Below are 56,396 nucleotides of genomic sequence, written 5' to 3' on the forward strand. Positions count from 1 at the left end.
CAACCTGGCGCACGCGACCCACACCATCCGCGACAAGCGTGCCCGCGTCGTCGCCGAGGTGGAGGACTGGGAGGAGCTGCGCATCGCCGGAGCGGCGGTCAAGGAGGCGGCGCTGCGCGACCTCGCGACCCACCTCGAGACGCTGGAGGCCTCCCTCGTGCGCGCCGGGGCCACGGTGCACTGGGCCCGCGACGCCGAGGAGGCGTGTGCGATCGTCGCGTCGGTGACCCGGGCCCACGGGGCCGACGAGGTGGTCAAGGTCAAGTCGATGGCGACCCAGGAGATCGGTCTCAACGAGGCGCTGGAGGCCGAGGGCATCGCGGCGTGGGAGACCGACCTGGCCGAGCTGATCGTGCAGCTCGGCGAGGACCTGCCGTCGCACATCCTCGTGCCCGCGATCCACCGCAACCGGGCCGAGATCCGCGAGATCTTCCGCCGCCGGATGGGCGCGGTCGGGCGCCCGGCGCCGGAGGCGCTGACCGACGAGCCGGCCGTGCTGGCCGGTGCTGCCCGTGAGCACCTGCGGGAGAAGTTCCTGCGGGCGCGGGTCGCGGTGAGCGGCGCCAACTTCGCCGTCGCCGACACCGGCACGCTCGTGGTCGTGGAGTCCGAGGGCAACGGCCGGATGTGCCTGACCCTGCCGGAGGTGCTCATCAGCGTGGTCGGCATCGAGAAGGTCGTCGCGACGTGGGACGAGCTCGATCCGCTGCTCCGGCTGCTGCCGCGCTCCTCGACCGGCGAGCGGATGAACCCCTACACCTCGACCTGGTCCGGCCTCACGCCCGGTGACGGGCCGCAGGAGGTGCACGTCGTCCTGCTCGACAACGGCCGCACCCGCGCGCTCGCCGACGAGGTGGGACGCCAGGCGCTGCGCTGCATCCGGTGCTCGGCGTGCCTCAACGTGTGCCCGGTCTACGAGCGGGTCGGCGGCCACGCCTACGGCTCGGTCTACCCGGGCCCGATCGGCGCGATCCTCAACCCGCTGCTCAACGGGGTCTCCGACGAGCAGACCGCCTCGCTTCCCTACGCCTCCTCGCTGTGCGGGGCGTGCTTCGAGGTCTGCCCCGTGCGCATCGACATCCCGTCGGTGCTCGTCGACCAGCGGGCGGCGGTCATCGACTCGCACCGCGGCGACCGGGTGCCCAAGCAGGAGGCGCTCGCGATGAAGGCAGCCGCCTGGACGTTCGCCGACGCCCGCCGGCTGCGCTGGGCCGAGCGCGCGTCCGGCCTCGCCGGCCGCGTGCTGGGACGCTTCTCGCGCACCACGCTCCCCGGTGGCCGTACGGCGGCCGGTCGGCTCCCCGGCCCGGCCGCCGGCTGGACCGGCGCGCGCGACCTCCCGGCCCCACCCCGGGAGTCCTTCCGGCAGTGGTGGGACCGCACCGACGGCGGCCGCGACGGCGGCAGGCAGGGGGACGGCTCATGAGCGCCCGCGACGAGATCCTCGGCCGCGTCCGCGCGGCGCTGGCCGACGTGGCTCCGGCGGTCGACGTCCCCACCGCGCCGCGGGTGCCGAACCGCGGCGACCTGGTCGCGCTGTTCGTCGAGCGGGTGGAGGACTACCGCGCCACGGTCACCCGCTGCGCGCCCGGCGACCTGGCCGACGTGGTGGTCGCCGCGCTGGACGGCGCCACCACCGTCGTACCTCCCCGGCTGGGCATCGCGGTCCCGGGTGCGGTCGTCGACGACGGCCTGTCCGCCGCGGAGCTGGACCGCATCGACGCGGTGGTCACGCGCGCCCGGGTCGGGATCGCTGAGACCGGCACCATCGTCCTCGACCACGAGCCGGACCAGGGCCGCCGCGCGATCAGCCTCGTCCCGGACCTCCACGTCTGCATCGTCGACGCGAGCCAGGTCGTGGCCGACGTGCCCGATGCGATCGCCCTCCTCGACCCGGCCCGGCCGCTCACCTGGATCAGCGGGCCATCGGCGACGAGCGACATCGAGCTGGACCGGGTCGAGGGGGTGCACGGTCCGCGGACCCTGCACGTGGTGCTGGTGGGCTGACGTCGCGGCGGCAACGTCGCGGCCGGCTGACTCTCAGAGGTCGACGACCAGGGCCCGGTGGTCCGAGAGCGGCAGTTCGACGGCGCGGCCGCGGGCCGGGGGCAGGTCCCCGTCGAGCAGGACGTGGTCGAGCTGCTCGCGAGGCGCCTGCGCTGGGAACGTCGGCGCATCGACCAGGGATCGCATCCCGGTGATGCGCCGGGCGCGCTCGGGCCCCATGTTGAAGTCGCCCATCAGCACGAACGGCCGGTCGGCGCCCGACAACGAATCGCGCACCCGGGCCAGCTGCCGGCCGTTCCACCAGGGCACGAAGGTGAGGTGCACGTCGGCCACCGTCACCACGCCGTGAGGGGTCTCGACCGTGGCCGCGACCGCGACGCGCGGCTCGTCCCGCACCAGCTCCGGCCGGCGCGACCCGCTGAACCACATCGGCACCCGGGTCGGGACGGGGGCGAGCCGCACGGTGTGCCAGGCCCGCACCGGATACCGCGAGAGGAGCGCGATGCCGTACGCCGCGCTGTCGGGCTGCTCGTCGCCGGTGGCGGCCATCCAGGTGGCGCCGGGCACCCCGGCCAGGGCCGCGACGAACCGGTGCTCGGGGGCGCCCATCGCCTCGGCGGCCAGCGCGGTGAGGTCCGCCTCGGAGGAGCGGGACTGGTAGCGGTCGACCTCCTGCAGCGCCAGCACGTCCGCGTCGAGGGAGGCGATCGCCTCGGCGAAGCGGTCGAGGTCGACGCGGTCGTCGGACTGCGAGCGGGCATGGAGGATGTTGAAGCTCGCCAGTCGCACGCGACCTCGTGCCCATGCCGAGTGAAGTCATGCGCGGTGGGTACCTGCCCGGCATGTCTCCCACGCCGGCTCCCGCATCCCGCGACGCGCTGCGCGAGGCCCTCAAGCGCGTGGCCGTCGCGCTGAAGCAGGGCGAGGTGCCCTTCGCGCTGACCGGCGGCTACGCCGTGTGGGCGCGCGGCGGTCCGGAGTCGGAGCACGACGTGGACTTCCTGGTCGCGGCCGAGGACGTCGACAAGGCGGCCGAGTGCCTGTCGGCGCAGGGCATCGAGGTGGTGCACCCGCCCGAGGACTGGCTGTTCAAGGCCTACACCGACGGCGCCATGGTCGACCTCATCCACCGCCACTCGGGCGGACCGGCCACCCGCGAGGTGGTCCAGGACGCCGACCTGCTCGAGGTCTTGTCGGTGGAGATGCCGGTCCTGTCGGCCACGGAGGTCGTCGTGCAGAAGATGCTCGCCCTCGACGAGCACTACTGCGACTTCGGCGCGATGATCCCGGTGGTGCGGGCCCTGCGCGAGCAGGTCGACCTGGCGCGCGTGCGCAAGGAGACCGCCGACAGCCCCTTCGCGGCGGCGCTGCTGTTCCTCCTGGAGCGGCTGGGGGTCGTGGACCCCGAGGCCGACGCGCTGGCCTGATCTTGGGCTCAGGGCCGACCCCCGGGCTCATCCCGGGGCTCATCCGGGGCCTGGTCGGGCTGCGCGGTGCTGAGACACCGGTCACAGGACGCGCTGTTTCGGTACCTTGTGCCCGGCCCGCACGCCGTCCAGGTCCCGAACAGGTCCCGATCCCGGACCCGACCACCCGCCCAGGAGGCACGCAGTGCGCATCGGCATCCCCCGTGAGTTCCGACCCGGCGAGACGCTCGTCGCGGCGACGGCGAAGACGGCGTCGCAGCTGGCGGGGCTCGGCTACGACGTCGTCGTCGAGCGCGGGGCCGGCGCGGCCGCCGACCAGCCGGACACGGCGTACGCCGACGCCGGGGTCCGTGTCGGCACGGGGGAGGAGGTGTGGTCGAGCGACGTCGTGGTGAAGGTGAACGCGCCCAGCGAGGAGGAGATCGTCCGGCTGCGTCCGGGGGCGACGCTCGTCGGCCTGCTGGCGCCGGCCCGCAGTCCCGAGCTCGTCGAGCGCCTGGCAGCGGCCGGGGTCACGGCGCTCGCGATGGACGCGGTGCCGCGCATCTCGCGGGCCCAGTCGATGGACGTGCTGTCCTCGATGGCCAACGTCGCCGGCTACCGCGCGGTGATCGAGGCCGCCCACGAGTTCGGCCGGCTCTTCACCGGCCAGGTCACCGCGGCCGGCAAGGTGCCGCCGGCCCGGGTCTTCGTGGTGGGCGCGGGCGTCGCGGGGCTGGCGGCGATCGGCGCCGCCGGCTCGCTGGGCGCCGTGGTGCGCGCGTTCGACGTACGCCCCGAGGTGGCCGAGCAGGTCGAGTCGATGGGCGCGCAGTTCGTGCGGGTCGAGATGGAGCAGGAGGTCTCCTCCGACGGCTACGCCAAGGAGATGACCGCTGCGCAGGAGGCGGCCACGGCGGCGATGTACGACGAGGAGGCGCGCGCCGCCGACATCGTCATCACCACCGCGCTGATCCCCGGCCGGCCCGCGCCCCGGCTGATCTCCGCCGAGACCGTCGCGGCGATGCGGCCCGGCTCCGTCGTGGTCGACATGGCGGCGGCCAACGGCGGCAACGTCGCGGCCACGGTCCGGGACGAGCGGGTGGTCACCCCCAACGGCGTCACCGTGCTCGGCTACACCGACCTCGCCGGCCGGCTCGCGGCGCAGACCAGCCAGCTCTACGGCACCAACGTGGTCAACCTGTTCAAGCTGCTGACCCCCGCCAAGGACGGCCGGCTCACGCTCGACCTCGACGACGTGGTCCAGCGCGGAATCACCGTCACCCGAGCCGTCGAGGGCGGCGGCGCGGCAGAGGCGATGTGGCCGCCGCCGCCGGTGCAGGTCTCCGCCGCACCGGCCGCCCCCGCGGCGGCGGTCCCGGCCGAGAAGGAGCCGCCCGCGCCGCCCGACCCTCGGCGCCGGGTGTACGCCGCCGCGCTGGCCGCGGTGCTGTTCCTCGCGCTCGCCACCGCGGCGCCGGCGTCGTTCCTGCCGAGCCTGACCGTCTTCGTGCTCGCGGTCGTCATCGGGTTCTACGTGATCGGCAACGTCCACCACGCGCTGCACACGCCCCTGATGAGCGTCACCAACGCCATCAGCGGGATCATCGTGGTCGGCGCGATCCTGCAGGCCCCCGTCGACAACGTCGCGGTACAGGTCATCGCCGGGATCGCCGTCCTGCTCGCCAGCATCAACGTCTTCGGTGGCTTCCTCGTCACCCGACGGATGCTCAACATGTTCCAGAAGGGCTGAGCCGGTGATCTCGTTCGTGTCCGGCGCCTACATCGTGTCGGCGCTGCTGTTCATCCTCGCGCTCGCCGGCCTGAGCAAGCACGAGACCGCCCGGCGCGGCAACGCGTTCGGCATGGCCGGCATGGCGCTGGCCCTGGTCGCGACCCTCCTGCTCGTCGTCGACCGGCTCACCGGGGACGTCGTCGGCGACACGACCGCCGTGTGGGTCGGGCTCGCGATCGTCCTGGTCGCCGGCACCGTCGGCGCCGTGATCGGCATCCGCCTCGCCCGCGGGGTCGAGATGACCGGCATGCCCGAGCTCATCGCGATGATGCACAGCTTTGTCGGCCTCGCGGCGGTGCTGGTCGGCTACAACACCTACATCGAGGTCGCCGACCACGGTGCGCACGCCGACGCGATCCACAACGCGGAGGTCTTCCTCGGCGTCTTCATCGGCGCGGTCACCTTCACCGGGTCGATCGTGGCGAACCTCAAGCTGAGCGCGCGGATGAGCTCCGCGCCGCTCGTGCTGCCCGGGCGCCACCTGCTCAACCTCGCGATCCTCGTCGCCTCCGCCGTGCTGATGGTGTGGTTCATGCTCACCGAGGGCTGGAGCGGCCTGGCCCCCCTGGCGGTCATGACGGTCCTCGCCCTGGTGCTCGGCTTCCACCTCGTCGCCGCCATCGGAGGCGGCGACATGCCCGTCGTGGTGTCGATGCTCAACAGCTACTCCGGGTGGGCCGCGGCCGCTGCCGGATTCATGCTGGGCAACGACCTGCTGATCATCACCGGAGCGCTGGTCGGCTCGTCGGGTGCGATCCTCAGCTACATCATGTGCAGGGCGATGAACCGCTCCTTCGTCAGCGTCATCGCCGGCGGGTTCGGCTCCGACGGCGGCTCGGCCGTCGGGGCGGCGGACCGCGACTACGGCGAGCACCGCGAGATCCAGGCCGGCGAGGTCGCCGAGCTGCTGGCCGGCGCGTCGTCCGTCGTGATCACCCCGGGCTACGGGATGGCCGTGGCGCAGGCGCAGTACCCCGTCGCCGAGATGACCCGGCGGCTGCGGGAGAAGGGCGTCACCGTCCGCTTCGGCATCCATCCCGTCGCCGGGCGCCTGCCCGGGCACATGAACGTCCTGCTGGCCGAGGCCAAGGTGCCCTACGACATCGTGCTGGAGATGGACGAGATCAACGACGACCTCGCCGACACCGACGTCGTCCTCGTCATCGGCGCCAACGACACGGTCAACCCGGCCGCCTTGGAGGAGCCCGGCTCGCCGATCGCGGGGATGCCGGTGCTGGAGGTGTGGAAGGCCCGCGACGTCGTGGTCTTCAAGCGCTCGATGGCCACGGGGTACGCCGGCGTGCAGAACCCGCTGTTCTTCAAGGAGAACACCCAGATGCTCTTCGGCGACGCCAAGGACAAGGTCAACGAGATCGTCGCCGCCCTCGGCTGATCGCGTCGGTCGCTCGCGCCTACCTCCGGCGCCCCCTGGTGCACCGCCCGTCGCGCATTCATCGCCGGTCCCGCATTCATCGCCGGTCCCGCGTGCATCGCCGGTCCCGCATTCATCAAGGGATGCAGGCGAACAGGCACTTCCCTGGGTCAGTTGATCGAGGGAAGTGCCCGTTGAGCGACGTACCGTGATGAAGCAGCAGCCCGGTCCCGCCCGTCCCGCATTCATCAAGGGATGTAGGCGAACGGGCACTTCCCTGGGTCAGTTGATCGAGGGAAGTGCCCGTTGAGCGACGTACCGTGATGAAGCGGCAGCCCGGCACCGCCCGTCCCGCATTCATCAAGGGATGTAGCCGAACGGGCACTTCCCTGGGTCAGTTGATCGAGGGAAGTGCCCGTTGAGCGACATACCGTGATGAAGCACCAGCAGGCCCACCAGCAGGCCCGCACGCCGACCCGTACGCCCACCCGGCGCGAGCCCGTCAGTCCGTCGGCAGCGCGAGGCCCGTCTCGGCGTCGAACGCGTGCAGCTTGCCGGGCTCGACGGTGAACCACACGCGCTCGCCCCGGCCCGGGACGGACCGCGGCGCGATGCGGGCGACGACGTGGTCGGCGCGCAGCTCGTCACCGATCAGGTTGCCGTAGAGGAACGCGTCGGAGCCGAGCTCCTCGATCACCAGCGCCTCCACGGGGAACGACGCCTCGTCGGCCTCCGAGGCCAGCACCATCGCCTCGGGCCGGAAGCCGAGCTGCACCTGGTCGCCCTTCAGCGCCGCGACGGTCGATCGGGGCAGCGGCACGTGCCCCTCGCCGATGCGGGCCTTGCCGTCGGTGACCGTGAAGGTGCCCAGGTTCATCGCCGGCGAGCCGATGAAGCCCGCGACGAAGGCGTTGGCGGGCTTGTCGTAGAGCCCCAGCGGCGTGTCGACCTGCTGCAGCACCCCGTCCTTGAGCACGGCGACGCGGTCGCCCATGGTCATCGCCTCGACCTGGTCGTGGGTGACGTAGACGGTGGTGATGTCGAGGCGGCGCTGCAGCGAGGCGATCTGCGTACGCGTGGACACGCGCAGCTTGGCGTCGAGGTTGGACAGCGGCTCGTCCATCAGGAAGACCTTGGGGTGCCGCACGATGGCCCGGCCCATCGCGACGCGCTGGCGCTGGCCGCCGGAGAGCGCCTTGGGCTTGCGCTCGAGGTAGTCCTCGAGGTCGAGGATCTTGGCGGCCTCGGCCACCCGCGTCGCGATCTCCGACTTGCTGGCACCGGCGATCTTGAGCGCGAACCCCATGTTGTCGCCCACGGTCATGTGCGGGTAGAGGGCGTAGTTCTGGAACACCATCGCGATGTCGCGGTCCTTGGGCGCCACGTGCGTGACGTCGCGGTCGCCGATGAGGATCTGACCGCTGGAGACGTCCTCGAGGCCCGCGAGCATGCGCAGCGACGTGGACTTGCCGCAGCCGGAGGGACCCACGAGGACGAGGAACTCGCCCGGCTCGATCTCCAGGTCGAGGGCGTCGACGGCCGGCTTGTCGCTGCCCGGGTAGGTCCGGCTGGCCTGGTCGAAGGTGACCGAGGTGGACATGGGGTTCCTCTCTGGTGGGTGGTGCTCGAGTCGAATCGTGCCACGAGCCGTGAGGCAGGTCACACCGTCTCACCCGTCGGGGCGCCGGTCGGGCCCTCCTCCGGCGCGACGCGGAGGCACCTCACGCGGGGCGGCCCAAGGACCGCCTCAGCCCAGCCCGTACGTCCCGACGACCTCGTGCCGCGGGCGCCGATGCGGGCCCTCCCCGAGGTGCGAGGCGATCAGCGAGACCTCGTCGACGACCCACGCGGGACCGGCGTACGCGTCGAGCAGGCGCACCCAGCCGGTGACGTTGTCCGGACGACCCAGCCGGGCGAGCGTGACGTGCGGGTGGAACCGCTTGCCGTCGACGCGGGCGCCGGCACGGTTGAGGGCGGATCGGCACGAGGCGGCGAGCCGGTCGAGCTCCGTGGCGGCCGGCTCGTCGGTGTCCAGGGCGGCGAAGAGCACGCGAGCACGGTCGGCGTGCGGGAAGGCGCCGCCGCCGGCGATGCGGAGCCCGAAGGCGGACCGCCGGCCGGCGGCGTGCGCCAGGTGCTCCTCGAGCTCGTCGAGCCGGTGCTCGGGCACCGACTCGGCGAAGGCCAGCGTCACGTGGAGCTGGTCGTCGCTCGTCCAACGGAACGCGGCCGCCTCGCGCCGCACCGCGAGGAACTCCTCGAGGTGGGCCACGACGGCGGGCGGCGGCACCAGCGCCACGAACATGCGCATCACAGGCCCAGGTCGCGCCCGATCAGCATCTTCATGATCTCGTTGGAGCCGGCCCAGATCTTCGTCACGCGGGCGTCGCGCCAGGCGCGGGCCACGCGGTACTCGTTCATGTAGCCGTAGCCGCCGTGGACCTGGACGCAGTGGTCCAGGACGTCGTTCTGCACCTGCGAGGTCCACCACTTGGCCTTCGCGGCGTCGACCGGCGTCAGCTCCTTGCGGGTGTGGGCGAGCACGCAATGGTCGACGAACGCCTGCGTGACGTCGATGCGGGTGACCAGGTCGGCCAGCAGGAACTGGGTGTTCTGGAACGCGCCGATGGGCTGCCCGAACGCCTGGCGGTCCTTGGCGTACTGGATCGTCTCCTCGAGGATCTGCTTGGCGTGGGCGAGGTTCGTGATCGCCGACCCGAGCCGTTCCTGCGGCAGGAACCGCATCATCGAGATGAAGCCGGTGTCGAGCGGCCCGACCAGGTCGTCGTCGCCGACACGCACGTTGTCGAACGCGAGCTCGGCGGTGTCGGACTCGTCCTGGCCGACCTTGTCGAGCACGCGTCCGACGCTGAACCCGTCGAGCGTGGTGTCCACCGCGAACAGCGAGATGCCCTTGGCCTTCTTCTCGGGGCTGGTCCGGGCGGCGACGAGCACGAGGTCGGCGGAGCCGCCGTTGGTGATGAAGGTCTTGGCGCCGTTGATGACCCAGCCGTCGCCGTCGCGCACGGCCGTGGTCCGCAGGTTGGCGAGGTCGGAGCCGCCGCCGGGCTCGGTCATGCCGATCGCCGTGACCAGCTCGCCGGTCGCCGCGCGCGGGAGCCAGCGAGCCTTCTGCGCATCGTCGGTGAGGTGCACGAGGTAGGGCACGGTGATGTCGGCGTGGATGCCGAGGCAGCTCGGGAGCGTCATGTTGACCTTGGCGAGCTCCTCGGTGAGCACCGCGTTGAAGCGGTAGTCGCCAGCCTCGGAGCCGCCGTACTCCTCGGGGATCTCCAAGCCGAGGAAGCCCTGCTTGCCCGCCGCGAGCCAGAAGTCGCGGTCGAGTCCGTGGTTGGCGGCGTACGTCTCGAGGTGCGGAGCGACCTCGCGGTCCAGGAACTGCTTGACCGAGGCGCGGAAGGCCTCGTGATCCTCGTCGTAGATGTCGCGCTTCATGGTTCTATGTTACCCGCGAGTCACGTAAGGTCGCGCCGTCCCTGGCGTCCAGATGCTGCGGGGACCGTTGCGGCACGCGTAACGTCGCACCGGCTGACTCGTTACCGGGGGAACGGGAGCAGTAAGTGACAGAACAGGGTCGGACGTACGTACGTCCGCGAGCCAGGGCGTGGGGCAACGAGGCCCAGCGTGCTGTCCTGCATGCCATCGCGGAGGACATCGCGAGGCGGTCGGGCTACCGCGTGGCCGCGGTCGAGGTGCTCCGCTCGGACGGCAACCTCGAGTTCGTCGCCATCGCCGGCAGCCCGGAGGCGCGCGAGCAGCTGCTCGGCCGGGCGGCACCCCTGGCGGCGCACCGGCTCGTCGCCTTCGGCACCGAGATGCACGGCTGGTGGCACATCCCCGAGGAGCGGATGGACGACGAGACCCGCGCGTGGATGGCGCAGTACGGTCACACGCCCGACCTCGGCGACCCGGCCGGGCCGGACGCGTGGCACGCCGAGGACCGGCTGGTGCGGCTGCTGGAGGACGAGGCGGGGGAGCTGCGCGCGACGCTGTACCTCGACGAGCCGCTCGACGGGTTGCGCCCCACGCCGGAGTCGATCGCCGCCGTCAACGCCGAGGTCGGGGTGATGTACGACGCGGTGCTGAGCATCGTCGAGCGCGAGCGGTTCGGCGAGCAGGTGCGGATGCTGTCCCAGGCGCGGACCGCCATGCAGAGCGTCGCGCCGGGGCAGGGCGTCGACGACTTCCTCCGGCAGCTGTCCGAGGCCATGGCCGAGGCCATGCCGGTCGACTCGGTCGACGTGCTGCTGGCGGGGGAGCCGGCGCCCGAGCTCGAGCCCGACACCGCAGTGCTCGAGGACCACATGCGCCAGGTGTGGCAGCGGCGCGGACATCTCGTGGTCGAGCTGACGCAGACGTGGGGCATTGGCGACGCGGCACAGCCCACGCCCGAGGTGATCCGGCGCGCCATGGAGCGGCGCCGCCTCGGCTCGTGGCTGCTGGTGCCGATCGGCATGGACGGCGACTACCTCGGCACGATGGGCCTGGGCCGGCGACCCGGTGGGTCGAGCTGGGTGGACTCGGAGATCATCGCCGCCTCGGCGGTGGCCAGCGACGTCGCCGGGGTGGTGGTCGGGGCGCGGCTGATGGCGCGCGAGCGGCTGCTCAACGCCGAGCTGCGCAGCATCAACGACTACCGCCGCGACATGGTGCTCACGCTGGCCCACGAGCTGCGCAACCCCGTGAGCGTCCTGTGGACGCACGTGGAGATGCTGGGTCAACTGGGGGTGTTTGGCCCGATCCGCGAGTCACTGGCCGCGATGGACCGCGCGACGCGGCGCATCGAGGCGATGGTCGAGGACCTGATGGCGCTGGCCACCGTCAGCGACACCGGGCGCGACATCGCCAGCGTTCCGGTGGACCTCACCGCGCTCGTGCAGGACTGCGCGGAGTTCCTGGCCGCGACGGCCGCCCAGTCGGGGGTGCACCTCGAGCTGGGCGTCGCCGAGGGCCTCGTCGTCACCGGCGAGGAGGCGGGCCTGCAACGGCTCGTGACCAATCTGCTGTCCAACGCCATCAAGTACACGCCCTCCGGCGGGCGCGTGGAGCTGACCGCCGCCGCCGAGGTGGTGGACGGGCGCGACGGCGTCCGCCTGACCTGCACCGACACGGGCATCGGCATCGCCGCGAGCGAGGTCGACCGCGTGTTCACGCCGTTCTTCCGCTCGAGCAGCTTCGAGGCCCGCAAGCGCTCCGGCACCGGCCTGGGCCTGGCCATCGTCGAGCGGGTGGCCAAGCGCCACCACGGCACCGTCGGCGTCGAGTCGGTCCTCGGGGAGGGCACCACCTTCACCGTCTGGCTCCCAGCGGCGGGCCCTGCCGACGTACGGTGAGCCGGTGTCCGCCACCGGCCTGGTCGCCGTGCTCTTGCAGCTGGTGCTGTCGGTGGCCGGCGCGCCCGTGCCGGTCGAGCCGAGCGCGGTCCGGGCGCTCACGACGCCCCGGGACGACGGCACCCAGCCGCTGGCAGCCACGGGTCCGGGCAGCGTGCCACCGCCCTGGCTGGGCACCCGCATCCTGCCCGTCGACCCGACCACCGGCTATGGCGAGGTCCGCGCGACGCCGCCGGTGATGCGCGAGCGTCGCTGGACGCTGCCGGACCAGGTCCGGACGCTGCCGGGACGCGGGTACGCCAGCCGGGTGGTCTCGCCGGCCCCGCGGCACGTCGTACGCCGGTCCACCTGGCGACCCGGCTGCCCGGTGGCGCGGACCGACCTGGCCTGGGTCCGGCTCGCCTTCTGGGGCTTCGACGGTCGGCGCCACACCGGCGAGCTGCTCGTGCACCGGACGGTGGTGCGCGACGTCGTGCAGGTCTTCGGCGTGCTCTACCGCGTCCGCTTCCCGCAGGAGCAGGTCGCGATCGTCCGCAGCCACGACCCCGACGCGCCGCCGACCGGGGACGGCAACGGGACCGGCGCCTTCGTGTGCCGCGCCTCGACGGGCGCGAGCCACTTCTCGCAGCACGCCTACGGCCTCGCGATCGACGTGAACTCCTTCCAGAATCCCTACGCCAAGGGCCCGGTCGTGCTGCCCGAGCTCGCGTCGGCGTACCTCGACCGCGCGCGGGTGCGCCCCGGGATGATCACCGCCGACGGTCCGGTCGTGCGCGCCTTCGCCCGGATCGGGTGGGAGTGGGGTGGCGCCTGGCGCCACTCCAAGGACTACATGCACTTCAGCCGCAACGGCCTGTAGGCGGGCACCCGGACCAGCCGCCGCGGGCGACGCGCGGGTCACCGGCTGGGGAAAACCCTTCGCCGCCCTGCGTGCGGCGCCTACCATCCCACGTGGGGGCGGGAGGACGAGCGCCATGGCGAAGACGCTGGGGAAGCGCGGCACGCGCGAGCGGAGCTGGGGCAGTCCGCGCACGCGTGGGCTGCTGCACGACATCACCGCCGATGCGGCGGCCAGGGCTGGGTTCCGGGTGGGTGCGCTCGAGGTCGTGCGTCCCGAGGGGATGCTGGAGTTCGTGGCCATCACCGGGGAGCCCGAGGCCGCTCGGCAGCTCCTCGGCACCGGCTCGCGGCTGGAGGACATGCTCGCCGCCATCGCCGACGGCGAGACGCACGGCGCCTTCACCTTCATCGCCGAGGAGGCGTACTCGCCGGGTGTCCTCGAGCGGCTCCACGACACGTCGTGGGTGGCCGACATCCCCCACACCGGGAGCAGCCAGGACTGGCAGCCGTTCGACATGCTCGTGGCGCAGGTCCGCGACGACCGCGGCGGGCTGCGGGCGTTGCTCTACCTCGACGAGCCGTTCGGCCTCAAGCGGCTGCCGCGCGAGCGCCTGGAGGGCCTCTCTGACACGCTGGCGCTCAGCCTGGGCACCGTCGTCAGCGTGATCGAGCGCGAGGAGTTCGCCCACCACGTCCAGGGCATCCGTGCGGCCCGTCGTCTGGTGCGGTCCAGTCCGGCGCGCCACGACGTGGACGACCTCCTGCGGGAGGCGCGCACGACGCTGCTCGGAGCGCTCTCGGTCGACGAGCTCGAGATCCACGTCTTCACCGACGACCTCGCCCGGCCCGGCGACCTGCGGCTGCGCCTGCCGGCGCAGGTGCGCGAGGCGCTGGAGCGGGCCGCGGCACGGGCCTGGCGGGGCCAGCGGGTGCTGATCATCGAGCCGGGTCGCATCTGGGGCGACGCGCACCTCGACGAGGCCCACGGCGAGTTGTTCACCGCGGCGCTGCAGGCGACGGGTTTCGAGGCGATCGTCGTGGCGCCCATGGGCGTGGACGAGGAGGTGCTCGGCATGCTCATGTGCGCCCGTCGCACCGGCTCGCGGCGCTGGACCGACGGCGAGGGACTGGCGGCGCTGGAGCTCGGTCACGACCTCGGCAACGCCATCGCCAACGCCCTCGCCACCCAGCGCGAGCGACGCCTGCTCGAGGAGCTGCGCGAGCTCGAGAGCGCCCGACACTGGTTCCTGCGCGAGCTCGCCCACGAGATGAACAACCCGATGACGGTGATCACCGCCAACGCGGAGTTCCTCGCCACCAGCTCGACCGCCGGCCCCGACGACGTACGACGCGCGGAGGCGATCCTGCGCGGGACCGAGCGCCTTGCCGACCTGCTGGAGGGGCTGTCCATGCTGTCGCGGGTCAGCGACCCGCAGCGCCCGCCGGCGATGGAGCGCACCGACCTGGTGCCGCTCGTCGAGGAGACGCTGGGGTCGATGGCCGCCGTCGCCGAGAAGGCCGGCGTCACCCTTCACCTCGTCGGCGACCTCCCGGCCGCCGTCGTGCTGGCCGACCCGCGCGAGATCGCCAGCGCGATCACCAACCTCGTCGACAACGCCGTCAAGTACTCCGACCCCGGCGACGAGATCTGGTTCGGCGTCGAGCGCCGGGCCGACGGCGGATTCACCTTCGGCTGCCGTGACGAGGGCATCGGCATCTCCGAGGCCGACCAGCAGCACCTGTTCGCGCCGCTGTTCCGCTCGACCAACGACGAGGCCCTCCTGCGTCCCGGCACCGGGCTGGGCCTGGGGATCGTGCGCGAGATCATGCAGCGCCACGGCGGCAGCGTCGAGGTCGACTCGGTGCTCGGCCGCGGGACGTGCGTACGGCTGCACTTCCGGCCGCTGCCTCAGGACGGCGGCCGAGCCGCCTCGTCGGATGACTCGTCCGACAGCTCGCCGAGCAGCTCGTCGACCCACGCCGGCACCAGCGACCCGGCCGGGCCCTGACGCGACTCGGCGAAGTCCGTGGCACCGGCGCTGGGCTCGAGGTTGAGCTCGAGCGTCGCCCCGCGCGCCCAGTGCACGAACGCGGCGGCCGGGTAGACCAGGCCCGAGGTGCCGATCGACACGAACAGGTCGCAGTCCCAGAGCGCCTGCTCCACCACGTCCATGCCGTAGGGGATCTCGCCGAACCACACGATGTCGGGTCGCAGCGTCCGCGCCCCGCACGCGGGGCACGGCGGCTCGTCGCCCAGGGACCCCGACCACTCGTGCCGCGCGTCGCAGGTGGTGCACCACGCCGAGCGCAGCCGACCGTGGATGTGGTGCACCCGACGCGAGCCCGCCCGCTCGTGGAGGTCGTCGACGTTCTGGGTCACGACCAGCAGGTCGTCCCCGAGCGCCACCTCCAGCCGCGCGAGCGCGCGGTGGGCGGCGTTGGGCTCGACCCGCGAGAGCGCGGCGCGCCGCTCGTCGTAGAACCGCTGCACCAGGCCCGGGTCCTGGGCGTACGCCTCCGGGGTGGCGACCTGCATCGGGTCGTGGCCCTCCCACAGCCCGCCGGAGTCCCGGAAGGTGGCCAGCCCGCTCTCGGCGGAGATCCCGGCGCCGGTGAGGACGACTATCTTCATGGCTGCATCCGATCGATCAGTAGCACCAGGGGAAGCGCGGCACGCGCAGCGGGTGTGTGTGGGGGTCGTTGGCGGCATTGAACGGCTGACCTCCGGCAACATCGGTGTCGGCTGGTTGTCGACTGGCGCCGACGACTCTGATGCCACCTCGCCACGCACGGAGCCATCTCGTCAGCGCTCTTCCGAGTCCTCGTCAGCGCTGAGTGCACCTTCCCAGTCCTGGCCTGCGTGGAACACGCCGACCACGTTGACCACGACCGCGCCGGACGACTCGTCGACCTCATAGGCGATGATCGTTCGCTTCTTGAACGTCGTCGTTCGTATGCCCGGCCGTACGTCGTCGCGCGGACGACCGGCGACAGGGAACACGAGGATTCCGTCGATGTGATCGAGGATCGCCGAGACGAAGCGCCGCGCGACGTGGGCGGTCGTGTTGGCCGCGATCCAGTCGTCGATGATGTTGAGTTGCCGTTCGGCTTCCGGAGTGAAGTTGATCCGGCCCGTCATGAACGGGCGACCCACTTGGCCTCGAAGCGCGTGCGGACATCTTCGGCCGGGATGGCTCGCGACGGATCCGCCTTGAGTGCGTCATACGCCGCGGCCGCCTCAGTGCGAAGCCACGACTCCGCCGCGGCGTCGAAGGCCTCGTCGGGGTCCACCGATTCGAGCAAGCGAAGCGCCAGGCGCCGACGCGCATCGGCTGGCAGGGACATCCCCGCCTCGTAAGCGTCGGCTTCGCTCATGGCTTGAAGTCTACGTTCGGGGCGCCGCTGTCACCATCGTCGCTGGCGAGCGGTTCAGCGTGGCCCAGCGTCACACTTCCTGATCGTCCCAGCGCCTCGAGATGCGCGCGCAGCGCATCGATGTACTGCCCGAACTCCTCGCTCTCGATGTAGGAGACATAGCCGCCGAGACATCGCTGGAGTTCGGGGTCTTCGGCGGTCGCAGCGAGCGCATGACGGGCGTACCCGAGAACGACTTCGACGTCCTCACGCCAAGCTGCGACGCTTCGCGACGTCCAGCGATCCAACCCGTCGAAGCGGTAGCAGGCGAACACCTCCTCCGAGTCCGCGCTCATGACCGCGCCCAGCTCAGCGGCGTCGCGCGGCTGACGGAAGACGAACTCCCGGCAGTAGCCGTCGTACGCGACGTTGTCGGGTGCACTCAGTCGCCCAGTGGCGCACGTATCGCTACTCACCGTCCACACCACACCCGGGACCGTGAGGACGGCGCGCTCATCCCAGTCCGCCGGCGGTCGGTCGACCTTCTCGAAGAGCCATGTGCGCGCCCTACAGGCCTCTGACCTGCGCAGACGTGTCAGATCAGTAGTACCAGGGGTACGGCGACCAGTCCGGCTCGCGCTTCTCCAGGAACTGGTCGCGGCCCTCCTGCGCCTCGTCGGTCATGTACGCCAGGCGGGTCGTCTCGCCGGCGAAGAGCTGCTGGCCGACGAGCCCGTCGTCGAGCAGGTTGAAGGAGTACTTCAGCATTCGCTGCGCGGTCGGGGACTTGCCGTTGATCTTGCGGCCCCAGTCCAGGGCGACCTTCTCCAGCTCGGCGTGCGCGACGACGCGGTTGACCGCGCCCATGCGGTGCATGTCCTCGGCGTCGTACTCGTCGGCGAGGAAGAAGATCTCGCGGGCGAACTTCTGCCCGACCTGGCGCGCGAGGTACGCCGAGCCGTAGCCGCCGTCGAACGAGCCGACGTCGGCGTCGGTCTGCTTGAACCGCGCGTGCTCGCGGCTGGCGAGCGTGAGGTCGGCGACGACGTGCAGGCTGTGCCCGCCGCCGGCGGCCCAGCCGGGCACCACGCAGATGACGACCTTCGGCATGAAGCGGATCAGCCGCTGGCACTCCAGGATGTGCAGCCGGGCGAGCTTCGCCTTGTCGATCGGGTTGGGCTCCGCGCCGGCGTCGGTGTGGCCGTCGGTCTCGTACTGGTAGCCGGCGCGGCCGCGGATCCGCTGGTCGCCGCCGGTGCAGAACGCCCACTTGCCGTTCTTCGCGCTCGGGCCGTTGCCCGTCAGGATCACGCAGCCCACGTCGGCCGACGTCCGTGCGTGCTCGAGGGTGCGGAGGAGCTCGTCGACGGTGTGCGGCCGGAAGGCGTTGAGGACGTCGGGCCGGTCGAAGGCGATGCGCACGGTGCCGTGCTCGCGGGCGCGGTGGTACGTCAGGTCGGTGAGGTCGTCGAAGCCGGGCACGGCGTCCCACGCCTCGGGGTCGAAGATCTCGCTCACGCCCTCGATCGCACTCATGCACCGGAGACTAGTTGAGGGTGGAATCGTCGCCCCGACCGTGGTGTTGTGGGGACATGGCACTGACTGGAACCTATGTCCCGAGCTCGGCGGAGTGGGTGCGCGACCAGGTCGCCGCCTACGAGGCATCCGACGGCGAGGAGGCCGGCACGCTGCCCGGCACCGACTACCCGATCGTGGTGATCACCTCGCTCGGCGCGAAGTCCGGCAACCTGCGCAAGAACCCGGTGATGCGGGTCGAGCGCGACGGCGCCTACCTCGCGGTCGCCTCCAAGGGCGGTGCCCCGGAGGACCCGGCGTGGGCCGACAACTTCCGCGCGCACCCCGAGGTGGAGCTGCAGGACAAGGCGGAGAAGCACCTCTACCGGGTGCGCGAGCTGAGCGGCGAGGAGCGCGCCGACTGGTGGGAGCACGCCGTCGCCACGTGGCCGACGTACGCCTCCTACCAGGAGAAGACCGACCGGGAGATCCCGCTGTTCCTGCTCGAGCGCGCCTGAGCGGCTCAGCTCGGCTGCGGCGGCGCCGGGTCGGCTCCGTCGATGATGGACTCGTCGTCGCCGTCCCCGGCGTGCACGACGGTCTCCTCGTCGTGGTCGGCGTGCGCAGGTGCCTCGGGCTCCGGCGCCGCCGGGTCGTTGATCTGGGGAGCCTCGCGCTCCGTCTCGTCCATGCTCACCTCGGCGTCCTCTCGTGGGGGAGCCCCGGCGTACCCGCGGGCGGGCTGCGGCATGCGTGCCGTTGCGCTGCGGACCGCGCGCCGCTCAGCCGCGGGTGATCGTCGTCGCCAGTCCGATGAGGTGCTGGAGGCGAGCGAGCTCGGAGTCGAGGAACTCGGGTCCGCCGCGACGGCCCATGAGCACGACGTCCTGGCCGAACGGTGCCGCGCACTCGACGTAGACGTCGTCACCGGGCAGTCGCGTCGGCGACTCGACCTGGCCGATGGTGAACTCGCTGGGAGCGGCGTCGGTCGCGTGCACGACCGCGACGCCGGTGCCGGTCGGGCGCACACGCGCGGCCCAGTCGACGCGGAAGGCGATCGGGAGCAGGTCGACGAGCCGGTCCGCGGCGCTGGCCGGGTCCTCGGTCAGCGACTCGACGACCTCGAGGTCGAGGAACAGGTTGCCGCCCGCGGCGTAGCGGTTGATCCAGAGCACGGTCACGCCGTCGAGCACGCTGCACGCGGAGACCACGGAGTCCGGCATCGTCCCGGGAGCCATCTCCAGCAGCACGTCGTCGACGGCGAAACCGTCGCGCTTCTCCACGATCTCGATCGCGTCGATGTCGCCACCGGCCTCGCCGATGGCGCTGGCGACGCGGCCGAGCGACCCCGGGACGTCCGGCAGCTCGACGCGCATCAGGTAGGGCATGTCTCGAGGCTATCGGGCCAGTGTGTCGCAGACGTTTCGCCGTCGCGGCGCGGCGCCCGGTGGGTCAGGGTCGGTCAGGGTGCCGCCGAGAGGCGTACGGCGAGCCCGCTCGCGCGTTGCGCACGCCGGCCGACGGCGGCCCGGACGGCGTCCTCCGACCCGACCACGCGCACGCGGCGACGCGCCCGCGTGATGGCGGTGTAGAAGAGCTCGCGCGTCAGCAGCCGAGAGTCCTCGTCGGGAAGCAGCACGGTCACCTCGTCCACCTGGCTGCCCTGGCTCTTGTGGATGGTCATCGCATGCATCGTCTGCGCCGCCCCCAGCCGGGTCGGCGCGACCAGGGTCGGCGGCCCGCTCGCGGCGGGGAAGGCGACGCGAGGGCCGTCCGCCGTGGCGACCACGACCCCGGAGTCGCCGTTGTAGAGACCGATGCCGTAGTCGTTGGCGGTGACGAGCACCGGCCGGCCGAGGTAGGTAGGGTCGTGGACCGGGTCGCCGGTCTCGGCAGCGAGCCAGGCCTCGATGCGCCGGTTCCAGTGCTCGACGCCCGCCGGACCGTCGCGGTGCGCGCAGAGCATCCGGTGCGTCTCGAGCGCCCGCAGGGCGCGTACGGCGTCGCCGGCCCGCGCCGCGTCGCGCGCGGCGAGGGCGCCGGGCAGCGCCGCCGCGCGGATCGACGCGGCGGGACGGTCGTCGGCCACCCACTCGACGACGTCGTCGCCGGCGGCCAGGATCTCCAGCACGTCCTCGGCGCGCTCGTCGCGGACCGCACGGGCCAGGGCACCGATCCGGTCGCCGAACCGGTGCGAGGTGTGCAACGAGACGACGGGCGAGTCGGCGCGTGCGGCGTAGCCGGTGACGAGGTCGCCGAGCACGGCGCCCGCCTCCACCGACGAGAGCTGGTCGGGGTCGCCCACCAGCACCAGTCGGGTGTCGGGACGCACGGCCTCGAGCAGTCGCGCCATCATGGTCAAGGACACCATCGAGGTCTCGTCGACGACGATCACGTCGGCGGCCAGCCGGTTGCCGCGATGGTGCCGGAAGCGGGTGTCGGTGTCGCGGCGCCGGCCGAGGAGGCGGTGCAGCGTCATGGACTGGAGCCCGCCTAGCCAGGCCCGCTCCTCGTCGGTGAAGCGGTCCGGCTCGCCGTCGCGCGACCGGGTGGCCTCGCCCAGCGACTCCTGCAGCCGGGCGGAGGCCTTGCCGGTGGGCGCGGTCAGGGCGACGCGGAGCGGTGGCCCGTCGGTCGGGTGCTGGGCGCGCAGCGCGACGAGCAGCCCCGCGACCGTTGTGGTCTTGCCGGTGCCCGGCCCGCCGGTGAGCACGGTCGTCCACTGCGCGGCGGTGGCCCGGCCGGCGTCGCGCTGCTCGGCGTACTGCTCGCCGGGAAAGACGCGCGCGAGGACCGGAGCCAGGACGTCGTCAGCCACGGGCGGCCGGCGGCCGGCCCGCTCGGCGAGGTCGCGCAGGACCTGGGTCTCCTGCTCGTGGTAGCGGTCGAGGTAGACCAGGCCGTGCTCCCAGCGCACCACTCCCTGCGCCACGAGCGGACTGTGCGCGAGGGCCCGGCCCCACGCCTCGGGCTCGGGCCACGGCAGCTCGGCCGTCGCGTCGTCCTCGCCGGCGGCCGCTGCCACGGACCCGGCAGCGGCGGCGAGGTCGAGGCACACCGAGCCCGCGCGCACGGCCCGGCAGGCCAGGGCGACGGCGAGGAGCACGTCGTCGTCCGCCTCGTGGGTCAGCAGACCCAGCGCGCGTGCGACGTGGACGTCACCGGCCGTGAGGACACCCGCGGCGTTGAACTCCCCGAGCACGCCCGTGGCACCGAGGGCGAAGCGGGGGTCGGCCGGGTCGGTGGTCTCCCAGATGTCCGTCATCGGCGGGTCCTTCCCGGACGTACGCCGTCGAGCAGGTCGGACAGCTCGGCCACCAGGGCGACCGGCGGACGCCACTCGAACACCCCCGGCACCCGGCCGTCGAGGACCGGCGTGTCCGGTCCGCACAGGCCGCGCAGGTAGAGGTAGAGGACGCCGCCGAGGTGGCGTGACGGGTCGTAGCCGGGCAGCCGCCAGCGCAGGAACCGGTGTAGCACCACGGTGTAGAGCAGTGCCTGGAGCGGGTAGTCGGAGTGCCCCATCGCCTCGTCGAGCACCTCGGGTCGGTAGTCCCAGGCGGTGAGGTCGGCGGTGGGGTCGCCGAGGCGGTTGGTCTTGTAGTCGACGGTCACGAAGCTCGGTCCGGCCTCGGTCGGCACCCGCATCACCACGTCGATCGACCCCGTGAGGTAGCCGCGCAGGGCCTGGCCGGCCAGCGCCGGGTCGCCGGCGAGGGTGTCGGCGTAGCTCAGGACCGGATCGTCCTCGGCGAGGTGGCGGCGCAGCAGCGGCTCGAGGTCGCCGAGGGTGACGTCGTCGACGTCGTAGGCGCCCAGGTCGCCGCCGCTGAGCGGGAGCTCGAAGTCGAGCTCGGCAAGGCGGTCGGCAGCCGCGATGTCGACCAGTGCGCGGCCGCCGGCCATCGACCCCAGCGGGGTGTGGCACACCGGGACGAGGGCGTCGGCCAGCGCGCCGCTGTCGACCTCGACCGGCCACCACGCCCGCTGCTCCTCGATCCGGTCCAGCAGCTCACAGCGCAGGTCGCCCGCCTGCAGGTCGGCGTGCTCCAGCACGGCGTGCACCAGCGAGCCGAAGGCGGCGCCCGCCGGGAACGCGGACATGGGGGAGGCGACCGCGGCAAGGGACAGGTCCTCCGGTGAGGCCGTCGTCGCCTCGAGGTCGGGGGCCCACTGGTCGGCCGTCTCCAGGTCCTCGCCGATCTCCGGCTCCGAGAGCGGCGCCTCGGCATGCGCCGACTCGGTGGCCGCCGCGGACAGGGAGGAGTAGGACGTGCGGCGCCAGTCGGTGTCGACGCGGCGGGTGAAGGCACGCACGCGCAGGTCGTGCACCGGCGAGGGCAGCGCCTGCGGGTCCGGCGCGACGACCTCGGCGAGCTCGGGCCACACGGCGCCGGCGTCGCGCCAGTGCCCGAGGATCTCGACGATGCGGTCGTCGTCGACGACCGGCTGGCTGTCGGGCACGACGGGGGTGCCGGGGCGCCGGCCGAACAGCAGCCGGTGCAGCGCCGAGCCCGGCGTGTTGTTGGACGGGCAGTACCAGGCGACGACCTGGGAGCGGGCCCGGGTCATGGCGACGTAGAGCAGGCGCAGCGACTCGCCCGCGTCCTCGGCGGCGTGCCGCGCCACCGCCTCCGAGCGCCAGGGGCTCGGGCCGCCGACGTCGCGACAGCGCCGGCCGGTGGCGTCGTGGTAGCGCGGCACGTCCGGCTCGCGGCCGGTGAAGCGGTCCCACAGCGAGGGGAGGTAGACGATGGGGTACTCCAAACCCTTGCTCCCGTGGATGGTGACGAGCTGCACGGCGGCGGCGTCGGAGTCGAGCCGCCGGGCCCGCTCGGAGGCCACCTCGCGCTTGTCCTCGGCGACCTGCTCGCGCAGCCAGGCCAACAGGCCGACGACCCCGAGTCGCTCCTCCACTGCGACGCGGTGCAGGGCCTCGCCGACGTGGCGCAGATCGGTGAGCAACCGCTCCCCGCCGACGCGGGACAGCACCCGGGCGGTGAGCCCGCGCACCACGGCGTACTCGAGGACGGCGGCCACGCCCTTGGTCTCGAGCAGGTCGGCCAGCGTGCGGGCCTGGTCGGAGAGCCGGTCGGTGAGCTCGTCGCCGCCGGCGTCGAGCTGCGCCGCGGTGTGGCCGAGGAAGCTGGTGAGCGCGGCGGCGCGCACCCGGTCGGTGCGGTGCGGCTGCTCGAGGGCCTCGAGCAGGGTGAGCCACTCGGTCGCGGCCGGACTGTGGAAGACCGACCCGCCCGCCGTGACGACCGACGGGACGCCGACGTCTGCGAGGGCTCGCTTGATGGCCTGGAGCATGGTGTGCGTGTAGGCGAGCACCGCGACGTCACCCGCGCGCACCGGCCGCCCGTCGATACGCGCCTGGCCGGTCAGCAGGCGCTTGACGTCCGCGGCGAGGTCGGCGACGACGTGGTCGCGCCAGCGGTCCACCGGTGGCTTGCTGCGCGGTCCCTCGCCCAGCTCGAGCCGCCGTGCCACCCGCAGGCGCACCGGGGGGCCGGCGCCGACGAGCCGGGCCTGCTGGTGGTGCGCCTCCACCTCGCGGACGACGATGTCGGGGTGGCCCAGCTGCGCCGGTGCCAGCAGGTGCTGGAGGGCCTCGACCAGCGGCTTGTCGCTGCGCCAGTTGACGCTCAGGGTCTGCCTCGTGCCGGCGGTGCGGGCGGCATCGAGGTACGTCGCCACGTCGCCGCCGCGGAACGCGTAGATCGCCTGCTTGGGGTCGCCGATCAGCACGAGGGTCGACACGCCGGAGAACGCCCGGTCGAAGACCTGCCACTGGACGGGGTCGGTGTCTTGGAACTCGTCGATGAGCGCGACCTTCCAGCGCGCCTGCATCCGCGTGCGGGCCGAGCGGCGGGGATCCTCGAGGGCGTCGGCGAGCTGGCCGAGCAGGTCGTCGTAGCTGAGGATCCCCAGGCGTCGCTTGCGCAGGTCGAGCTCGCGCAGCACCGAACGGGCGAACTCCACGCGCTGGGCCGCCGGCGATCCGGGCGCCTCGCCGCCGGCAGCCTCCGGCTGCACCGAGGCCCGGGGGTCGCCGACCACGGCGCGCGCGATGGTGCCGGCGGTCGCCCGGTCGAAGGCCGGGGCGTCGGCGTCGGCGAAGGCCGCGAGGTAGCAGTCGTCGACCACCTCCTCGGTGAGCTGCTCGAGGTCCTCGACCAGGCGCGCCTGGCGGTCGGTGTCTCCGGCGACGCCGAGGCTGCGCAGCACCAGCTGGCAGAACTGGTGGATGGTCGCGATCGTGGCCGCGTCGAAGTCGGCCAGCGCCTGGGTGATGCGGCCCAGCCGCAGTGCCCGTTCGTCGTCGTCCACGTCGAGGAGGTGAGCCTGGAGCTCGTCCCGATCGGCGGGCGGGGGCGGGTCGGCCAGCGCACGCTGCGCGCTGACGAGGCGCTCGCGGACCCGCTCGCGCAGCTCCTGCGAGGCCGCGCGGGTGAAGGTCACCACGAGCAGCTCGTCCAGCCGCAGGCCCTGCTCGGCGACGTAGCGGGTCACCAGGGCGCTGATCGTCCAGGTCTTGCCGGTGCCGGCGCTGGCCTCGAGCAGCGTGGTCCCGCTGGGCAGGGGGTCGGTGATGCGGAAGGTGCCGGGCGGGCCGTCAGGGACCGCCGTGGTCGCGGTGGTCACAGGGGCTGCACCACCTCGTGCTCGAGGAGCGGCTGCCACAGTGCCCAGGCGTAGCGCCCCAGGCGGTGCCGCTCCGTGCCGGGGTCCCCCGGTCGCGGCGTCGCGCAGAGCACGTCGAAGGGCGCCCGCTCGCCCCAGGCCAGCCGGTGCCACGCGTCGGCGTCCTCGGTCGGCACCGCCGTCTCGCTGAACCGGGGCGCGGTCCACTCCCGGTCGGCGGCCCGGTCGGCGTCGGCGTTGGGCCGCCCGGCCACCTCGTGGACGTGCTCGGCGGCCCACGCCAGGGACGTCTTGGGCGGCAGCGGCAGCGGCTCGCACAACCCGGCCGCCATCACGTCGAGCAGGCGCCCCAGCCACGCGCGTGCCTCGTGCTCGGGCAGCGGGCCGATGCGCGAGACCTGCCCGCCGTTGCGACCGCGCCCGATCGTGTGCACGGTCCAGTTGGCGTCGGGGAGCCCGGTGGCGAGGGCGAGCGCGTCGATCCAGCCGGCGATGCGGTGCTTGGCCGCGAGCCGCGAGTAGCCGACCGTCACCAGGTGGTTGCCGAAGAGGTCGTCCACCGTCCCGGTGACGCGGCGGTCGCCGAGGTCGATGTCGACGTCGACGGTGCGCGGCTCACCCCGCCGTGCGGCCAGGCCGGCCGTCACCAGCGGCCGTACCTGCTCCACGATCGAGCCGAGCACGCTCGCGCCGAGGGTGCGGGGAGGCAGCAGGCCGCGCAGCTGCTCGGCCGTCATGGCCTGCGCCGGGTCGGCGCCGGCGAGCACGTCGCGGATCAGCCGGTCACCCACGTCCCAGCGCTGGAGGCCGTCGAGCTGGATCGGGATCGCGTCCGCCAGCTCGTCGGCGTCCAGGGGCGTCGACACCCGCAGCCGGCGGCGCAGGAACGCCCGGACCGGGTGGGCGAAGAAGTCGTGCACGTCGGACAGCGCGACCTCCGCCACCTCCGCGGACGGCTGGTCCGCCGGCGGCAGGGCCTCGGGAAGGAGCTCGCGTACGACGGCGCGTTGGTCTCGGGCGGCCAAGGCGCCGGCCAGCGACGTGTGGTCGAAGGTGAACGGCTCGTCGGTCAAGGTCAGGTGCGGCACCCCGGCGGGGCGGTCGGGGCCCGCGAGCAGGTTGGCCTCGTCGAAGGGCTGCAGCGGGTGGAACACGCGCACCTGGTCCTGCACGCGTCCGCCGTCGTGGGCTGTCGCCGTCACGTCGAGGGTGTCGAGCAGCTCGCCGAGGGGCACCGCCGGCGGCCGGTCGGCGCCGGTGTGCTCGCCGCGGCCGGTGTAGGTGATCACGAGGGTCTGTCCGGCGGCGGCGATCGCGTCGAGGAACAGCTGGCGGTCCTCGGCGCGGACGTCGCGCTCGCCGGTCAGCGGCGCCCGGGCCAGCACGTCGTCGCCGTCGATGCTGTCGAGCCGCGGGAACACGCCGTCGTCGAGACCCAGCAGGCACACCACGCGGTGGGGCACCGAGCGCATCGGGACCATCGTGCAGACCGTGAGCGTGCCGGTGCGGAAGTTGGCGCGGGTCGGGCGGCTGCGCAGCCGGTGGGCGAGCAGCGCGCGGACGTCGGCGTGCCGCAGCACCGTGCGCTCCGCGCCGCCGTCGGTGACGCTGGCGCCGATGCGCGCGAGCTCGCGGTCGAACTGGGCGACCTGCCAGGCCTCGTCGGGCGGGGTGGCGGTCAGGCTGTGCACCCCACCTGCCAGGGCCTCGGTCCACTCGACTGCCGACGTCGCGCCGCGCGCCCGGTCGAGGGTCCGCTCGAGTCGGTCGACGTACTCGACGAAGCGCCCGAGGAGCTCCAGCTGAGCGTCACCGACGTCGTCGAGGGGGAGCGCGCCGCCGACGAACCGGTGGCCGGTGCCGGACATGGCCGCACCGAGGAGCATCCGTCGCAGGCCGGACTGCCAGGTGTTGTCGCCCAGCTGGAGGCCGAAGGCGGCCCGGTGCTCGGGGTCCTGGCCCCAGCGCACGGCCGCTCCGTGGACCCAGCGCTGCACCTGCTCCAGGCCGTCGTCGTCGAAGCCGAAGCGACGGCGCACCGGCTCGGTGCCGGCGAGGTCGAGCACCTCCGTGGCCGTGAGCCGGCCTCCGGCCAGCTCGACCAGGGTCGCGGCGAGGGCCAGCAGCGGGTTGGTGGCTCCCGGCGAGCGGTCGGCGAGACGGACCCGCAGCTCGTGGGCGGGGTGGCCGCGTCCCTCGGTGAGGTCGCCGAGACCGAAGGCGGCGGAGACGAGCGGTGCGTAGGACTCGACGTCGGGGCACATCACGACGATGTCGCGCGGCTCCAGCGTGGGGTCGTCGGCCAGGAGGCCGACGAGCACCTCCCGGAGCACGTCGACCTGACGGGCCGCGCCGTGGCAGGCGTGCACCTGCACCGACCGGTCGGCGCGCGGGACCACTCGCGCGGTCCGCTCCTCGGGGGTGGGCAGCCGGTCGGCGCGCAGGTCGGCCTGCAGCCAGCCGAGCAGCGTGGGAGGTGGGGTGGCGGCGGGGAGAGGAGCCGCCTCGGCGGCACCGGTCGGCCCGAGCGTGCGGCGCAGCTCGCGCGCGTCGCGGCCCAGCGAGGCGAGCAGCGGGTGCTCGACGAGGGCCGCGGAGGTGTCGGCCGCCCGGGGCACCGGACCCTCGACGGCGGTCGGGGCGAGGGCGCGCCACGACCGCGGCGAGACCTGCGGCAGCCACAGGTGCACGTCGCGCACCTCGCCCAGCGCTCCGACGAGCTCGGCCTCCGTGCGGGGGATGCGGGTGTGGCCGAACAGCGAGAGCCGGGGCGGGAGGTCCAGGCCGTCGCCGCCCGACCGGAGCCGCTGGAGGGTGTCGCGGTGGCGCTGGTCGGGCGGTGGGGCCGGGACCCGCGGCTCGAGCCGGCGCCAGAGCTCGGCCTGCCAGCGCAGGTCGTCGGCGAGCGCTCCGCCGGCCCCGTCGGTGTCGCGGCGCTCGCGCCAGTCGGTGACCAGCTGCGGACGCTGGACGGCGTAGCGGTGGAACAGCCCGGCCAGCCGGTGCGCCACCGAGTAGCGCCGGGCCGAGCGCTCGTCGTCGGGATCGCCGCGGCCGAGATGGTCGGTCAGGGCCTCGAACCCCGGCGCGCCGAGGACGTCGTCGATGACCTCCAGCAGCGGCCAGGCGAGCGCATCTGGCTGCCACGGGTCGGTGTCGTCGACGCCCAGCACCAGCGTGACCAGCGAGCGTGGGCTGACGAACCGGACGCCCGCGCACACGCCGTCGGCCGGCCGGTCGCCGACGCCGAGCCGGTGGGACAGCCGCTGGGTGAGCCAGCGCTCCACGCCGCGGGCGGGGACGACGACGACCTCGCGGGCGAAGGGGTCGGGCAGGGGAGTGACCAGCAGGTCGGCCAGGCCGTCGGCCAGCGCGTCGGTGCGCTCGGCGGTGTGCAGGTGCAAGGTCACGGGCAGCACCCTACGAGCGGGCGCCGACAGCTCCGGTCAGCCGTGACCGCCCAGCCCGCGATCGAGCAGCGCTCAGGAGGCCTGGTTGTAGACGAAGATCAGCAGGGCCAGGACGACGATCAGCGTCACGACCGCGCCGGTGATGAGCAGCGGGCGGCCGGACTGCTTGGTGGGGTCGACCCGGTCGGGATCCTGGGAGCTCATGCCAGCGACGGTACCCCGAACCGCGCCGCGGCATGTGCGCAGACGTACCCGAGGACCGGGCCCCCGCCGGCGACCCCACGAAGGGTGGGGTCGCCCGCGGGCCGTCGCTCTGGTTGCCTGCCCCGACGACGGTGCGTCGGTCGGGAGGGCGGCTCAGTGCTTGAAGGCGTCCTTGACCTTCTCGCCGGCCTGCTTGAGGTCGGCTCCGGTCTGGTCGCCCTTGCCCTCGGCCTCCAGCTCCTCGTCGTCCGTCGCCTTGCCGGTGGCCTCCTTGGCCTTGCCCTTGAGCTCGTCGGATTTGTTGTCGAGCTTGTCGTCCAGACCCATGTCGGTTCCTCCTGTGGGATCGATGACCGGGTGGTCACCTCGAACCTGTCACGCCCGTGGTGATGCAAGGACACCCGTGGGGGTGGCGGACCCACTGGGTGGGTGCTCAGTGGTTGCGCAGGGCGTCGATCAGCTCGGCCTTGTTCATCGACGAGCGGCCTTCGATGTCCAGCTCGGCGGCGCGCTTGCGCAGCTCGTCGACGGTGCGGTCCTCGTAGTCGCCCGCCTTGCCGCCGCGCCCGCCGACCTCCGAGCGCCCCTGGGCCGCGGACGCGTTCGCGATGCGTGCGGCCTTCTCCTTGCTCGCGCCGTCGTCGCGCAGGGCCTCGTAGACCTCCGGGTCCTTGACCGACGGGCCGGGCTTCTTCTTCTCAGCCATGCCCATCACGGTGCCACCGGGCTGGAGAGCCCGGCTCACCCGTGAGGAGGTGGGCGGCGCCAGCGCGACGAGTACCTTCGGCCAATGGCGCGCGGCAGAGGCGGCGAGACGCCGCAGGAGCAGGCGGACCGCAACTGGTCCGACCTCCTCCAGGAGCTGCGCGTCAGCCAGACCGGGGTCCAGCTGCTGGCCGGGTTCCTCGCCACGCTGCCGTTCCAGGAGCGGTTCGAGGACCTCGACGCCTTCCAGCGCGGCTGGTACGTCGCCCTGCTGGCGCTGGCCTTCGGGACCGTCGGTGTCACCCTGACGCCCGTCGCGATCCACCGGCGGGTCTTCGGTGACGACGCCAAGCCCGAGCTGGTCCGGGCAGCGCACCGGTTGACGACGCTCGCGCTCGCGCTGATCGCCGTACTGCTGGGCGGGATCCTGTTCCTCGTCGTCGACATGGTCTACGACCGGACGGCCGCTGCGTGGGGAGCGGTTGCTTCGGTCGGGGTGTCGGCGGTGCTGCTGGTCGTGGTGCCGCGGCGGGTCGGCCGCCGCTGAGGGCGCGGCCCCTCCGAGCGTCAGGCGCCGAGCAGCACCTCGACGAAGGCGCGTGCGACGGCCGGTGCGTCGACGTCGACCACGACGTCGAGCAGCCTGCCGTCAGCGGTCGCGGTGAGTCGGTCGCCGACCACTCCGAGGCGGCGCGGCTCGACCTGGAACAGGTGGGGGTGGGTGAGCAGCAGCAGTGCGCCGGCATCGCCCACGAGGTGCGCTCGCCGGACCGCCAGGAGCTCGCCGGCCAGGGCGGCCACGGGGCGTCCGGACGCCCGGAGCAGCTCGACGTCTGCCGGGGTCACCGAGACGCGCTCGAACACGTCGATCGGGTACAGCGTGACGGGCCGCACCGTCGCCATCGCCCGCGCGGTGGCGACCGGGTCGTGACCGGCGTTGAACTCCGGGGCGCCCTTCTGAACCAGCTCGCCGCCGAGCACGACGAGGTCGTCGGCGAACGGCGCGCTGGCGGCGAGGTTGGTCATCGGCGCCAGGCCGACCAGCGTGAAGGGCGCCTGTCCTGCGACGGAGCCGAGGAGCGACGCGACGTCCTGCTCGCGGTGCCCCACCTGCGCGACCCGTACGCCGCCGAGCCCGTCGTGGCCGTGGTTCGTCGACCCCGCCCGCGGTCCAGCGCCCGCCGACGTGCGTGCGGCGCCAGCTGCGACCGGCACGCGGGGCGCGCCGGCGTGGGCGAGCACGGCTGCGGAGTTCCGCGCGGCGACCTCGACCGGCACGTTGCCGACCACCGCCGTCACCGCACAGAGCTCGAGGCCCGGGCTCGCGACCGCGTACAGCAGGGCGAGCGCGTCGTCGATGCCGGTGTCGACGTCCAGCACGACGCGCCGCACCCCTCGTCCCGTCACGGCACGGAGCGTACCCGTGCTGACGGCCTCATCAACCAGATGGTTGACAACGACCGAATGCGGTCGTTACGGTCTATTCAACTCAATGGTTGATCACTATTCGGGAGGACGGACCATGACCACCACGACCGAGCAGCACGAGCAGGACGCCGCAAAGCGCTACGACGCCGCCGTCGTCGAGGCCGACCCGGCGGTGCCGACCATCCACATCCGTCGCGACTTCCACGCGAGTCGGGCACAGCTCTTCCGTGCCCACACCGAGCCCGGGCTCTTCGCCCGCTGGATCGGTCCCAAGGAGTTCGAGAACGAGATCACCGAGTGGGACGCCAGGGACGGTGGCGCCTGGGCCTACACGGCGCGACACGGCGACTTCGAGGGCTCGTTCCGCGGTTGCTTCCACACGGTCCGGGAGGACCGCATCGTGCAGACCTTCACCTGGGACGGCATGCCGGACGCCGTGTCGCTGGAGACCCTGACCTTCACGGACCTCGGTGGCGGTCGGACCCGGCTGCACGCCGTCTCGCTGTGCGACTCCTTCGAGGCGCGCGACCAGTGGCTGGCCAGCGGCATGGAGCACGGCGTCGAAGAAGGCTACGACTCGCTCGAGCGACTGGCCACCGGCGGTGAGCTGTGACCGGCTCAGCGACCCGGGGAGAGCGCATGACCAGCACCGGTGACCGCGCACTCGCTCCTCCCGCAGCAGCGGTGTCGCGCGGGCGGCGCTACCGCAGGCTCCTGGCTGCGGGGCTCGCGGCCACGGTGGCGGCGATGGTGGCCACCACCCTCGCCGCCGCGCTCGCCCGGGCTGCCGGCATCGTGTTCGAGCTCCCCGAGGGTGGTGGCGAGGCGATCCCCCTGTCCGGCTTCGCCATGATGACCGGCATCTTCTCGCTGGTCGGCGTCGGCATCGCCGCCGCACTGCTCAGCTGGAGCGCGCCCCCGGCGCGAAGGTTCGTGCAGGTCGCCGTGGCGTTGACGGCGGTCTCGCTCGTCCCGCCGTTCGTCGTGGGAGCAAGCGCTGCGACCGCCGGCACGCTGGTGGTCCTGCACTTGATTCCGGCGGCGATCGTGATCCCGGTGCTTGCTCGAGCGGTGCGGGTCGCGGCGCGCTGACGCGTCCGAGCATCCCCGCGTTCATCCTCCGCCCCATCTTGGCGTGGGAACCTCGCCCCCGAGAACGTGCTGTCGCGCGCTCTCGGGGGCGCGGTCGTCTGGGGTGGGAATCTTCCCCTGCGCCGGTGAAACCGACCGGGCGGTCCGTGCGTCTCGCTTCCGAAGGGGGACGCAGGTGGCAGCCGTACGAAGTGGGAACAGATGGACGAGGATGAGTTCGACGAGTTCTACGCCGCATCGGCGCAGCGCATCACCTCGCAGGTCTACGCGATGGTCGGCGACCGCGACGTGGCGCAGGACTGTGTCCAGGAGGCCTTCGCCAGGGTGTGGGCCCGGCGGCGCAGGTTCGGCGACGTCCAGTACCGCGAGGCGTGGGTCCGCACGACGGCGTACCGCCTCGCAGTCGACCGGTGGCGACGCGGCGCCCGCGCCCGGCGCGAACCGGACCGCGCCCTGGAAGGATCGGGTGTCGTCGCGCCGCCCGACGAGTCGTACGTCGCCGTCGTGACTGCCCTGCGCGAGCTGCCCGAGACGTACCGTCGTGCGATCGTCCTCCATCACCTCGCCGACCTGCCGGTGCGCGACGTCGCGCTCGAGCTGGGCGTGCCGGAGGGAACCGTCAAGACCTGGCTCAGGCGGGGAAGGGCCGCGCTCGCGGCCCTCCTCGCCGAGCCGTCCGCGTTCGAATCGGGAGTGGTGCACGATGGATGACTCCAAGCTCTTCGGCGCCGGCGACGCGCCCGTGTGGGACCTGGCGCCGGCCAGCGAGGTGAGGCGTCGGGGGCAGCAGCGGGTCCGGCGCCGGCGAGCGGCGATCGGCGCGGCCGGCGCTGTCCTCAGCGCGCTCGTGGTCGTTCCGCTCCACGCGATCGGCTTCAACCCGCTCTCCGACCCTCCGGATCGGGCCCGCGACGTCGCCGTCGCCAGCGACCCGGCCCTGCCGGAGCCGGCCCTCGAGGACGGCTGGCTGCAAGGCGTGCCGGCCGACGTCGTGCTGGACGCCGGCATGACGGGCGGGCGGACCGAGGTGCTGCGCGGGCAGGAGGCGTCGATCGCAGTGGGCGACTGCGAAGCGGTGCGCCTGCCGACCCGGGGCTCGGTGGTGACGCAGGGCTCCCACGGCTCCGACCTCGCCGCGACGGAACGGCGCGTGCTGACCGTCTTCGAGGACGGCGCCCGCGCCGAGGATGCGTACGGCGCCCTGCGTCGGTCGATCGCACCCTGCGTGCGGCGCGGCTGGGACGCGGAGCAGATGGTGGCGGTCGAGACAGGGTCGCGCGGCTTCGTGTGGGCGTCGGTGTTCCGGCGTGCGCAGTCCGCGGGCGCGTACGTGCTCTCGGTCCAGGTCGGCAACTCGGTGCTGGTGGCGACCGGGGCGATGGAGGAAGCCGGTCCTCGGGCCGAGGTTCCGGTGCCGCGGCCGTTGCTGCAGACGGTCCGCACGCTGTGCGCCTTCGACCGCGACCCCTGTTGACGCACCCATCCCGAACGTCGTGAAACCCACGCCGCGCCTGGGGCGTCACGTAGGCGTCAATCACCGCAGGAAAGGAACTGTGATGTCCCAGTCCAAGCTCTCCAAGCCGCTGTCGGCACTCGTGGCCGGCTGCTTCGTCGCCGGCGGCGCCGTCGCCGTCGTGACCGGCTCGTCCTCGGCGCAGGCCGCCCCGGGTGGCGAGGCGCGTGCCGCGTCCTCGGCTGAGGCCGCACCGGCCGCCGAGGCCCGCACGCCGGCTCGACCGGCCGCGTCGGCAGGCGCCGCCTCGATGCACTCCCCGTACGTCCCGGACGTGCCGCACGTGCCGGCCGACGTGTCGCTCGCGATCACGCCCGACGGCGAGGCCCGCTACTTCGGGCGCCCCGGGTCGATCTTCAACGGACCCGCCGCCGAGGTCGACGCGACGGTCACGGAGTGGTGGGCCGACCAGATGGCCCAGGGCGTCTCGCCCGAGCGCGCGGACGAGCTGCTCGCTCGCCGCTGAGCAGTCCCGTCCGGACGGACACCGAAGGGCCCGAGGCGTCATGCCTCGGGCCCTTCGGCTCGTTGTGGTTCGAGTTGCTGGCGTAGCACCCACGCCGGCGTGGCTGGTCCGCCGATGTCGGCCTTGTGGACGCGGTCGCCGCCCGGGCTCAGGACGTCCCGACGGCGATCCCCTCCACGACGACCGGACGCTTGCTGCTCTTCACCGTGATCCGCACCTTCCCTGACCAGGGTGCCGTGAAGGCGGGCACCCGCACGATGCGGTGGCGAAGGGTCGACGGGCTCGTGAGCCGGATGGTCCGCTTGCGTCCGCCGGCCTGAAGGACAATCGTTCCACCGCGCTTCGATGTGGTGACGACCAGCGCGATCCATCGAGCGTCCCTGACGGAGTGGCTCAAGCGCGCACCTCGTCTGGTGGCACGCGCCTCCACGCCGGCCCAGGCCTTGGCGCTCCGCTTGATCCGGAACCCCTTCTTCTTCATCTCTTTCGCGGTGTGCGGCACGGTGAAGGAGCGGGTAGCGGGCGTCGCGTCCACGTGGCCCGCACCGTCGACCGCGGCGACCGCGAACGTGTGGCTTCCAGCGGCGACCCCGCTCAGCGCAACGGCTCCCGCACCGCACGAGACGGGCTCTCCGTCCAACGTGCACCGCCACGCCTGCACGGCCTCGTCAGCCGAGTACGTCAGGCGCACCGACCGGTCCAGGACGATCCCGTCCTGCACAGGCCCGCCGGTGATCGCCGTGTCGGGTGCACGGGTGTCGGGACTTCCCGGAGCATGCGTGCCGGGGTCTTGGGTGCCGGGGTCAGTCGTGCCGGGGTCCTGGGTGCCGGGGTCTTGGGTGCCGGGGTCTTGGGTGCCGGGGTCTTGGGTGCCGGGGTCCTGTGTGCCCCCGCCGACCTGCCAGGTCCGCACCTCGGGTGTGGGGTCTGCGTTGCCGGCGCGGTCGATGCCGCGTACCTCCAGACGGTAGGTGCCGGCCGCGAGATCCGTGATCTCGAGCGGTGAGGTGCAGGTCGCCCAGGCGCCGACGTTGCCGCTGGCGGTGAGTCGACACTCGAAGGAGGCGGCGTCGTCCCCGGTGAACGTTGCGTGCACTCCATCCGTCGTAGCGTCGAAGCCCGTGATGGTCGTCTCGGGGGGCAACGTGTCCACGCGCCACTGGATCGTGGCAGGCACCTGGTCGACGGCGTTGCCGTGACGCGCGCGAACCGACAGCCCGTGCAGACCGCTCCTGAGCCCCGTGAGGGTGGTCGTGGGTGTCGCGGAGGTGGCGCACGGCCATTCGGCGCCGCCGTCCAGGGAACACACGTAGTCCTCGGCATGCGAGCTGGCGAAACCGAACGTCGCCGAGGTGGAGTTCGACAGCGCGCCCGGTCCGCTCACGATCTCGGTGTCGACGATGTCGAACAGCGCGGTCCGTACGGCACTCTGGTTGAGGGACGTGTCGAACGCGCGGACGTCGATGCGGTGCTCTCCCTCGGGGAACTGGCGGAACATGCCCGGGATGCAGTGGGTCCAGCTGCCGCTCTGGTCGAACTGGCACTGCGTGGTGGCTCCATCCGTGAGCCATCTGAAGGTCGCCGTGCGCTCGATCGTCCGGTCCTGGCTCGCCTCTACGTCGCCGAGCTCGGGCGGCCGTACGTCCACGAACCGTGCCAGCGGTGCTGCCTCCACGCTGCTGAACGCCCCGGAGTGCACACCGCACTCCACGAAGCCGTCGACTTCGCGGGTCTCGTCACATCCGGTCCAGCCGTCGAAGACCCAGTTGTCGGCCGGGATCGGGGAGGGCTCGGCGCGAAGCCACACCCACGCTTCGAACACCTCGGAGTTGCGTACCCGGGTGCACGCACGCGTGAGGTGGTGGTCCTGCTGGTCATTGAAGTTGCAGACCGTCGGTGCGTCGTCCTCGATCGTCCCCTCGACGATCCGCACAGTTCCCGCGCCCCGGACGTAGGTCGTCACCCCGACCTGCCCGGCGCTCGCGGAGCCGGCGGTGACCAGCTGAGCGCCCAGGGTGGCCAGCAGCAGGACCGTCACGGCGGTCAGCCGAGCGGCTGAGAGCATCCGAGACCTCATGCGTCCGCCCTCGCCTCGCCTACGACGGTCGTCTCGCTGGACGGCTCGTGAACCACCTGCGGGATGCCGGTCACTCCTGACACGGCTGCAGTGACGGCGGCGGACGCTACGGCGACGCCCGACGAAACGGACGTCGACACAGGCCGACCCGGAGAGGCGGCAGGGTGTCCGGGCGACACCGATGCGGATGTGAAAGTCATGGGAAGATCGTCTGGTTTCCACCAGTCCCGAGGCGTCACCCACGCTGCTGCTTGTGGCTAGCCGCCACAGCGACTCCGTCTCAACCTCTGAGGTGACTGCGCTCAGTCTTTCGGATGACGCGACCGAAGAGGAGGATCGGCGGGAGCCGAGACCACGACTCGCGCCGGGCGGGGTTGGGCGGACAGGCTGCGAAACGGCGAAACCGCAGGTCAGCGTTGCTGACCTGCGGCTTCGTGATCTGCGCGCCTGTAGGGATTCGAACCCCAAACCTTCTGATCCGTAGTCAGATGCTCTATCCGTTGAGCTACAGGCGCCCGTCCGGTGACGCTTGCGCGCCGCGTGGACTGGTCGAGGATAGCCGACGTACGGCGGACGGACGAAATCAGCCCCCTCGCGGAGCCGGTCGCGCCGTGGGGCCGTGCCCTATGGTGCGAAGACCCGCACACCCGGCGGCCGCGGCCGCCGCACGAGGAGAGGCAGCGTGATGGCAGATCTCGAGGCAGTTCTGGACGAGGCCGGGCTGACGAACCCCCGGGTCCGGGAGTTCGTGAGGGAGTACGCCGAGCTCACCGGCGCCGAGCGGGTCGAGGTGGTCAACGCCTCCGACGACGCCCGGCTGCTCGACGAGGCGGTGGCGGCCGGCGAGCTCGAGATGGCCGGCGAGGGCCGCTACTACTCCCGCAGCTACTACAAGGACACCGCCCGCTCGGAGGAGCGCACCGTCGTCGCCACCAGCAACGAGAGCGACCGGGGCGTCTACAACAACTGGCGCCCGGCGTCGGAGATGAAGCCGCTGCTGCACGACAAGATGCGCGGCGCCTCCCAGGGCAAGACGATGTACGTCATCCCCTACCTGATGGCGCCGGCCGGCAACGCCCTGGCGCCCTGGGCGGCGGGCGTCGAGCTGACCGACACCCGCACCGTCGTGCTCCACATGATCCGCATGGCGCGCGTCGGCGTGCAGCACGTCAACGACCTCGAGGACCCCGACTCCTTCGTCCGCGCCGTCCACGTCACCGGCGACCTGGAGCACCTCGGGCAGGGCACCGACGACGACCAGCGCTGGTTCGTGACCGTCGCCGACGAGCGGACGATCCTGCACTTCGGCTCGTCGTACGGCGGCAACGCCCTGCTCGGGAAGATCGCCCACGGCCTGCGGCAGGGGGCGTACGACGGCTGGGCGAGCCGGAAGTTCCTCGCCGAGCAGTACATGCTCATCGGCATCCACGACAAGGAGACGGGCCGGACGTACCACGTCTGCGGTGGCTTCCCCAGCGCCTCGGGCAAGACCAACCTCGCCATGATGGCGGCGCCCGATGCCCTCGGCGAGCGCTACCACGTCTCGTTCTACGGCGACGACATCGCGTGGCTGTGGGTCGACGAGGAGTCGGGCCGGCTGATGGGCATGAACCCCGAGTACGGCGTGTTCGGGGTCGCCAAGGACACCAACGAGACCACCAACCCCAACGCGCTGCACTCCGTCGACGAGGGCACCCGGGCGATCTTCACCAACGTGGCGTACAACCCGACGACCGGCGAGGTGTGGTGGGAGGGCAGGACGCCGGAGCCGCCGGCCGACGTGACGGGCTGGCTCGACTGGACCGGTGCCCCGATCGCCGACCGCGAGGACGGCGACACCGCGCCCTGGGCGCACCCCAACAGCCGCTTCACCACCACCCTCGACAACGTGCCCAACATCGCGCCGGACTACGACGAGCCCGCCGGGGTGCCGATCGACGCGATCATCTTCGGTGGGCGCACCCGCGACCGCGAGCCGCTCATCCGCGCGATCACCGACCTCGCCGAGGGCGTCTACGACGGGCTGACCCTGGGCGCCGAGGCCACGTCGGCTGCGGAGGGCAAGGAGGGCCTGCTGCGCTACGACCCGATGTCGAACCGGCCGTTCATGGCCTACGGCGAGGGCGACTACGCCCGCCACTACCTCGACGTGGTGGGTGCGGCGGCGGACCAGCCGATCTTCGCCCACGTCAACTGGTTCCAGAAGGACCCGGACGACGGCCACTACCTGTGGCCGGGCTATCGCGACAACCTGCGCCCGCTGCTGTGGCTGCTGCAGCTCAAGAACGGCGAGGTGAAGGGCCGGCGCACCCCGGTCGGCATCCTGCCGACCGAGGACGAGCTCGACCTGACCGGGATGGACGTCGCGGCCGAGGACCTCGATCGCCTGCTCAGGATCGACCAGGAGCGCTGGCGCCAGGAGATGGGCTTCCGCGAGGAGCACCTGTCGCAGTTCGAGCGGATGCCCGAGGAGATCTGGGCGGCCCACCGCCGGGTCGCGGCGGGCCTCGACGAGCAGGACTGACGCCGGCGTCGCACCACGTTCGGGCTCCGGCGTAATTATGCGTCCGAACTCCGAGATTCACGTCACAAGCCTGTGATCGATCCAATATGTGCCCGCATTCACACGGGCTAGCGTCCCGCGGGAGTCGCCGACAACGAGGCCGCGCGAACCACCCGCGACGAACGCTGAAGGAACGGTCATGACTGCCACCACCGACACCCACCCGACCCCTTCCACCGACCAGCCCACGACCCACGAGGGCATCCTCGCCTGGGTCGCCGAGGTCGCCGAGCTGACGCAGCCCGACTCCGTGCACTGGTGCACCGGGTCCGACGAGGAGTGGGCGCAGCTGACCGCGGCGCTGGAGGCGAGTGGCACCTTCACGCGCCTCAACCCCGAGGTCATGCCCAACTCCTTCCATGCCGCGTCGGACCCCACCGACGTGGCGCGGGTCGAGGACCGCACCTACATCTGCTCGGTCGACGAGCGCGACGCGGGGCCCACCAACAACTGGATGGACCCCGAGGAGATGAAGGGCATCATGCGGGGGCTCTACGCCGGCTGCATGCGCGGGCGCACCATGTACGTCATCCCGTTCGTGATGGGCCACCTCGAGGCCGAGCAGCCGATGTTCGGCATCGAGATCACCGACTCCGCCTACGTCACCGTCTCCATGCGGGTCATGGCCCGGATGGGCACCGACGTGCTGCGCCGCATCGAGGAGCTCGCGGACGCCGGCCAGGACCCGCGGTGGGTGCCCGCCCTGCACTCGGTCGGCATGCCGCTCGAGCCCGGCCAGGACGACGTGGCGTGGCCGTGCAACGACACCAAGTACATCGTGCAGTTCCCCGAGGAGCGGATGATCTGGAGCTTCGGCTCCGGCTACGGCGGCAACGCGCTGCTCGGCAAGAAGTGCTACGCCCTGCGCATCGCCTCGGTGATGGCGCGCGACGAGGGCTGGCTGGCCGAGCACATGCTGATCCTCAAGCTCACCTCGCCGCAGGGCGTCACCAAGTACGTCGCCGCCGCCTTCCCGAGCGCGTGCGGCAAGACCAACCTCGCGATGCTCAAGCCGACCATCCCCGGCTGGACGGTCGAGGCCATCGGCGACGACATCGCGTGGATGCGCATCGGCGACGACGGGCGCCTGTGGGCGGTCAACCCGGAGTTCGGCTTCTTCGGCGTCGCGCCCGGCACCAACGAGCACACCAACCCGCACGCGATGGAGACGATCCGCAAGGGCAACTCGGTCTTCACCAACGTCGCGCTCACCCCGGACGGCAACGTGTGGTGGGAGGGGCTGGAGAACACCCCGGCCGAGGCCACCAGCTGGAAGGGCGAGCGGTGGACGCCCGAGATCGCCGCGGAGACCGGTGAGCTCTCCAGCCACGCCAACAGCCGCTACTGCACCCCGATCAAGCAGTGCTCGATCCTCGCCGACGAGTACGACGACCCGCGCGGGGTGCCGATCGACGCCATCCTGTTCGGCGGTCGCCGCAAGACGACGATCCCGCTGGTGACCGAGGCCCGCGACTGGAACCACGGCACCTTCATGGGCGCCACCTTGTCCTCGGAGACCACCGCGGCCGCCGTCGGCGCCGTCGGGGTCGTGCGCCGCGACCCGATGGCGATGCTGCCGTTCATCGGCTACAACGCGGGCGACTACTTCGGCCACTGGATCGGCATCGGCAAGGACAACGACGCGGCCAAGCTGCCCCGCATCTTCTACGTCAACTGGTTCCGCCGCAGCGCCGACGGCGACTTCCTCTGGCCGGGCTTCGGCGAGAACAGCCGGGTGCTCAAGTGGGTCATCGAGCGCATCGACGGCCAGGCCGCGGCGGTCGAGACGCCCATCGGTCACGTGCCGGCGCCCGGCTCGCTCGACATCGAGGGCCTCGACCTCACCGAGGAGCAGCTGGCCCAGGCCCTCGCCGTCGACGTCGAGGAGTGGAAGGCCGAGCTGCCGCAGATCGAGGAGTGGTTCGAGAAGTTCGGCGACGACCTGCCCGCCGTCCTCTGGAGCGAGCTCGACACCCTCAAGGCCCGGCTGGACGCCTGATCCACGCGTCTCGGAGGTGCTCGACCCGCTCCGCCGTACGAGGCGGGGCGGGTCGATGCCGCGGCGGTGAAGCCCGCTGGGACCGTGTGGCACCATCCTCCCACTGGGTCGCGTGGGAACGTGGGAGGTGAGTCATGCCCCTCGGTCAGCACGAGCGCGGCGTCTTCGAGAAGCAGGCCACGCCCCTCTATGAGGAGATCGTGACCTCCGGCGGCATCAGTGCCGCGGACGAACGCATCGCCGGCGACGGCGAGCTGCATGAGGCCTTCGAGCTCCTGGTCGACGTCGGGCTGGTCCTCAAGAGCGAGGACGGCGCATCATGGCGTGCCGTCGACCCGGCCGCCGTCCAGGCGCGGGTGGTGGCCCCTCTCGGCCAGCAGGGGGCCGAGCTGATCGCCGAGTCGGCCCACTGGGCGCAGGCCTTCAGCACGCTGTCCCACGTGTGGCGGCGCTCGCCGAGCGCGGTCGGCGGCCCCTTCGCCGAGATCCGCGGCCTGACCACCATCGGCAACTTCCTCGCCTCCCTCGTCAGCGACGCGGAGGACGAGCTGCTGACCGCGCAGCCCCAGGACCGGCGGGGCGTCAAGCAGCTCGGCGAGGTCGGTGCGCGGGAGATCGCCGCGCTGGAGCGAGGCGTGAAGATGCGCACGCTCTACCAGCACGCGGCGCGTCGCGGCGCCGACACCCGCAAGTACGTCGCCGCGGTGACGGCCGCCGGGGCCGAGGTCCGCACCCTCGACGAGTTCTTCAACCGGCTCATCGTCGTCGACCGTCGCATCGCCATCATCCCGAGCCACGAGGGGCTGAGCGCCGCCATGGTGATCAGCGAGCCGTCGATGGTGGGCTACCTCGTCGACATGTTCGAGCGGCACTGGGAGCGGGCGCGCCCCTTCACCAGCAGCGAGACGTCGCTGATGCGCGACATCGCCGCCGAGCAGCGGGCGATGACGATCCGGATGCTGCTGGAGGGCCGGGCCGACCCGGCCGGCGCCAAGCGGCTGGGCGTCAGCCCCCGGACGTACGCCGGCTACGTGGCCGACCTCAAGAACGAGTTCGAGGTCGAGACGCGCTTCCAGCTGGGCTACGAGATGGGCAAGCGCGGCATCTCGGGCCGCGAGACCGACGAGCCCACGCCGTAGCGGTCGACGGTGCCGGGGACGGGTGCCGCGAGGCGGGAGAGAAAAGACGAGGGAGAAAGACCGAGGGCAGCAACTCCGAGGAGTTGCTGCCCTCGTGCTGGGACTCGCCTGTGGGGGAGGCTGCGGACCAGAACTCGTGGGGGGTTGAGGGGTCCGTGTCCCAGCTCTTCACTGCGCGCCAATCATGGCACGAACTGGATCACTGAGGTGCTTTGATCTTCCCGCCCCAGCTGGTGTCGATGCCGGCGCTGGCCGGGGATGCGCCGATGCCGACGAATCCGAGTCCGAGCGCGGCCACGAGGGCGGCTGCGGCGATGCGGCGTACTGGGGTCATGGGTACTCACCTCGAAGGTCACGTGTCACAGGGGATGACGAATCGATTCTCGCTCACGCGACGATGCCGCGTCCCCCTCAAGTCACTGCAGGTCTGTGCAATGCAGGATCCTGCAGAACGCTGCGGGGTGCATGCATCGGCCCCCTTCCGATGGAAGGGGGCCGATCGCGGCGGAGGCGGAGGGATTTGAACCCTCGATGGGGTTGTAGCCCCAAACCCGCTTAGCAGGCGGGCGCCATAGACCGGACTAGGCGACGCCTCCATGCCCGACGAGGGCCGGGCGCACGAAAGGCTACAAGGCGCGGCGCGCCTGCTGCCAATCGCCTCACATCTTCCGCAGGCCGTGCCCGCGCTGGAGGTGCTGCTGGACCTCGCGGACGAAGGCCTCGCGGTCGATCGCGAGCATCTCGACCGGGATCGTGGTCGTGCGTCCGTCGCGCAGGCGAAGCACGACGACGGGTGAGTCGGCGACCGTCGTGGTCACCGCGTCCTCCACGTCCTTCCACCGCCCGGCCGCGGTGCCGACACCGCGCACCCACTGCACCCGGTAGCCCTCGGCGGTGAGGCGGACGACCCACCCCTTCTGCCGCCAGGTCCACCACGTCGCCACGAGCAGCAGCACGGTGAGTGAGACGGGCACCAGCAGGAAGGCGGTGTGCACGTCGAGCACCGCGATGGCGAGCGTGCCGAGCAGGATGAGGACGGCGACCGCGCACAGCACGACGCCCAGCAGGCGCGCGGCGACGGCGGGCGCGAGGCGGTGGACAGTGGCGGTCTCGGTCGGCACGCGCAAATTCCACCACGCGCGCGGCGTACGTCCCTCGCGCGGGTCGGGTGGGCCGACGGCGCCCGGTAGAGTCCCGGGGTGTGCGGCGCCCGGGCGCGGCACGAGGAGGGGTGCCGGAGCGGCCGATCGGAACCGCCTTGAAAGCGGTCGTAGGGAGACCTACCGCGGGTTCGAATCCCGCCCCCTCTGCCGGCGATGCAACGCCGGGTCACTGCATGTAGGACCCCGCCCCACGGTGGGTGTGACGAGAGTGACCCGGCGTTGCAGCGGCGCTGTCGTCCGCGGCCGGGTCAGCCGACGAGATAGCCGAGGTCGTGCATCCGCGCGATCTCGGCGCGCAGCTCAGGGTGCTCGGCGCTGTCGGCCGCCCGGGCCCCCGCGAGGTAGACGTGGCCGTCGTCGGCCTGCGTGCCGTCGAAGACCACGGTCAGCCGGTTGGGGATCGCGGCGTTGATCAGGGAGCCGAGCAGCGCCACCGGGTCGGACCGGTCCTCCAGCGACAGCACGCGGACCGCCTCCGGGATCCGGGGGACCTGGGCCGACGGCGCTCCCGCGGTCACCACCTGGTCCACCACGAAGCGCGCCGACGTCGGCGTCGCCGCGATCTCGGCTGCGACGGCACCGCCGGCCGCCGAGCCGACCAGCATGACGCGGGCGTCGTCCTCGGTGACGGCCTTCTCGATCGCGCGGACCACCTGGGCCGCCGTGGTGCTCGGGTCGGCACCGACCAGGCGGAGCCGACCGGAGTCCGGCCCCACCGTGCCGGGCAGGTAGGCGATGTAGCGGCCGGCGCCGACGCGCTGCACGCTGATCCGGCGGTCCTCGGCGAGCAGGTTGGCCATCAGCTCCTCGAGCGAGCGCGGCGCCCGGCCGGCAGCGGCGGCCGTGTCCTCCTCCGACTGCTCGGCCTCCTCCGTCTCGACGAAGGAGCCGGCCGAGTCGCGGAACGCGGAGACCGCGTCGGTCGGGAACGGGGCGACGCCGATGGCCCGCAGGCCACCGCGGGCGGCCTGTGCGCCCTGCTCGGAGCCGAGCACCCCAGCGGTGAGCAGCGAGCGCATGTGCAGCCCGTCGAGCAGGCCGCCGCCCCCGGACAGGTGGTCCATGAGGTCCGGGTTGTTCTCGGCCAGCTCGCTGAGGTACGCCGTCACGCCGTCGCGGTCGAGCGTGTCGGTCTCGATGAGGCCGGCGCTGACGATCGCCCCACCGAGCGCCACCTCGGGCGCGAGGTAGCCGATCGCGCGGCCGGCGATGGACCCGAGCGTCTTGTAGGCGGCCTGCTGCAGCTCGTCGATCCAGCGGTACGTCAGCACCGTGGCGCGGACGACCAACGCGTCGGCGTCCAGCTCGACCGAGCGGGTGAGCAGGCCGTGCTTGCCGATCGTGGCGGCACGGATGTCCTCCTCGGCCTGGCCCCAGGTCGCCTTCGACAGCTCGCCGGAGTCGGCGACGTCGTCGTCGTTGAGGATCTCCGCGCCCAGTCGGGCCCGGCGGCGCATCTCGTCGCCGGAGGCGTCGAAGAGGTCGGCCAGCGCCAGCATCTGGTCGTACTTGTCGACGGTCACCGACGCCGACGAGTCGTCGGCGGGGCCGTCGCCGCGGGGGATCTCGAGGTCGCTCATCGGGCCACCTCCTGTCGGCGGGTGACCTGGGCGAGGACCGGCGCGAGCTCGGCCGGCAGGTCGTCGGGGTCGACGCGGGCCAAGGCGACACGGGCTCCGTCGTCGTGGCGCGGCGTCAGCGAGTGCCAGCCGTCCATGAGGAGCACCCACGACACGACGCCCACCGACGTCGTGGCGCGCTCCGACACCTCTGCGGCGAGGATCCGCAGCCGGCCCCGGCCCTCGGTGTGCACCGCCGACAGGACCGCACCCGCCTCGGCGTCGCCCAGCGGGGCGCCGTCCGCCAGCACGGCACCGTCGGCCTGGCTGACGAGGATCGGGACGAGGTCGGAGCGCCCGGCCCGCAGCGCCTCGCCGATCGCGTCGGCCAGCGCGTAGGGGACGTCGAGGTGCGCCGGGACGTGCGAGGTGGCGACGGCCAGGTCCTCGGGCACCTGGGTCACCCGGGCCAGCTCGGTGGTCCACCGGTCGACCGGGAACCAGGCGAGCTCGAAGACCAGGCCGTCGCAGGTAGAGAGGCTCGCCACCGCGTCCCCGGCCTGCCGGTGCCAGGCCTTGACCTGGGTGGTCCCGGCCGCGACGTCGACGTCGAGCGCGAGCCGCGGCGTGGCGAGCAGCCCGACCGCGCCGACGATGCCGGGGTCGGCGCCGGCATCGGTCAGCAGGCCGCGGCGCCGCAGCGTGTCCTCCGGGTCGTGGAGGGTGGCGAGCGCGTCGGCGTAGGCGGAGTCCTCGGCCGAGCCGCGGCTCTGCCCGAGGCGGCCGGACAGGGAGCCGGCGCCGGCCGGACCCTCGGGGGTACGCACGTCGAACGGCAGCGGGGCGCCGCCGGCGAGCTCGGCGACCAGGCGCAGCTCGGGCAGCGTCAGCGCGAGGCGGCGGGCCATGCCGTCGAGGAAGCTGGTCGGCGGCGAAGGCGGGGTCGTGAGGTCGATGGTCACCATGTCAAAGTCCCGGGAGCTCGACGGTCAGCCAGTCCCTGTGACCGGGCGGCGGCGGGTCGAAGGCCAGCAGCGCGGCGTCGGCCGGGTCCGGCGCCGCGGACGCGTCACCGGCCCGGCTCGCGCGGGTCCGGGCGTCCTCGACGAGGGTGGTGGCCTTGCGGGAGCGGAGGTCGATGGCCTCCTTGAGGGTGTCGACCTCGGCGAGGTGGCGCGCCAGCGAGTCGGCCGCTGTCTCGTGATGGGCGGCGGCGGTGCGCAGATGGGAGGCACGCTCCTTGATGCGCTCGCGCATCGCGTCGGCGGCCTTGCCGTGCCACGGGACGGCCTCGGCCTGGGACACGAGGCGGGCGGCGAGCGCCCGGATGTCGCCGCTCTGCTCGCGGAGCTGGGCGACGCGCTTGCGGCCCACGGCAGTGTCGCCGTACATCGATCACACCCCTTCGTCGGTCGTCGCATACCCAGTGGGCACCGTCATCAAACGTTCAACCGGCATCCATCTCGGCGCCCAGCGGGTCGTGGGACGCGGCCGGCTGGACCGGTCCCGACCGATAGGATCCCTCGGACCAGGGCCCTCCACACACCACGACACGGGGTGTCAGTGACTTTCGACGTCCACCAGCTCGACGTGTTCGTGCTGGTCGGCGCGGTGGTGACGCTCGCGGCCATCCTGGCGGTGCGACTCTCGGCCGGTGCGGGCCTGCCCTCGCTGCTGATCTACCTGCTCATCGGCGTGCTGCTGGGGGAGGGCGGACCCTTCCGGATCCCCTTCGAGGACGCGCAGCTGGCCCACGCGCTGGGGTTCGGCGCGCTGGCGATCATCCTCGCCGAGGGCGGGCTCACCACCGACTGGCGGCAGATGCGCTCCAGCATCCGGCTCGGCCTGTCGCTGGCCACACTCGGCGTCGCCGTGTCGGTCGCGGTGGTCGCCGTCGGCACCCACTACCTGCTCGGGCTGCCGTGGGAGCTGGCGATCCTGCTCGGCGCCATCTGCTCGCCCACCGATGCCGCGGCTGTGTTCTCCGTGCTGCGGGCGCTCCCGCTGCCCAAGCGCCTCACGGGGGCCCTCGAGGCCGAGTCGGGGCTCAACGACGCCCCCACCGTGGTCCTGGTGGGCATCATCTCCACCGGGGTCGTGGGCGAGGCGGGACTGCTCGAGGTCGCCGGCACGATCGTCTTCGAGCTCATCGCGGGCGGGGCGATCGGGGCGGCCTGCGGCCTCGCCGGCGGGTGGGTGATGCGGCGCGCCGCGCTGCCGTCCACCGGCCTCTACCCGCTGGCGGTGCTGAGCCTGGCGTTCACGGCGTACGGCGTGGCAGCAGCCGTGCACGCATCCGGGTTCGCCGCGATCTACGTCGCCGCGCTGATCCTCGGCAACAGCGAGCTGCCCCACCGAGGGGCGACCAGGTCGTTCGCCGAGGGAGTGGCCTGGCTGGCGCAGATCGGGCTGTTCGTGATGCTGGGCCTGCTGCTCTCGCCGGGACGCATCGACGTCGACACGGTCGTCCAGGCGCTGGTGACCGGCCTCGTGCTGACCGTCGTCGCGCGACCGCTGTCGGTGCTGGTCAGCAGCGTCGTCCAGCCGATGGGCCTGCGCGACCTGACGTTCATCTCCTGGGCCGGGTTGCGCGGGGCCGTGCCGATCGTGCTCGCCACCATCCCCCTGGCCGAGGGGGTCGAGGGGGCCGACGACCTGTTCGACATCGTCTTCGTGATGGTCGTGGTCTACACGCTGCTCACCGGTCCGACCCTGCCGCTGGTGGCGCGCTCGCTGGGCGTGGCCCGGCGCAACCACCCGCGCGGTCTCGACGTCGAGGCCGCACCGCTCGAGAAGGTCGCGGCCGACCTGCTCCAGGTCACCATCGCGCCCACCTCGAAGATGCACGGCGTCGAGGTCGGGGAGCTGCGACTGCCGCAGGGGGCCTCGATCTCGCTGGTGATCAGGGCGGGCGACGTGCTGGTGCCGGAGCGTCGTACGGTCCTGCGCGCCGGCGACGACCTGGTGGTGGTCACTCCCCGCAAGCTGCGCGAGGCCACCGAGGGCCGCCTGCGACAGGTCTCCGAGACCGGGCGCCTGGCCCACTGGCTGGGCGAGGAGTCCAGTCGCGATCGCGACTGAGGGCCGGACTACTCGGAGCCGGTGGCGCGGCAGTAGGTGGCGTCGGCCCGCGCGACCACCGACTCGACCTGCTTGCTGCGCAACGACTGGAACTTCTCGCCCACGACGACCACGACGCCCGGTCCGAGCGCGTCGCCCGCGACGACCTGCGCGTTCTTGAACTGGCGGCGCACCAGGTCGACCGCCGGGTTGGCCGCGTCCGCGGCCCAGATCTGCGTCGTCGCTGCCGGCTGGGGCGAGTCGCCCACCGTCCCGGCGACGAATCCGCGCTCCTCGAGTTGGGCGCTGGTGGCGCTGGCGAGCCCACTGCGCCCGCTGCCGTTGAAGACGCTGACGACGACCTGGTCGCGGCGCACCTCCTCGCCCGTGGCGACGTCGGCGTCCTCGCAGATCGCGACCGGCTCGTCGCGCGGGAACGGCTTGGTGAACGCCGCCCAGCCCCAGAGGGCGGCGACGACGACCAGGAGCGCCAGCACGGCCAGCGTCAGCGCCGACCGCAGCGCGCCGCTCACTGGTCGGCCGCCTGGTGGACCCGTGCGTGCAGCACGCTGCGCTGCTGGAGGGCCGCACGCAGTGCTCGGTGCAGGCCGTCCTCGAGGTAGAGGTCGCCGCGCCACTGCACGACGTGGGCGAAGAGGTCGCCGTAGAACGTGGAGTCCTCGTCGAGCAGCGTGTCGAGGTGGAGCATGTCCTTGGTGGTGACCAGCTGGTCGAGGCGGACCTGGCGCGGCGGCAGCTCGGCCCAGGCGCGGGAGGTCAGCCCGTGGTCGGGGTAGGGCCGGCCGACGCCCACCCGCTTGAAGATCACGCCGGTGATCATAACGACGGCTCCTCGCGGCCCCTCGTCCTCGGCCGGGAGCCTGACTAGGCTCCGCTCATGAGCGAGACCTCCGAGGCGCCTCCCGCGGCCACCGACCCCATCGTCGCGGCCGTGGCGCCTGGCTACCGTTTCGAGGGCGACGCCCTCGAGCTGGGCGGACTGATGCTCGACGCGGAGACGCTCAGCGACGTCCGCATCCGGATCCCGCTCGGCATGCTCAACCGCCACGGTCTCGTCGCCGGCGCCACCGGCACCGGCAAGACCAAGACGCTGCAGCTGCTGGCCGAGCAGCTCAGCGCCCACGGCGTACCCGTCTTCGCCGCCGACATCAAGGGCGACCTCTCCGGCCTCGGGGTGCCGGGCGCGCCCGACGACAAGATCACCGCGCGGAGCGCGAGCGTCGGCCAGCAGTGGACGGCGACCGGGTTCCCGACGGAGCTCTTCTCGATCGGCGGCGAGGGCGTCGGCGTACCGGTGCGGGTGACGATGTCGGCGTTCGGGCCCACGCTGCTCGCCAAGGTCCTCGGGCTCAACGAGACGCAGGAGTCCTCGCTGGCGCTGGTCTTCTACTACTGCGACAAGAATGGCCTGCCGCTGCTCGACCTCGCCGACCTGCGCGCGGTGCTGCAGTACCTCACCGGCGACCCGGCCGGAAAGGCCGAGCTCAAGGCGATCGGCGGCGTGTCCCCGCAGACGGCCGGTGTCATCCTGCGCGAGCTCGTCGCGTTCGAGGCGCAGGGCGCGGACGTCTTCTTCGGGGAGCCGGAGCTCGACACCAAGGAGTTCCTGCGCACGACCGACGACGGCCGGGGCGTGATCAGCCTGCTCGAGCTGCCGCACCTGCAGGACCGCCCGGCGCTGTTCTCCACCTTCTTGATGTGGATGCTCGCGGACCTCTTCCACGACCTGCCAGAGGAGGGTGACCTCGACAAGCCCAAGCTGGTCTTCTTCTTCGACGAGGCGCACCTGCTCTTCGACGACGCCTCCGAGGCGTTCCTGGACCAGGTCGCCCAGACGGTGCGGCTGATCCGATCCAAGGGCGTCGGCGTGTTCTTCGTGACGCAGTCGCCCACCGACGTGCCCGACGAGGTCCTCGCCCAGCTCGGCTCGCGCATCCAGCACCAGCTCCGCGCGCACACGCCCAACGACGCCAAGGCGCTCAGGGCCACCGTCGACACCTACCCCGAGAGCGCGTACGACGACCTGGGTGAGGTCATCACCAGCCTCGGCATCGGCGAGGCGGTCGTGACCGTGATGAACGAGCGCGGCGCACCGACCCCGGTGGCCTGGACCCGGTTGCGGGCGCCGGAGTCGCTGATGGACCCGGCGCCGGCCGAGCAGATGGCGGCCGCCGTCGCGGCGTCCCCGCTCACCGCGAGGTACGCCGAGCCGATCGACCGCGAGTCCGCCCGCGAGCTGCTCGCCGCCAAGCTGGAGGAGGGCGCCCGCAAGGCCGCCGAGGACGCGCGGGTCGAAGAGCTGGCGCGCGAGCAGCGCAACGCGCGGGTCACCAAGAAGGCTCCTGCGAAGAAGGCCCCGGCGCCGCGGTCCTCGCGCTCGCAGGAGGCCGACGACGGGATGCTCGAGAGCGTCGTGAAGTCGCCGGTGTTCAAGGACTTCATGCGCACCGCGGCGCGCGAGATCGCGCGGGGGATGTTCAAGAGCGGGCGCCGCTGAGGTCTGACCTCCGCCCGGCCGCCGCCCGCCGCTGGGCGGTGGCTGAGCCACATCCGTACGTCGGGGGATGTGGCTGGCTCACCGCCGCCGCGCCCGGGCGGTGGCTGAGCCACATCCGTACGCCGCGGGATGTGGCTGGCTCACCGCCGCCGCGCCCGGGCGGTGGCTCAGCCACATCCGTACGCCGCGGGATGTGGCTGGCTCACCGCCGCCGCGCCCGGGCGGTGGCCCACCCACATCCGTACGCCGCGGAATGTGGCTCACTCACCGCCCAGGGCCGGCGGTCACATCGTCGGGTCGAGCCAGGCCAGCTGCGCGGTCTGGGTGCCGCCGTCGCGGGTGACGACCCGGGCCCGGCCCTCGGGCGCCGGCTGCGGGCGCAGGTTGCCGATGAGGATGCCCTCGTCGCGCGGGCCGGACAGCATGACGCCCGGCATGGCGAGGTCGCGCAGCGACTGGATGACCGGCTCGTAGAGCGCCCGCGACGCGCCACCCGTGCGCCGGGCGACGACGACGTGCAGGCCGACGTCGCGCGCCTGGGCCATCAGCGGCTGCAGCGAGGAGACCGGCGAGGACTGCTGGGTGGCGACCAGGTCGTAGTCGTCGACGACGACGAAGACCTCCGCGCCGGTCCACCACGACCGGTTGCGCAGCTGCTCGGGCGTCACGTCGGGCCCCGGGATGCGGCCCTCGAGGTAGGTCGCGATGTCCTTCAGCGTCGGCGTCGCCTGGGTGGCCGAGGTGAGGTAGTTGAGCAGGTACTCGTCGGGCACCTCGCCGAGCAGCGAGCGGCGGTAGTCGACGAGCACGATCTGGGCTTCCTTCGGCGTGCGCGTGCGCATGACCTCGTGGACGTACGCCCGCAGCAGCGCGCTCTTGCCGGACTGCCCGTCGCCGAAGATCAGCATGTGCGGCTCGGCGTCGACGTCGAGCCCGATCGGCGCGAGCTCCTTCTCGTTGATGCCGAGCAGGATGTGGCGCTCGGGCACCTGGCGGCGCACGGCGTCCTCGCGGATCGCCTCCAGGGTGACCCGCTCGGGCAGCAGGCGCAGCTTCGGTCCCTGCGGGCCCTTCCAGGCCGCCGCCATCCGCTCGATGAGGTCGTCCACGCCGTCGCCGAGGGTGTCGGCGTTGCCGTCGCCGTCGATGCGGGGCAGCGCGCCGAGGAAGTGCAGCTTCGACGGCACCAGACCGCGCCCGGGCCGCCCGACGGGGACCAGCGCGGCGACCTTGCGGTCGATCTCGGAGTCGAGCGGGTCGCCCAGGCGCAGCTCCAGCTTGGAGCCGAACACGTCGCGCATCGCGGCGCGGTAGTCGGCCCACCGCGTCGACGCGGTGACGATGTGGAGGCCGAAGGTCAGCCCGCGCGCGGCGAGCTGCTGGATCTCCATCTCGAGGTCGTCGAACTCCGCGCGCAGCGTGCTCCAGCCGTCGATGACGAGGAACACGTCGCCCCAGCCGTCGTCGGCGCGACCCTGCGCGCGGCGCGAGCGGTAGGTCTCGATCGAGTCGATGCCGTTGGTGCGGAAGTACGCCTCGCGCCGGTCGACGATGCCCTCGACCTCCGCCATCACGCGGCGTACGACGTCGGGCTCGGAGCGGGTGGCGACGCCGGAGACGTGCGGGAGCCGGGCCAGCGGGGCGAACGTGCCGCCGCCGAAGTCGAGCACGAAGAACTGCGACTCCAGCGGCGTGGTCACCAGCGCCATGCTCGTCACGATGCTGCGCAGCATCGTGCTCTTGCCCGAGCGCGGGCCGCCGACGACCGCCACGTGACCGGCGGCGCCGGTGAGGTTGAGCGTCATCGTGTCGCGGCGCTGCTCGCGCGGGCGATCGACCGTGCCGAGCGGGATGACCAGGCCAGGGACGTTGCGCCACTGCTGGGACGTGAGGCCGAGGTCGGGGTGCTCGACCAGGTCGGGCATCAGCTCGTCGAGGGTGTCCGGCACGTCGAGCGGCGGCAGCCACACCTGGTGCGCCGCGGGGCCCTTGCCGACCATCCGCTGCACCGCGATGTCGAGCAGCGAGGGCTGCTCGCCCTGCTGCTGCGGCTGCGGGGTCACGACCTCGTGGCTGTCGTCGACGGTCGGCTCGAGTGCCTGCACCTCCGAGATCGTGAACGGCAGGATGCCGCGGATCGCGCCGCCCTCGTCGCGGGTGACCCGGGTGCGGCTCGACGGCGGCCCCGAGACGTACGCCGCCTTGAACCGCAGCAGCGTGGACTGGTCGGGCTTGAGGTAGCCGAGGCCGGGGACGGCGGGCAGCTCGTAGGCGTCCGGGACACCGAGGACGGCGCGGGACTCGCCGGCGGAGAAGGTGCGCAGGCCGACGCGGTAGGACAGGTGCGACTCCAGGCCGCGCAGCCGGCCCTCCTCCAGGCGCTGGGAGGCGAGCAGGAGGTGCAGGCCGAGCGAGCGGCCGAGCCGGCCGATCGCGACGAACAGGTCGATGAACTCCGGCTTGGCCGACAGCATCTCGGAGAACTCGTCGACGACGATGAACAGCGACGGCATCGGCTCGAGCGGCTCGCCGTTGGCGCGGGCCTTCTCGTAGTCGCGCACCGAGGCGTAGTTGCCCGCGTCGCGCAGCAGCTCCTGACGCCGGGTCATCTCCCCGGACAGCGCGTCCTGCATGCGGTCGACGAGGGTGAGCTCGTTGGCCAGGTTGGTGATCACGGCCGAGACGTGCGGCATGTCGGCCATGCCGGCGAAGGTGGCACCGCCCTTGAAGTCGACCAGCACGAGGTTGAGCTGCTCGGAGGAGTGCGTCATCACCAGGCCGAGCACGAGCGTGCGCAGGAACTCGGACTTGCCGGACCCGGTCGCACCGATCACGAGGCCGTGCGGGCCCATGCCCTGCTGGGCGGACTCCTTGATGTCGAGGTGGATCAGGCCGCCGGAGTCGCCGATGCCGATCGGTACCCGCAGCCGGTCGCGGGCGGGTCGCGGACGCCACGCGGTGGCGGGGTCGTAGGAGAAGATGTCGCCGAGGCCCAGCAGGTCCATGTGGTCGGGCGAGACCGACGTGATGTCGACGGCGCCGCCGGCCGAGGAGGCCTCGGCGCTGGCGGTCTTGAGGGGCGCGATGCGGCGCGCGAACGCCTCGGCGGTCGCCAGGTCGCACTGGTCGGCGAGCGCCTTGACCGGCTCGCCGCGCAGCCGCAGTGCGCGCACGGGGCGCTTGCCCAGCTCGTCCGGCGCGTCGGCGAACTCCAGCCGGAGGCGGGTGGAGTCCTCGAGCTCGTCCCACCGGCTCGGCAGGTCGAGCAGCGTCACGCCGTGCAGGCCGTCCGGCGGCACGATGTGGTTGCCCGGCGGCAGGTGGCCCCCGTCGATGACGAGCAGGATGTGGGGGGTCGCCGCGCGCTCGTCGGCACCGAACCGCGGCCGGTCGCTGAGGTCCGGCGGCAGCAGGTTGCCCAGGTCGTCCAGCGACGTCGAGACGAGTCGCATCGGTCCCACCGCGTCGGCCTCGCGGGTGCTCTGCGCGTGCGGGAGCCACTTGACCCAGTCCCAGTGGGTGAGGTTCTGCTCGGAGCTCAGGACCGCGACGATCAGCTGGTCGGGGTTGTGGAACGCCGTCGCGGAGCAGATCATCGCCCGCGCGGTCGAGCGGACCTCCTCGGCGTCGCCGCACAGCTCGATCCGGTCGAAGGCCCGCAGGTCGATCGAGGCCGGGAGGTTGGGCTGGAGCCGGTGCACCACCAGCAGCCGGTGCAGCGCCGAGGCGGCGGCCGGGTCGACCTGGTCGACCGGCGCGCTCTCCGGCGGCACCAGCTCGAGCGACAGCGGCTGCGAGCACAGGCCGTAGCGCACGTGCAGGAAGTTGTCGTCCGAGGCGGTGTGCTCCCACAGCCGGGTGCGGTCCTCCGCGAGCGAGGGCAGGGCGGACGGCTCGGGGTGGTGCCAGTTGAGCGCGCGGCGCTGCTGGTCGGCCGCCTCGCGGGCCACCTTGCGGATGTTGCTGAGGTAGCGCAGGTACTCGGTGCGCGAGCCGGTGACCTGCTGGGCGCGCTGCTTACGCTGCCGGTCGATCTGGACGACGATGAAGCCCAAGGTGGCGAAGAGGAACATGCCGGCCGCGAGGAAGCTGCGCCCGCGGTTGGCGCCGCCGCCCATCGTGGCCACCAGCACGATCGAGCCGAGGCTGCCCAGCATCGGGATGGCGTTCATCAAGACGCCGCTCGCGCCCTCGCCCTCCTGCAGCTCCGGAGGTGCCTGGAGGACGATCTGCCCGCCTGGCATCTCGGGCTCGTCGAGCCGCTGGCCGCCCCGCAGTGTCGTGCTCACGCATCCCCCAGTGCCTCACCCGATGAAGTCGCGACGATGATAGGTGTGCTCCGTGCGGGCCGCGACTACCCTGCAGCGGAGAAGCGCCCGCCCGACGCACGCGAAGGGGGAAACCGTGTCGGACGTCGCGATGTCCAGCACTGCTGACGCGACCATCGCCCTGAGCATCCACGGCCCCGCCGGGGTGCTCGACCTCGTGGTGCCCGCCGGCGCGACCTCCGTCGACGTGGCCCGCGAGTACGCCAAGCAGGCCGAGGTGCCGGGCATCCCGCTGCTCCAGACCGCGCTCGGCGAGCGCCTCAACGCGGCGGTGCCGCTCGGGGAGGCCGGCGTGCAGCCCGGCGACGTGCTGGTCGCGACCACCGGTGTGCACCGTCCGCGCAAGGTGACCATGCTGGAGGCGGCCAAGAACGCGCCCGAAAGCCCGGCGCTCGCCGCCCTGATCGCCGCGCTCGGGGCCCTGGCCGCCGTGCTCGCCGCCTGGTACGCCGCCCGCACGGGCGAGGAGACGGCACGCACCGTCGCGGTCGGGGTGCTCATGGCGTGCGCGCTGCTCGGCGCCCTGCCGGTGGGGCGGCACATCAGCCAGCGCACCGCCGCGGCACCGGCGTTCGCGGCCGCGGCCGCCTTCGCCGCCCTCTACGAGCCCGGCGTCCACCTGCTGCCCGCCATCCTCGGCGCCGCTGGCATCTCGGCGGCCGTGGTGGCCGGCATCGGGCGCGCGCTGGCCACGGACGTCGACGAGATCAGCGTCGTGTGGATCGCCAGCGGGCTCACCGTGTTCGCCTGCTGCGCGGTGACGGCGCTGCTGGCCTGGGACGCCCGCATCGCGTGGACGCTGCTGGTCTTCCTCGCCATGATGGCGGCGCGGTTCGCGCCGTCGCTGGCCGTCGACGTACCGGACGAGGCGCTGCTCGACCTCGACCGGCTCGCGGTGACCGCCTGGTCGGCGCGCGACACCCAGCGCCGGAGCCGGCGCGGCCGGATCGTGGTCGCCGCCGACGCGATGGAGCGGCTGGTCCGCCGTGCCTCGCGGATCGTGACCGGCGCGGCCGCGGCGATCCTGGTGACCACGGTCGTCGCGAGCCCGCTCCTGCTCCACAGCGCCTCCATCGACCTCGACCGGATCGGCGCTCGCTGCCTGGTGTTCTTCGCCGGCTGCTCGCTGCTCCTGGCCGCCCGCTCCTACCGGCACGCCACCGCGCGCACGCTGCTGCGCCTGGCGGGCCTCGGCGCACTCCTGGCACTCGGCGCGGACCTCGTCGCCGGCCCGGGCGCCGCGCACCTCGACACCTTCCTCTACGTGGCGGTGGCCCTCGGCGCCGTCGCGCTGGCGGCCGCGGTGGCGACGGGGCGCGGCTGGCGGTCGGTGTGGTGGTCGCGTCGGGCGGAGGTCGCCGAGTCGCTGTGCGGCAGCTTCGCGTTCGCCGCGGCGGTCGTCGCGGCCGGAGTGTTCCGCCGCCTGTGGGAAATGACGTCGTGATGTTTAGGCCCGATCCGGTCGGGTAGATGCACGTCAGCGCGGGGGGCCGGGACGTCTCCCCGAGCAACACGGATCACCAATTCACACACAGATACTCGGTCGGTTCGACCGCCGAGGGAGAAGGATCGACATGAGTGACATGTACGGCCAGACAGAGAAGGCGCTCTCCAAGGCTGCCGACTTCGTCGACCAGGCCCGCGGTGACGTCAAGAACAAGTGCGGCGTCCTCTCCGGCAACATCCAGACGATGATGGGTGGATGGGGCGGCCAGGGAGCCACCGCGTTCAACAACCTCATGATCGCCTGGGACCAGAAGCAGGAGACCATCCTCAAGGCCCTCGACCAGCTCTCGGCGTCGATGAAGGAGACCGAGCGCGACAACGTCTCCACCGACGAGGCCCAGTCCGCCACCCACACCAACCTCCAGGGCCGCCTCGGCTGACGCCGGGCCCACATCTGAGATCCAGGAGATCGACATGACTTTCGACGGAATCAAGGTCCAGCACGGCAGCCTCGACGCCGGTGCCGCCGACGTGATGAAGGCCGCCAAGGACATCGAGGCCCGCCTCGACCAGCTCGAGAGCGAGCTCAACCCCCTCAAGTCGGACTGGAACGGTAACGCCAAGATGGCCTACGACCAGGCCAAGGCCAAGTGGGACCAGGCGATGAACGAGATGACGCTGCTGCTCCAGCAGGCCAGCCAGGGCGTCGACGCGTCCAACGCCGAGTACAAGGCTGCCGACGCCCGCGGTGCCAACCGCTTCTGAGCACACGCCAGCTTCCGAGGCCGGTCGTCCCTGCGGGGATGATCGGCCTCGGGCCATTTCCGGAGCAGCCGTCGCCTAGGCTGCTCCCCGTTCAGTGCCCCGTCGACGCCGACGGGCGCAGGCGATGCATGTTCAGGGGGAGACACCAATGAGTCAGGGGTCCTCGGTTGCCTCGGGACTGGTCCGGGTGACCATCGCCTCGGGGTCGCGTCGGGTCGATCTGGTGCTGCCGGGCGCGATCCCGGTCGCCGAGCTCGTGCCCGAGCTCGCCCGCTCCGTCGGGCTGCTCGACGCCTCCACGGTCTACGGCGGCTACCGCCTGGTGACCCAGGAGGGACGCACCCTGGCCAACGACGCCGGGCTGACGATGCAGGGCATCGAGGACGGCGGCCTGCTGACCGTCACCGCCGGCGTCGACGACAAGGCGCCCCGGGTCTACGACGACGTCGTGGAGGCGATGGCCGACGTCGTCGAGAACGAGCTGAAGCCGTGGGAGCCCGCCGCCGGCCGGCGTACGGCGCTGGGCGCCGGCAGCATCCTGCTCGGCCTGGGCGCCCTCGCGCTGCTGCTGCGCGGGGAGAGCCTGCTGGGCGGGGTCGTCGCTGCGGTGATCGCCGGACTCCTCGTGGTCGGCGGCATCGTGCTCGCCCGCGCCCAGGACGAGCCCGAG

The 56,396-nt window shown here is 72.6% G+C and carries 51 protein-coding genes and 3 tRNA genes (2 of these 54 cut by a window edge); 25 read left to right on the forward strand and 29 right to left on the reverse strand.

All coding sequences use genetic code 11. The features are described 5' to 3' along the window. Both J3P41_RS14840 and J3P41_RS14845 read left to right on the forward strand, forming a co-directional pair. Positions 1–1,426, forward strand: the 3' portion of a protein-coding gene (locus J3P41_RS14840) for a lactate utilization protein B (RefSeq protein ID WP_210651129.1). Its footprint begins 77 nt before the window's first position; 1,426 of the gene's 1,503 nt are visible here — the last part of the coding sequence; its start codon lies off the left edge, out of view; its stop codon occupies positions 1,424–1,426. Continuing rightward, the gene (locus J3P41_RS14845; protein ID WP_210651130.1) at positions 1,423–2,007 is read left to right on the forward strand and encodes an LUD domain-containing protein; all 585 of its coding nucleotides are present in this window, start codon (positions 1,423–1,425) and stop codon (positions 2,005–2,007) included. Before J3P41_RS14840 ends, J3P41_RS14845 begins: the two co-directional genes overlap by 4 nt. Positions 2,008–2,040: 33 nt before the next feature. Here J3P41_RS14845 and J3P41_RS14850 read toward each other — a convergent pair whose 3' ends face one another. Then, complete coding sequence (locus J3P41_RS14850) at positions 2,041–2,796, reverse strand: endonuclease/exonuclease/phosphatase family protein (RefSeq protein ID WP_210651131.1); 756 nt, start codon at positions 2,794–2,796, stop codon at positions 2,041–2,043. Positions 2,797–2,849: 53 nt separating this feature from the next. Here J3P41_RS14850 and J3P41_RS14855 point away from each other — a divergent pair, with 53 nt between their 5' ends. The 3 genes from J3P41_RS14855 to pntB all read left to right on the forward strand — a co-directional run bounded on the left by J3P41_RS14855 (position 2,850) and on the right by pntB (position 6,601). After that, positions 2,850–3,434, forward strand: a complete 585-nt coding sequence (locus J3P41_RS14855) for a nucleotidyltransferase family protein (RefSeq protein ID WP_210651132.1) — start codon at positions 2,850–2,852, stop codon at positions 3,432–3,434. A 184-nt stretch (positions 3,435–3,618) separates the two neighbouring features. Then, on the forward strand, positions 3,619–5,166 hold the full coding sequence (locus J3P41_RS14860) for a Re/Si-specific NAD(P)(+) transhydrogenase subunit alpha (RefSeq protein ID WP_210651133.1): 1,548 nt from the start codon (positions 3,619–3,621) through the stop codon (positions 5,164–5,166). Between the two features lie 4 nt (positions 5,167–5,170). Then, the gene (gene pntB / locus J3P41_RS14865) at positions 5,171–6,601 is read left to right on the forward strand and encodes a Re/Si-specific NAD(P)(+) transhydrogenase subunit beta (protein WP_210651134.1); all 1,431 of its coding nucleotides are present in this window, start codon (positions 5,171–5,173) and stop codon (positions 6,599–6,601) included. 481 nt (positions 6,602–7,082) lie between these two features. Here the strand turns inward: pntB and J3P41_RS14870 are convergent, their stop codons facing one another. From J3P41_RS14870 to J3P41_RS14880, 3 genes are all read right to left on the reverse strand, one after another. Then, positions 7,083–8,180, reverse strand: coding sequence for an ABC transporter ATP-binding protein (locus J3P41_RS14870; RefSeq protein ID WP_210651135.1), 1,098 nt, complete (start codon positions 8,178–8,180; stop codon positions 7,083–7,085). Between the two features lie 147 nt (positions 8,181–8,327). Further along, entirely contained in the window at positions 8,328–8,891 is a 564-nt protein-coding gene (thpR, locus tag J3P41_RS14875; RefSeq protein ID WP_210651136.1) for an RNA 2',3'-cyclic phosphodiesterase, read from the reverse strand. After that, the gene (locus J3P41_RS14880; protein WP_210651137.1) at positions 8,891–10,036 is read right to left on the reverse strand and encodes an acyl-CoA dehydrogenase family protein; all 1,146 of its coding nucleotides are present in this window, start codon (positions 10,034–10,036) and stop codon (positions 8,891–8,893) included. The genes thpR and J3P41_RS14880 overlap by 1 nt, the downstream gene beginning before the upstream one ends. 125 nt (positions 10,037–10,161) lie before the next feature. Between J3P41_RS14880 and J3P41_RS19340 the strand changes: the two genes are divergently transcribed. The 3 genes from J3P41_RS19340 to J3P41_RS14895 all read left to right on the forward strand — a co-directional run bounded on the left by J3P41_RS19340 (position 10,162) and on the right by J3P41_RS14895 (position 14,783). Further along, positions 10,162–11,934 carry a cell wall metabolism sensor histidine kinase WalK gene (locus J3P41_RS19340; RefSeq protein WP_210651138.1) on the forward strand — a complete coding sequence of 591 codons (1,773 nt, stop codon included), beginning with the start codon at positions 10,162–10,164 and terminating at the stop codon, positions 11,932–11,934. A 4-nt stretch (positions 11,935–11,938) separates the two neighbouring features. Further along, entirely contained in the window at positions 11,939–12,793 is an 855-nt protein-coding gene (locus J3P41_RS14890) for a M15 family metallopeptidase (RefSeq protein WP_307862017.1), read from the forward strand. Positions 12,794–12,908: 115 nt separating this feature from the next. After that, complete coding sequence (locus tag J3P41_RS14895; RefSeq protein WP_210651139.1) at positions 12,909–14,783, forward strand: GAF domain-containing sensor histidine kinase; 1,875 nt, start codon at positions 12,909–12,911, stop codon at positions 14,781–14,783. Here the strand turns inward: J3P41_RS14895 and J3P41_RS14900 are convergent. The 5 genes from J3P41_RS14900 to J3P41_RS14920 all read right to left on the reverse strand — a co-directional run bounded on the left by J3P41_RS14900 (position 14,684) and on the right by J3P41_RS14920 (position 17,664). Next, positions 14,684–15,406 carry an NAD-dependent deacylase gene (locus tag J3P41_RS14900; protein WP_210651140.1) on the reverse strand — a complete coding sequence of 241 codons (723 nt, stop codon included), beginning with the start codon at positions 15,404–15,406 and terminating at the stop codon, positions 14,684–14,686. The genes J3P41_RS14895 and J3P41_RS14900 overlap by 100 nt on opposite strands. Positions 15,407–15,577: 171 nt before the next feature. Continuing rightward, positions 15,578–15,913: a type II toxin-antitoxin system RelE/ParE family toxin gene (locus tag J3P41_RS14905; RefSeq protein ID WP_210651141.1), complete on the reverse strand. Its 336-nt coding sequence runs from the start codon at positions 15,911–15,913 to the stop codon at positions 15,578–15,580. After that, a complete protein-coding gene (locus tag J3P41_RS14910) occupies positions 15,910–16,149 on the reverse strand; it encodes an addiction module protein (protein WP_210651142.1) in 240 nt (79 codons plus the stop codon). Before J3P41_RS14910 ends, J3P41_RS14905 begins: the two co-directional genes overlap by 4 nt. Then, positions 16,146–16,616 carry a hypothetical protein gene (locus J3P41_RS14915; protein ID WP_210651143.1) on the reverse strand — a complete coding sequence of 157 codons (471 nt, stop codon included), beginning with the start codon at positions 16,614–16,616 and terminating at the stop codon, positions 16,146–16,148. The genes J3P41_RS14910 and J3P41_RS14915 overlap by 4 nt, the downstream gene beginning before the upstream one ends. Positions 16,617–16,728: 112 nt before the next feature. After that, positions 16,729–17,664, reverse strand: a complete 936-nt coding sequence (locus J3P41_RS14920) for a 1,4-dihydroxy-2-naphthoyl-CoA synthase (protein ID WP_210651144.1) — start codon at positions 17,662–17,664, stop codon at positions 16,729–16,731. Between the two features lie 56 nt (positions 17,665–17,720). On the opposite strand from J3P41_RS14920, the gene J3P41_RS14925 reads away from it, so the two are divergent. Beyond that, positions 17,721–18,161 (forward strand): nitroreductase family deazaflavin-dependent oxidoreductase, encoded by a 441-nt coding sequence (locus J3P41_RS14925; protein ID WP_210651145.1) that lies wholly within the window; start codon positions 17,721–17,723, stop codon positions 18,159–18,161. A 5-nt stretch (positions 18,162–18,166) separates the two neighbouring features. Here the strand turns inward: J3P41_RS14925 and J3P41_RS14930 are convergent, their stop codons facing one another. The 8 genes from J3P41_RS14930 to J3P41_RS14960 all read right to left on the reverse strand — a co-directional run bounded on the left by J3P41_RS14930 (position 18,167) and on the right by J3P41_RS14960 (position 28,611). Next, positions 18,167–18,340, reverse strand: a complete 174-nt coding sequence (locus tag J3P41_RS14930) for a hypothetical protein (RefSeq protein ID WP_210651146.1) — start codon at positions 18,338–18,340, stop codon at positions 18,167–18,169. 85 nt (positions 18,341–18,425) lie between these two features. Continuing rightward, entirely contained in the window at positions 18,426–19,031 is a 606-nt protein-coding gene (locus J3P41_RS14935) for an ACT domain-containing protein (protein WP_210651147.1), read from the reverse strand. Positions 19,032–19,105: 74 nt separating this feature from the next. Continuing rightward, positions 19,106–20,908, reverse strand: coding sequence for an exodeoxyribonuclease V subunit alpha (gene recD, locus J3P41_RS14940; protein WP_210651148.1), 1,803 nt, complete (start codon positions 20,906–20,908; stop codon positions 19,106–19,108). Beyond that, a complete protein-coding gene (locus J3P41_RS14945; RefSeq protein ID WP_210651149.1) occupies positions 20,905–24,291 on the reverse strand; it encodes a UvrD-helicase domain-containing protein in 3,387 nt (1,128 codons plus the stop codon). The genes recD and J3P41_RS14945 overlap by 4 nt, the downstream gene beginning before the upstream one ends. After that, complete coding sequence (recC, locus tag J3P41_RS14950; RefSeq protein WP_210651150.1) at positions 24,288–27,701, reverse strand: exodeoxyribonuclease V subunit gamma; 3,414 nt, start codon at positions 27,699–27,701, stop codon at positions 24,288–24,290. Before recC ends, J3P41_RS14945 begins: the two co-directional genes overlap by 4 nt. A 72-nt stretch (positions 27,702–27,773) precedes the next feature. After that, complete coding sequence (locus J3P41_RS19000; RefSeq protein ID WP_282594949.1) at positions 27,774–27,905, reverse strand: hypothetical protein; 132 nt, start codon at positions 27,903–27,905, stop codon at positions 27,774–27,776. 153 nt (positions 27,906–28,058) lie between these two features. Next, positions 28,059–28,232: a CsbD family protein gene (locus J3P41_RS14955; RefSeq protein WP_210651151.1), complete on the reverse strand. Its 174-nt coding sequence runs from the start codon at positions 28,230–28,232 to the stop codon at positions 28,059–28,061. Between the two features lie 106 nt (positions 28,233–28,338). Then, entirely contained in the window at positions 28,339–28,611 is a 273-nt protein-coding gene (locus J3P41_RS14960; protein WP_246862234.1) for a Rho termination factor N-terminal domain-containing protein, read from the reverse strand. A gap of 84 nt (positions 28,612–28,695) precedes the next feature. On the opposite strand from J3P41_RS14960, the gene J3P41_RS14965 reads away from it, so the two are divergent. Then, positions 28,696–29,157, forward strand: coding sequence for a DUF6328 family protein (locus J3P41_RS14965; RefSeq protein ID WP_210651152.1), 462 nt, complete (start codon positions 28,696–28,698; stop codon positions 29,155–29,157). Positions 29,158–29,177: 20 nt separating this feature from the next. Here J3P41_RS14965 and J3P41_RS14970 read toward each other — a convergent pair whose 3' ends face one another. Beyond that, entirely contained in the window at positions 29,178–30,017 is an 840-nt protein-coding gene (locus J3P41_RS14970; protein WP_210651153.1) for a nucleoside hydrolase, read from the reverse strand. Positions 30,018–30,132: 115 nt separating this feature from the next. Between J3P41_RS14970 and J3P41_RS14975 the strand changes: the two genes are divergently transcribed. From J3P41_RS14975 to J3P41_RS14995, 5 genes are all read left to right on the forward strand, one after another. Further along, complete coding sequence (locus J3P41_RS14975; RefSeq protein WP_210651154.1) at positions 30,133–30,651, forward strand: SRPBCC domain-containing protein; 519 nt, start codon at positions 30,133–30,135, stop codon at positions 30,649–30,651. A 26-nt stretch (positions 30,652–30,677) separates the two neighbouring features. Further along, the gene (locus J3P41_RS14980) at positions 30,678–31,130 is read left to right on the forward strand and encodes a DUF6069 family protein (protein WP_210651155.1); all 453 of its coding nucleotides are present in this window, start codon (positions 30,678–30,680) and stop codon (positions 31,128–31,130) included. A gap of 201 nt (positions 31,131–31,331) precedes the next feature. Next, on the forward strand, positions 31,332–31,841 hold the full coding sequence (locus J3P41_RS14985) for an RNA polymerase sigma factor (protein WP_210651156.1): 510 nt from the start codon (positions 31,332–31,334) through the stop codon (positions 31,839–31,841). Then, positions 31,834–32,604: a hypothetical protein gene (locus tag J3P41_RS14990; RefSeq protein ID WP_210651157.1), complete on the forward strand. Its 771-nt coding sequence runs from the start codon at positions 31,834–31,836 to the stop codon at positions 32,602–32,604. The genes J3P41_RS14985 and J3P41_RS14990 overlap by 8 nt, the downstream gene beginning before the upstream one ends. Before the next feature lie 82 nt (positions 32,605–32,686). Next, a complete protein-coding gene (locus J3P41_RS14995) occupies positions 32,687–33,109 on the forward strand; it encodes a hypothetical protein (RefSeq protein WP_210651158.1) in 423 nt (140 codons plus the stop codon). Positions 33,110–33,257: 148 nt separating this feature from the next. Here J3P41_RS14995 and J3P41_RS15000 read toward each other — a convergent pair whose 3' ends face one another. After that, positions 33,258–35,174 carry a hypothetical protein gene (locus tag J3P41_RS15000; protein ID WP_210651159.1) on the reverse strand — a complete coding sequence of 639 codons (1,917 nt, stop codon included), beginning with the start codon at positions 35,172–35,174 and terminating at the stop codon, positions 33,258–33,260. A 454-nt stretch (positions 35,175–35,628) separates the two neighbouring features. Continuing rightward, positions 35,629–35,701 (reverse strand) — tRNA-Arg (locus tag J3P41_RS15005). Positions 35,702–35,871: 170 nt separating this feature from the next. Between J3P41_RS15005 and J3P41_RS15010 the strand changes: the two genes are divergently transcribed. The 3 genes from J3P41_RS15010 (at position 35,872) to J3P41_RS15020 (ending at position 40,887) form a co-directional block, all read left to right on the forward strand. Further along, positions 35,872–37,710: a phosphoenolpyruvate carboxykinase (GTP) gene (locus J3P41_RS15010; protein WP_210651160.1), complete on the forward strand. Its 1,839-nt coding sequence runs from the start codon at positions 35,872–35,874 to the stop codon at positions 37,708–37,710. Positions 37,711–37,888: 178 nt separating this feature from the next. Next, positions 37,889–39,748 (forward strand): phosphoenolpyruvate carboxykinase (GTP), encoded by a 1,860-nt coding sequence (locus J3P41_RS15015; RefSeq protein WP_210651161.1) that lies wholly within the window; start codon positions 37,889–37,891, stop codon positions 39,746–39,748. A gap of 134 nt (positions 39,749–39,882) precedes the next feature. Continuing rightward, a complete protein-coding gene (locus J3P41_RS15020; RefSeq protein WP_210651162.1) occupies positions 39,883–40,887 on the forward strand; it encodes a TrmB family transcriptional regulator in 1,005 nt (334 codons plus the stop codon). Positions 40,888–41,086: 199 nt separating this feature from the next. On the opposite strand, the gene J3P41_RS19005 is transcribed toward J3P41_RS15020, so the two are convergent. The 3 genes from J3P41_RS19005 to J3P41_RS15030 all read right to left on the reverse strand — a co-directional run bounded on the left by J3P41_RS19005 (position 41,087) and on the right by J3P41_RS15030 (position 42,008). Next, complete coding sequence (locus tag J3P41_RS19005) at positions 41,087–41,221, reverse strand: hypothetical protein (protein ID WP_282594950.1); 135 nt, start codon at positions 41,219–41,221, stop codon at positions 41,087–41,089. A gap of 171 nt (positions 41,222–41,392) precedes the next feature. Continuing rightward, positions 41,393–41,483, reverse strand: a tRNA-Ser gene (locus J3P41_RS15025). A gap of 63 nt (positions 41,484–41,546) precedes the next feature. Continuing rightward, positions 41,547–42,008, reverse strand: a complete 462-nt coding sequence (locus J3P41_RS15030; protein ID WP_210651163.1) for a hypothetical protein — start codon at positions 42,006–42,008, stop codon at positions 41,547–41,549. A gap of 104 nt (positions 42,009–42,112) precedes the next feature. Here J3P41_RS15030 and J3P41_RS15035 point away from each other — a divergent pair. After that, positions 42,113–42,197 (forward strand) — tRNA-Ser (locus J3P41_RS15035). A gap of 101 nt (positions 42,198–42,298) precedes the next feature. On the opposite strand, the gene J3P41_RS15040 is transcribed toward J3P41_RS15035, so the two are convergent. Genes J3P41_RS15040 through J3P41_RS15050 form a run of 3 tightly spaced genes read right to left on the reverse strand, consistent with a single transcriptional unit; the run spans position 42,299 to position 45,001 of the window. Then, positions 42,299–43,630, reverse strand: coding sequence for a hypothetical protein (locus J3P41_RS15040; protein ID WP_210651164.1), 1,332 nt, complete (start codon positions 43,628–43,630; stop codon positions 42,299–42,301). Then, positions 43,627–44,574, reverse strand: coding sequence for a hypothetical protein (locus tag J3P41_RS15045; protein ID WP_210651165.1), 948 nt, complete (start codon positions 44,572–44,574; stop codon positions 43,627–43,629). Before J3P41_RS15045 ends, J3P41_RS15040 begins: the two co-directional genes overlap by 4 nt. A gap of 1 nt (position 44,575) precedes the next feature. Further along, entirely contained in the window at positions 44,576–45,001 is a 426-nt protein-coding gene (locus J3P41_RS15050) for a hypothetical protein (RefSeq protein WP_210651166.1), read from the reverse strand. Positions 45,002–45,172: 171 nt separating this feature from the next. Between J3P41_RS15050 and J3P41_RS15055 the strand changes: the two genes are divergently transcribed. Continuing rightward, complete coding sequence (locus tag J3P41_RS15055; RefSeq protein ID WP_210651167.1) at positions 45,173–46,690, forward strand: potassium/proton antiporter; 1,518 nt, start codon at positions 45,173–45,175, stop codon at positions 46,688–46,690. 8 nt (positions 46,691–46,698) lie between these two features. On the opposite strand, the gene J3P41_RS15060 is transcribed toward J3P41_RS15055, so the two are convergent. Further along, positions 46,699–47,202: a LytR C-terminal domain-containing protein gene (locus J3P41_RS15060; protein WP_210651168.1), complete on the reverse strand. Its 504-nt coding sequence runs from the start codon at positions 47,200–47,202 to the stop codon at positions 46,699–46,701. Next, positions 47,199–47,498, reverse strand: coding sequence for a type II toxin-antitoxin system VapB family antitoxin (locus tag J3P41_RS15065; RefSeq protein WP_210651275.1), 300 nt, complete (start codon positions 47,496–47,498; stop codon positions 47,199–47,201). The genes J3P41_RS15060 and J3P41_RS15065 overlap by 4 nt, the downstream gene beginning before the upstream one ends. Positions 47,499–47,567: 69 nt before the next feature. Between J3P41_RS15065 and J3P41_RS15070 the strand changes: the two genes are divergently transcribed. Next, positions 47,568–49,187 carry a helicase HerA-like domain-containing protein gene (locus tag J3P41_RS15070; protein WP_210651169.1) on the forward strand — a complete coding sequence of 540 codons (1,620 nt, stop codon included), beginning with the start codon at positions 47,568–47,570 and terminating at the stop codon, positions 49,185–49,187. Between the two features lie 284 nt (positions 49,188–49,471). Here J3P41_RS15070 and eccCa read toward each other — a convergent pair whose 3' ends face one another. Then, positions 49,472–53,476 carry a type VII secretion protein EccCa gene (eccCa, locus tag J3P41_RS15075; RefSeq protein ID WP_307862018.1) on the reverse strand — a complete coding sequence of 1,335 codons (4,005 nt, stop codon included), beginning with the start codon at positions 53,474–53,476 and terminating at the stop codon, positions 49,472–49,474. 130 nt (positions 53,477–53,606) lie between these two features. On the opposite strand from eccCa, the gene J3P41_RS15080 reads away from it, so the two are divergent. The 4 genes from J3P41_RS15080 to eccD all read left to right on the forward strand — a co-directional run. Beyond that, positions 53,607–54,959 carry a hypothetical protein gene (locus J3P41_RS15080; RefSeq protein ID WP_210651170.1) on the forward strand — a complete coding sequence of 451 codons (1,353 nt, stop codon included), beginning with the start codon at positions 53,607–53,609 and terminating at the stop codon, positions 54,957–54,959. Positions 54,960–55,089: 130 nt separating this feature from the next. After that, positions 55,090–55,401 carry a WXG100 family type VII secretion target gene (locus tag J3P41_RS15085; protein WP_210651171.1) on the forward strand — a complete coding sequence of 104 codons (312 nt, stop codon included), beginning with the start codon at positions 55,090–55,092 and terminating at the stop codon, positions 55,399–55,401. Between the two features lie 34 nt (positions 55,402–55,435). Further along, positions 55,436–55,726: a WXG100 family type VII secretion target gene (locus J3P41_RS15090; protein ID WP_210651172.1), complete on the forward strand. Its 291-nt coding sequence runs from the start codon at positions 55,436–55,438 to the stop codon at positions 55,724–55,726. A 148-nt stretch (positions 55,727–55,874) separates the two neighbouring features. Continuing rightward, positions 55,875–56,396: the start of a type VII secretion integral membrane protein EccD gene (eccD, locus tag J3P41_RS15095; RefSeq protein ID WP_210651173.1), read on the forward strand. Its footprint extends 861 nt past the window's final position; 522 of the gene's 1,383 nt are visible here — the first part of the coding sequence; its start codon is at positions 55,875–55,877; the stop codon falls past the right edge of the window.

Origin of the sequence: Nocardioides sp. SYSU D00065, from assembly GCF_017916425.1 — a bacterium.
Taxonomy (GTDB): domain Bacteria; phylum Actinomycetota; class Actinomycetes; order Propionibacteriales; family Nocardioidaceae; genus Nocardioides.

Coding starts and splice junctions, on each gene's coding strand:
- J3P41_RS14845 (WP_210651130.1), top strand. CDS start 1,423: ATGAGCGCCCGCGACGAGATCCTCGGCCGCGTCCGCGCGGCGCTGGCC.
- J3P41_RS14855 (WP_210651132.1), top strand. CDS start 2,850: ATGTCTCCCACGCCGGCTCCCGCATCCCGCGACGCGCTGCGCGAGGCC.
- J3P41_RS14870 (WP_210651135.1), bottom strand. CDS start 8,180: ATGTCCACCTCGGTCACCTTCGACCAGGCCAGCCGGACCTACCCGGGC.
- thpR (WP_210651136.1), bottom strand. CDS start 8,891: ATGCGCATGTTCGTGGCGCTGGTGCCGCCGCCCGCCGTCGTGGCCCAC.
- J3P41_RS14880 (WP_210651137.1), bottom strand. CDS start 10,036: ATGAAGCGCGACATCTACGACGAGGATCACGAGGCCTTCCGCGCCTCG.
- J3P41_RS14895 (WP_210651139.1), top strand. CDS start 12,909: ATGGCGAAGACGCTGGGGAAGCGCGGCACGCGCGAGCGGAGCTGGGGC.
- J3P41_RS14900 (WP_210651140.1), bottom strand. CDS start 15,406: ATGAAGATAGTCGTCCTCACCGGCGCCGGGATCTCCGCCGAGAGCGGG.
- J3P41_RS14905 (WP_210651141.1), bottom strand. CDS start 15,913: ATGACGGGCCGGATCAACTTCACTCCGGAAGCCGAACGGCAACTCAAC.
- J3P41_RS14910 (WP_210651142.1), bottom strand. CDS start 16,149: ATGAGCGAAGCCGACGCTTACGAGGCGGGGATGTCCCTGCCAGCCGAT.
- J3P41_RS14920 (WP_210651144.1), bottom strand. CDS start 17,664: ATGAGTGCGATCGAGGGCGTGAGCGAGATCTTCGACCCCGAGGCGTGG.
- J3P41_RS14925 (WP_210651145.1), top strand. CDS start 17,721: ATGGCACTGACTGGAACCTATGTCCCGAGCTCGGCGGAGTGGGTGCGC.
- J3P41_RS14935 (WP_210651147.1), bottom strand. CDS start 19,031: ATGCCCTACCTGATGCGCGTCGAGCTGCCGGACGTCCCGGGGTCGCTC.
- recD (WP_210651148.1), bottom strand. CDS start 20,908: ATGACGGACATCTGGGAGACCACCGACCCGGCCGACCCCCGCTTCGCC.
- J3P41_RS19000 (WP_282594949.1), bottom strand. CDS start 27,905: ATGAGCTCCCAGGATCCCGACCGGGTCGACCCCACCAAGCAGTCCGGC.
- J3P41_RS14955 (WP_210651151.1), bottom strand. CDS start 28,232: ATGGGTCTGGACGACAAGCTCGACAACAAATCCGACGAGCTCAAGGGC.
- J3P41_RS14960 (WP_246862234.1), bottom strand. CDS start 28,611: ATGGCTGAGAAGAAGAAGCCCGGCCCGTCGGTCAAGGACCCGGAGGTC.
- J3P41_RS14965 (WP_210651152.1), top strand. CDS start 28,696: ATGGCGCGCGGCAGAGGCGGCGAGACGCCGCAGGAGCAGGCGGACCGC.
- J3P41_RS14975 (WP_210651154.1), top strand. CDS start 30,133: ATGACCACCACGACCGAGCAGCACGAGCAGGACGCCGCAAAGCGCTAC.
- J3P41_RS14980 (WP_210651155.1), top strand. CDS start 30,678: ATGACCAGCACCGGTGACCGCGCACTCGCTCCTCCCGCAGCAGCGGTG.
- J3P41_RS14985 (WP_210651156.1), top strand. CDS start 31,332: ATGGACGAGGATGAGTTCGACGAGTTCTACGCCGCATCGGCGCAGCGC.
- J3P41_RS14990 (WP_210651157.1), top strand. CDS start 31,834: ATGGATGACTCCAAGCTCTTCGGCGCCGGCGACGCGCCCGTGTGGGAC.
- J3P41_RS14995 (WP_210651158.1), top strand. CDS start 32,687: ATGTCCCAGTCCAAGCTCTCCAAGCCGCTGTCGGCACTCGTGGCCGGC.
- J3P41_RS15000 (WP_210651159.1), bottom strand. CDS start 35,174: ATGCTCTCAGCCGCTCGGCTGACCGCCGTGACGGTCCTGCTGCTGGCC.
- J3P41_RS15010 (WP_210651160.1), top strand. CDS start 35,872: ATGGCAGATCTCGAGGCAGTTCTGGACGAGGCCGGGCTGACGAACCCC.
- J3P41_RS15015 (WP_210651161.1), top strand. CDS start 37,889: ATGACTGCCACCACCGACACCCACCCGACCCCTTCCACCGACCAGCCC.
- J3P41_RS15020 (WP_210651162.1), top strand. CDS start 39,883: ATGCCCCTCGGTCAGCACGAGCGCGGCGTCTTCGAGAAGCAGGCCACG.
- J3P41_RS19005 (WP_282594950.1), bottom strand. CDS start 41,221: ATGACCCCAGTACGCCGCATCGCCGCAGCCGCCCTCGTGGCCGCGCTC.
- J3P41_RS15040 (WP_210651164.1), bottom strand. CDS start 43,630: ATGAGCGACCTCGAGATCCCCCGCGGCGACGGCCCCGCCGACGACTCG.
- J3P41_RS15045 (WP_210651165.1), bottom strand. CDS start 44,574: ATGGTGACCATCGACCTCACGACCCCGCCTTCGCCGCCGACCAGCTTC.
- J3P41_RS15050 (WP_210651166.1), bottom strand. CDS start 45,001: ATGTACGGCGACACTGCCGTGGGCCGCAAGCGCGTCGCCCAGCTCCGC.
- J3P41_RS15070 (WP_210651169.1), top strand. CDS start 47,568: ATGAGCGAGACCTCCGAGGCGCCTCCCGCGGCCACCGACCCCATCGTC.
- J3P41_RS15080 (WP_210651170.1), top strand. CDS start 53,607: ATGTCCAGCACTGCTGACGCGACCATCGCCCTGAGCATCCACGGCCCC.
- J3P41_RS15085 (WP_210651171.1), top strand. CDS start 55,090: ATGAGTGACATGTACGGCCAGACAGAGAAGGCGCTCTCCAAGGCTGCC.
- J3P41_RS15090 (WP_210651172.1), top strand. CDS start 55,436: ATGACTTTCGACGGAATCAAGGTCCAGCACGGCAGCCTCGACGCCGGT.